This is a genomic window from Vibrio sp. MEBiC08052 (assembly GCF_001506075.1).
GTDB lineage: Bacteria > Pseudomonadota > Gammaproteobacteria > Enterobacterales > Vibrionaceae > Vibrio.
Map to the genome: position 1 here is coordinate 2,692,280 of NZ_KQ947475.1, position 42,052 is coordinate 2,734,331.

Here is a 42,052-nt window from a genome sequence, read left to right on the forward strand (position 1 = left end):
GCAGCAAAAATATCCGGAGCAACTTTGGCCACGTCCGTACCTTCTAATACAATCGCGGCATCATTACCGCCCAACTCCAGAGTCAGACGCTTCAAGTTATCAGCCGCATTGCGCATCACCGACTGACCCGTTTCCGTAGACCCTGTGAATACAATCTTATTAATTTGAGGATGAGCGGTCATGCCACTGCCAATACCACTTTCACCAGTGATAATATTGATCACCCCTTTCGGCACATGATTATTGATAATTTCTACCAATTTAATGGTACTTAGGGGCGTTAAACCAGAAGGCTTATTGATGACCGTATTGCCCGCACGTAGGGCAGGAATGATGTGCCAGATAGCAATCATTAAAGGCCAGTTCCAAGGCGTAATCGAAGCCACTACACCAAGCGGTTTACGGTGGATCTCAATCCGTTTGGTATCGGTCTCTTCCGCGACTTCGACCGGAATGTCTTGCGAAGCGGCAAAACGTAACCATGCGACACCCGCTTGTACTTCACCCATAGCAAGCGGTAAAGGTTTACCTTGCTCAGCGACAATCAACTCCGCGATTTCACTGGCGCGTTTTTCCAATTCATCGCCAGCGTTGTTTAAACAACGTTTACGCTCTTCATGGCTGGATACGGACCAACTTTTGAAGGCGGTTTGGGCCGCCTCGACGGCTTCTTCTAATTGAGATTTATCCCCATTTGCACATGTTGCTACAACGTCAAATGTGGCGGGGGTGATAACATTGAAAGGTGTATGATTCCCTTCTACCCACTCCCCATTGATCAGAAATTTAAAATGACGACTCATTGCTAACCTCCACCGGCTTGCGATGCCGAGTACAATACTACAGCATGACATAGACAATAAATTAACCAAGCAGCGCCATCAGCATGATATCAACTTCACTGATTTCGCCAAGAACAGCTTTTAAAAACACAATGTAAGATTTATTGCACACAAAAGCACTCATGTAAACGATATTTTTATATTTTTTCTCAAATTAAGAAAATACGCTTCACAAAAAGACCTTTAAGATCGGGGATAACTTTCATTCATTATCCAGAATATGAGAATAGAGGCATTTTTCAGTAGCAAATTAAATGCTATTCTGAAGATATAAGAAAAGAAAAAAATCTCACCATGTTAAAAAACAAGACAAAAATCAGTTAAAAATAGCGCTTTCGAACATATAATCTAAACACATATTGATCACTAAGGGGTTTCCGTGTCCAGTCTCAATAAAATGTTAAACGTCCTCAATATTTTTGGGCCAGGCTCTCTCGTCATTAATGTGGACGACATCGCCAAACAGTTGTCCCTTTCCCGCGCAACTGCCTATCGCTATGTACGAGAGCTGTGTGACGCAGGCTTATTAATCCGTATTGAGACAAGCTACACCCTTGGCCCCAGAATCATCGAACTGGATTGGATGATGAGACAGCATGATCCGCTGATATCCCATGGGCGCGAAGTGATGGCCGATTTGTCGAAAAGCACCGGACTCACCGTGTACATGAGCGTGTTTTACGATGGCCACATCATCAATACCCATATTGAATCCGACATTAAAAAGTATGGTTTCACCTTTGGTCGAGGGCGTCCTTTGCCGATTTTTAAAGGGGCGCAATCTAAGGTGCTGGTGGCATTCCAAAAAACCAATCGCCTGAAAAAAATCTATGATGAGCAGATTGAACCAAGTGAAGACTATAATCTCACTTGGAAAGAGTTTAATGCGGAAACCAAAAAAATCCGTAAAGATGGCTTTTGCGTCACTCATGATGAGCTAAACCTCGGCCTAACGGGGATTGCCGCGCCCATTCTTAACCTTGAAAACGATGACATTATCGGCAGTATCGCTTTTGTCGGTACCACCAGCGCATTCGAACTATTCCGCCTTGAAGCGGTAGTTGAACGACTGCAACAGGCCACAGCCCGTATTGAAAAAGGTGCCTATCTAGACAACGAGCAAGTCACAGATAAAATGTGAAAAACCGTTAACAAAGCACACAGCACATAAAAAAGCAGAGTCAGGTAGAAGCCCCTCTGCTTTTTTATGTGCTGAGTCAGCCACTCTTATGGCCTACCTTCTATCCCTCTCTTAACTTTCTCTTCATGACCGTATCAACCCATCCCTCCCTTGATAGAAACCATATTGGTTAGCCCCCAAACCTCACTCTCCCCTATTTTTCAAGGGCTAAACAGCACACATGAATACTCAGGCACAAATGAGAGCACACTGAAACATTTTAAAAGACTTTGTACGCAAACCCTCATTCAACCCCATTTTCATATCATCACACACAAATACAAAAATAGAAAAATGCTCAAAAAATAATAAAATCCACTTTAAAAAAACATTATTTTATCGTAATGTGAGAATTCAATATAAAAATAATTTACCAAAATAACAATTGATCCTTTGAGGTGATACCCATGCAAGAGAACACAAAAATCGATTTTATCTACCTTTCAGAGCCAGACATGATTAAAGCTGGTGTAATGGATATGCCTCGCTGTGTAGATACCATGGAAGAAATGTTTGGTCTTTTATACAAGGGTGACTACAGAATGGCGGGGGCGAATAGTGACTCACATGGCGCCTTAATTACGTTTCCAGACCAATCACCTTTTCCAACCATGCCAAAACCTACAGCAGATCGTCGTTTGATGGCTATGCCTGCCTACCTTGGCGGTGACTTTCAAACCTCTGGCGTGAAGTGGTATGGCTCCAATATCGCTAACCGCGAAAAAGGCCTGCCGCGTTCCATCCTCACGCTGATTCTCAATGATATTGATACGGGTGCACCGCTGGCCTTTATGTCCGCCAACCTTTTATCCGCTTACCGTACAGGAGCGATTCCGGGTGTTGGTGCACGCCACCTTGCCCGTAAAGATTCTAAAGTGATTGGCTTATTAGGCCCCGGTGTCATGGGTAAAACCACCGTATCTGCCTTTATGGCGGCCTGTCCTCACCTTGATACGATCAAGATAAAGGGGCGTGGTCAAAAGAGTCTGGATGATTTCATCGGGTGGCTAAAGGAAACCTTCCCACAAATTACCGACATCCAAGTCGTCGATAGTATTGAAGCGGTGGTTCGAGGGTCTGACCTTGTCACTTACTGTAATTCCGGAGAGACAGGTGACCCATCTACTTATCCAATTGTTAAACGCGAATGGGTCAAACCCGGAGCGTTTTTAGCCATGCCAGCGAGCTGCTCTTTAGATGAAGGGATGGAAGGTCCCGGGGTTCGTAAGGTATTGGATAATACGCGTCTGTATGAAGCATGGTATGAAGAATTACCGAAACCTGCCCATAACTGTGTACCACTGATTGGCGTTCGCTTTATGGACATGATTGCCGCAGGTCAGCTTGATAAAGCAGAACTGGAAGACATTGGCAAAATTGTGGCGAACGATGCGCCCGGTCGTCAAAACGATGAAGAAATCATCATTATGTCGGTCGGTGGCATGCCGGTAGAAGACGTTGCTTGGGCGACGGTGATTTATCGCAATGCGTTAGAACAAGGCATCGGCGTGAAACTCAACCTTTGGGATACACCGGTTTTACGCTAAGCGTACAACGATGACTGCCCTCTGATACTATTTTTAGGAAAACTCAAATGACCATGATTACCAAAGTAAAAACCGGTTCAAAACTGGAAGAATTAAGCAGCTACTCGCGCCTAGTGTGCGTCGATAATTGGATTTTTGTTTCCAATACCGCGGGCCGAAATCCTGTGACAAAGGAAATCCCGGAAGATGTCCTTGAACAAACTCACCAAGTGTTCAGCAATGTTGAAGCTGCGCTAAAAAGTGTCGGTTCCAGCCTTGCCGATGTGGTGATGTCGCGTGTGTTCATCCAAGACCCGGCAGACACCCAAGCCGTCATGACGCTCATCGGTGATAAGTTTCGCGGTGTCGATCCTGCGACGACGGTTACCTGCCCGCCACTGGGTTCAACCATCTACAAGATGGAGTTAGAAGTCACTGCTTATCGTGGTGCTGCCAACGCTGACGTTGAAACCGTTACCCTTGCTCAATAACACCGCTTGGAAGGCAGAGGCTCACTGGATCTGCCTTTCGGTCAATTTTCAGGAAACAAATGATGACGAAAACACTTGAGGCTATTCATACACAGGATGAACTACCAGAATCCACGACGGTTGTTATTATCGGTGGCGGCATTATTGGTGTCACAGCCGCATTAACACTGGCGGAAAGAAACATTCCCGTTGTATTGATCGAGAAAGGTCATATCGCCGGAGAGCAATCTTCTCGCAACCTTGGGTGGGTTCGAAAAACTAATCGTCATTTGCACGATGTACCACTGGCGCTCGCCGCCGATAGACTTTGGCAAGAAATGCCAGAGCGAATCGGGCAATCCGTCGGCTACAAAGCATCCGGTATTATGTTCTTAGCCAAAACCGAAGAGCAGGTCGCCATGCATGAAGCTTGGTTAAAATCGGTGGAATCGCTTTCTCTGGACTCCAGAATGCTCAGTGCCAAAGAAATCGATCAGCATGTTCCCGGCGGTAAAGGCGATTGGCAAGGCGGCATATACACACCTTCCGATGGGCGTGCGGAACCCTCGATTGCGACCACCGCAATGGCCAGAACGGCGATCGAGAAAGGCGCTATCATGGTGCAGAACTGTGCAGTTCGAACCCTTTCTACAACGGGCGGTAAAGTCAGCGGTGTTGTCACAGAAAAAGGTGAGATCCGTTGCGAGCAAGTGCTACTCGCCAATGGCGCGTGGTCGCGACGTTTCTTAGGCAATCATGGGATATCCCTGCCAACGCTACCACTGATATGTTCAGTATTCAGAACCAAACCCATGGAAGGCCCGACTGACATCTCCGTCGGTGGCCCGGATTTTTCGTTTAGAAAACATAAAGACGGTGGTTTTATCATCACCCAACGTGGTGCCTTAGATGCCCATATTACCTTGGACCATCTCCTGATCGGCTGGCGCTACTTTAGTCAGCTGCGTGCACAACGCAGTTTCTTACGTACCTCTTTCGGGAGAGCGTTCTTTCAAGACCTGAAACTTGCACGACGTTGGAATGCTAACGATCGTTCACCGTTTGAGCAGATCAGAACCTTGGATCCGAGTGTCAACCCTGCGCTCAACCACGAAGCATTAACGAACTTAAGAAAAGCCTGGCCCATTTTTGAAAAAGCAGAAATGGAAGAATCTTGGGCAGGGGTGATTGATATTACCCCGGATTCAAACCCAGTCATTGATAGAATCTCTGCGCTCCCCGGTTTAACCATTGCGACTGGCTTTTCTGGCCACGGCTTTGGCACAGGACCAGCAGCGGGGCAATTGGCCGCAGATATTGTCACCAACTCAGATCCGATTATTGACCCTAGCCCATATAAGTTCGAGCGACTTTAAGATCCCCATAAATCTCGCTCCTGCCAATATCACTTCGAGTATGTTGGCATTTCTTATCGACAAGGGGCTTATAAGTTATTCAATGATAAGTAACTTATTTGTCCCCATAGAAAAAAGAACAAAGGAACAAAAAAGAGCTCAGCTTTGTTGACCCAAAATAACTGACCACAAAACGAATCAATATACGGTAGCCTATGCACAAGCCATCTCCTACGGAAGAGTTTGAACAAGAGTTGTTTTCGCTTATCCGCCGATTACTGCCCGTTGATGGCATCCGCTTTTTTATTTATGTGCCATGGGCACAACTCAAGCAGGAGCTCAGCTCAGACCACGACCTTGATGACATGGTAAAAGATTACCCGAAAAAGTATTGGTCAATCGACCCCATGCACCCGTCTCATTATGAGAACAGCGATCAAGTTGTTATTTGTAATTCCCAACTGATGAGTAATCAAGCCTGGTCACAAACCGAAATTTTGAATCAGTTCTACCGTCCGCATGGCTATTTCCACAACTGTGATATGTTTTTCCGGCAAAAAAAACGGATTGTCGCGATTCTGTCCATGGTCCGTAAAAGTGCCGCGATGCCCTTTACAGACGCTGAAGTAGAGCAACTTCGTCATACTCAACCTTTTATCGAATATTGTTTAGGCAAGATTTATATTTCGGACCGCGCTCACAACCGCACCAGTTTAATTGACGAATATAACCTCACTGCCCGTGAAGTGGATGTCATTGAAATCGCTCTCACCGGTGTCAGTAACAAGACTCTCTGCCAACATTTGGGAATCTCATTACCAACTCTCAGAACCCACATACAACGTATCTATCACAAATTAGATGTTCATTCAAATGCGGAGTTGATCTCAAAACTTGCCAAATATACACCATAAACTCGGATTTTTACCCGCCATCATCTCATAAGATGATATTTATCTCATTTTTATTCTTATAGTCTGTTTCTTGCTCACAGCTTAAATAGCTTCCTCACAACAAATACAAAAAAGAGAAGAACATCATGACTAATTCGAGAGAAAGGTTTACCACTATCGCAGCCGTTGACACCAATGGACTGTTAAGGGGCCAAAAAGTCGCCGCCCATGAACTCCCCGGTATTCTTGCAAGCGGCATGGGTATGTCACCGGTGCAATTAGCACTGGACCCAACCGATGTCATAATGGACATGCCCGGCATTACCGACGATTTGGCAGACTTCCATGACAGCATGTTAGAAGTGGATCAACACAGCCGACGTACCATCCCTTGGGAAGCAGAAGGCGACAACAACCTTTATTTGGCTCAATTTACCGGTGAAGCTGCAGATTTTTGTCCAAGAAGTCTGTTGCGCAAAGTTCTCACCCGTGCACAAAGTATGGGGATTGTTCCCAAAATCGGCTATGAGCAGGAATACACCTTATTTAATGAAACGCCACAATCGTTAATCGAAAAAGGCTTCGATAATCTCAATACCGCCACGGTCCATCCCAGTCATGACCTGCTTATTTATCAGGTTAACCAATCTAAATTCTATAAAGAGGTGGCAGATTTCTGCGATGTGTTGGGCATCAAATTAGCCAAAATGCACGAAGAAATTAGCGGTGGTTTTATGGAAGCCTGCATCTCAGCTGATAACGCCTTAGAAGTGGCGGACCAATCTGTACTGCTCAAAAACTTCCTTAGAATTCATGCCATGCGCCAAGGCCAAACTATCAGTTATATGCCACGCTGGTCAGAAGATGCCGACAGCCAATCGTCCCACCTACATATTTCCCTACTTGACCAAGACGGTAAGCCACTGTTCTGGGATGAAAGTGATGAAAACAATATGTCTGACACCTTCCGTTATTTCTTGGGCGGGCTGCAAACCTTTATGCCGGATTTCATGTTGATTTTTGCCCCGACCGTCAACAGCTGGCGCCGCTTTGCACCGGGCACCTTCGCACCACCGGCCTATACTTGGGGGATAGAAAACCGTACCACCTGCCTTCGGGTCGTTGGCACGAGTCCCAAGTCCATCCGTGTTGAAAACCGCTTACCTTGTTCAGATTCAAACCCCTATCTAGCTGCTGCAGCGACGATTGCGGCAGGGCTTGCGGGCATAGAAGGCAAAATATCCCCATCAGCTCAAACCCAAGGCAATGGTTATATTCCGCAATCATTCAATGGACAAACGCTATTGCCCGGTATGAAGGCTGCCATCGAGGCGATGCGTCAATCGGGATGTGTCAAAGACTGGCTAAGCCCACGCTTCGTTGAAACCTTTACCGCCACCCGTAGTGCACAGGTAAGGCAGTTTAAAGGCAAATCATTGATTGACGAACGTCGCCGCTTCTTTGAATTAGGATAAAGACTATGACCGTAATTGGTATTTTAGAATGTGGTCAAACCGACCCGGATTGGATTGAAGAGCATGGCGAAATGGCTGACCCATTCCCACGCTTTCTGGGACAAGTGTCCAAAGCGTTAACCTATAAAATCTATAAAGCTCATATTCATCAGCTACCGAAACAAGCGGATGAATGCGACGCTTGGCTGATTACCGGCAGCCCACTCAGTGTGTATGAGCGCCCTGCTTGGTTAACAGAACTGAGCGATTTTCTCGTCGAGGCAGTCAAAACAAGCCCTGTCGTGGGTATTTGCTTTGGTCATCAATTGTTGCACGACGCCCTAGGGGGCAAGGTGGAGCACACCAATCAATGGGGCATTGGCGTACAGGAATATCACTTAAAAATACAGCCCGGCTGGGCGCCGACGGAAGAACAATTGTCGGCGTTTCACCTGATTGCCTTTCATCAGGATCAAGTGACCCAAGCAGCCCCCAATACCAACGTTTTGGCAGGTAATGATTTTTGTCCGCTGGGCATCACCACCATTGGTGACAACGTCTTCACCATTCAGGCACACCCTGAAATGACGACCAAACTAGCCAGCGATCTGTATGAAAGTCAGCGTGAACTGCACGGTGCCGAAAAAACCAACCGGGCAGTACAGAGCCTGCAAGGCCGGATTGATGGCAAGCTGGCAGCAGAGTGGGTACTCGCCTTTATTCAAGATCGGTTCAATCACCTTACATCATCAAAATAACCACGATACGAGCATCGTTATCCCAAAGAACAAAAAAATGCAGGAGGCAACACAATGTCTGATAACCAAAGACCCACCACACAAGTGGACTTATCTGACCCCAGTATCTGGCACAAGGCTGTACCGCAAGAAGAATTTGCCCGTTTGCGCCGAGAAGCCCCCGTCGCTTGGAACGAACGTCATGACGGACACAAAGGCTTTTGGGCCGTCACTCGTTATGACGATATCGTGTCCGTCTCTGGCAATGTAGCAACCTTTTCCTCACGCAACGGAGTGATCAGCCTTGACGACTTCGATTCTGAACAAAATGATGCGCGCCGTACCCTTTTGGAAATGGATCCGCCGCAACACCCGGCCATGCGCATCATTACCGCTCCGGGATTTACCCCCAAGGCAGTCTCAGCATTAGAGGCATCGGTGCGCGCCACAGCCATTGAATTGATCGATAATGTATTGAACTCAGACTCAGTGGATATGGTCGCGGAGCTTTCTAAGCAGTTGCCGATTTTCACCTTGTGCCGCCTCTTGGGAGTCTCCCCATCCCGTCAGAACGACATGATCCGCTGGAGTGACATGCTGATTGGCTCCGACGACCCGGACTTTGTCGATCCAGCGTTTGCCGACTACCCGGAAGAAAAACGTCGTATGCTGCCGTTTGGTCATCCGGCTTCATTGGATGCCTTTGAGCTCGGATTAGATCTCGCTCGTGCCCGTCGCAAAACCCCGGAAGGTGACATCGTGACTCGCTTAGCCAATGGCACTTACGATGGCCGCCAATTGACCGATCAGGAATACTGCAATTACTTCTTAATGCTGGTGGTTGCAGGTAATGAAACCACACGCCACTCTATTTCTCATGGTTTACAAGCCTTTGCTAACTTTCCCGAGCAATGGGAGCACTTCCGCAGCCAAGACATTGACCCCAAAATAGCAGCAGACGAAGTTATCCGTTGGGCAACACCGGTTCATTATGTGCGTCGTATTGCCACTAAAGACGTTGAGCTATCTGGCGCACGTATTGCCGCTGGCGACAAAGTGGCCATGTACTATGCCTCTGGCAACCGCGATGAACAGCATTTTGATAACCCATACGACTTTATTGTTGACCGTAGCCCCAATAACCATATGTCTTTTGGTAAGGGGGGGCCGCATTTCTGTCTGGGTACTCATGTGGCCAAGCTGCAAATACGTGTGCTGTTAGAGGAAATGGCGAAACGAGTGAAATCCATTGAGCTCACCGGCCCCGTGGATCGTTTGCGTAGCAACCATGTCCATGGCATCAAAGCCTTACCCGCTCGCTTCAACGCGTGATAACAAGCTGTTCGACGGCCTTTTATCGGTCTGTTACACATAATAAGAGACCTTTTTACGAGCGAAGCCAATCGTCGTGAAAAAGTCTCAATAAAAGGAAAACACAATGAACAAGCAGCATTGCATTATCCTTGGCGGAGGGCACGCCGCCGCTCAATTAGCGCCCAGTTTGCGACAACAGGGTTGGGACGGCGATATTACCTTAGTCAGTGATGAAGGCGTTTTACCTTACCAGCGCCCACCACTTTCCAAAGGCTATTTACTCGGTACGCAGACGTTAGAGCAAATCTTAATTAAAGGGCCAAAAGTCTACGAAAAAGCCGCCATTCAGCTCAAATTAAGCGTTCGCTGTACACAAATTGATCGCCAAAAAAAACAACTGTATTTAGACAATGGCGAGGTGCTGAACTACGACAAATTAGCGCTTACACTCGGCTCACGAGTGCGCCAATTAGACATCGCAGGGGCGGAGCTGACCGGGGTGTTTTACCTAAAAACTCTTGAAGACTTAGATCGCATCAAATCCCACGCGAACCGACCCAGTACCCGTCGTGCGGTAATTATTGGTGGTGGTTACATCGGCTTAGAAACTGCGGCCGTACTGCGTAAACTCGGGATGGAAGTGACCGTGCTGGAAGCCATGTCACGTATCTTACAGCGGGTTACCACCCCCGATGTCTCGGCCTTTTACCATCGAATTCATACGGAAGAAGGCGTGACAATATGCTGTGATAAAACCGTCAGCACTTTAGCAGGCACACAACAGATCACCGCAGTACATTGTACATCGGGCGATGTTTACCCAGCGGATTTGGTGATTATCGGTATTGGCGTGATACCCAATACCGAGCTGGCCGAAGCCGCAGGACTAAGCGTCAATAATGGTATCTTAATCAATGACTTTGCCGTCACCAGCGACCCAGATATTGTCGCCGCAGGGGATTGTGCCAGCTTTGTCAGCCAACGCTATGGACGCTCTATTCGCCTTGAGTCCGTCCCCAACGCCATGGCACAAGCCACCAGCGCCGCCGCAAGCATCTGCGACATCGATAAGCAGTTCCAAGCATTGCCTTGGTTCTGGTCCGATCAATACGACCTAAAACTACAAATAGCCGGCTTATCCCAAGGACATGACCAAGTCGTGATACGTGGCGACCTAGCGCGTGGGCGGGAGTTAACAGTTTTTTATCTCAAAGAGGGCCGAATACTTTCTCTGGACTGCGTCAACAGACCAAAAGATTTTATGATCGGCAAAAAATTGATCGAATCAGCACAACAACTGGACACCACATTACTGTCTGACGAAGCCATCGACCTTGGCACATTACTTAAATAGGTTGCTAAAAGATTTTTAAACATAAGGGGAATCAACATGATTACAATAACATTTATCGACCACGGCAATCACGCGACCGATGTTGAGGCCGAAGTGGGTACCAGCTTAATGCAAGCCGCAGCAAACAACGCCATCGACGGCATCGTGGCTGAATGTGGCGGTTGCTGTTCCTGTGCCACCTGCCGCTGCTATCTGGATGAAGAGTGGGTCAGCAAAGTCGCTCCGGCGGAAGGCATGGAAAAAGCCATGCTAGAGTGTGAAGAAGACGAACGCCCTCACGCCCGTTTATCCTGCCAGGTCACCCTCACCGAAAACATGAACGGCATGACCGTATATTTGCCTGAAAACCAGTACTAGCAACAAGAAAAAATAAGATCACGTCCTTTAATCACAGCGAATTTAAACCACATGTCGTCGGTGATTAAAGGAAATCGCCGACTGACAAGGGGGACGAATTTCAATACATGTCGGCCCCCAGCTCTTCCATAGCCGCGATCATTACACCATCGATTCTTATCAAATTATCAGGCATGAACTTACCAGTCATGCGGTTTTTTCTCGTAATTCATCCGCCATCCGGGCTTCAATCAATACCCGACATGATCCGCTCTGAGTCTATTTTTTCCTTCATTAAGCATCAGCGAATGTGCTTTTGCGAAGCTAGTGAGCAACTTTTGATCGTACAACTTAAACAGTCTGGATAGTACTCATCCATCCCCGCAATAAAGCCTTATTGATTGTTTTATTAAAGATAAATCCAAGCAAAAAATCTATGAAACCAGCCACCCAAAAATTAAAAAATCTCACAAAGTGATATTTTTTAATTTTTTTGTAGAAAAATATGCCAACCTCAGATAACATATATTTAACACAACATTAACTCAGTATTCACCCAACCGATAAACGGAAGTAACAATTGAATAGTTAGGAACCTTTGATATGAAACAGACCACATTAAAAAAAGAGAGCTTAGGACTATGGTCGATAGTATTTTTCGTCATAGCCGCCGCTTCTCCTCTAACTGGTGCGGTGGGTGCATTACCTATTGCTTTTATGGCTGGAAATGGTGCAGGTATTCCCGGGATCTATGTTGTTGCGGGCATTCTGCTTACTTTATTTAGCTTTGGCTTTATTGCGATGAGCCGTCATGTCGTCAACTCGGGAGCATTTTACTCTTACGTAAGTAAAGGCCTTGGCCCTTCTGCTGGTTTAGCGGGATTTTTTATTGCGATTCTTGCCTATCTGTCGATGGTTTTTTCTGTCAGCTCATTATTCGGTTTCTTTGCCAGCATTTTCTTAGCTAGCAATTTCGGTATAGATATACCTTGGTGGGTGCTGGCCATCGCCAATCAGGTGATCGTAGTTCTACTTGGTATTGCTAAAGTAGAAATTGGTGGGCGCATTCTTGGAGTTCTAATGCTACTCGAGGTCGCTATTATTCTATTAGTTGACTTGGTTATCATCAAACAACCGATTGCCATGGAGTTATCATCTTTCACACCATCCGTCACCTTCAGCGGCAATGCGGGCGTCGGACTCATATTCGCTATCTGTTCTTTTATAGGCTTTGAAGCCTCTGCGATTTACTCAGAAGAGTGCAAAACGCCGGAAAAAACTATTCCTCGTGCAACACTAGTCGCTGTAGCAGTCATCACTATATTTTATGCTTTTACTGCGTGGGCGATTGTCCAATACTTGGGTGCATCTAAAGTTGGTGAAGTTGCTGCACAAGACCCGGGTATGTTCATTTACAACATTGCTGATCAATTACTGGGCCCTTGGTCGAGTCAAGTGATGTCTGTTTTACTGATCACCAGTCTGTTTGCTGCGACTCAGGCGTTCCACAACACACTTTCGCGCTACTTATTCTCTTTAAGTCGTGATGGATTGTGCTGGTCAAAGTTCTCAACTCTGCATCCAAAATACCACACACCTTATGTAGCCAGCCTTGTTCAAGGAGTCGCTATCGTCGTTGGTTTACTGATTCTGGTAGCAATGGGCCTTGACCCAATGGCAAATATTTTTGCTTGGGCATCTGCACTTGGTGCCATCTCCATACTCGCACTACAGTGTGCGGTTTCATTTGCTGTCGTGGCTTTCTTCATGAGAAACCCATCTTTACAAGCCTCCCTTTGGAGCCGCTTAATTTCGCCGGCGCTGGCAGCTATCGGAATGGTTCTTTCCCTATATATGGTGATTAATAATCTCGACGTCCTCAGTGGGTCGAACTCACCGGTAGTCAGAGCATTACCTTATTTAGTCGTCGCTTTTGCGGTGCTGGGCTTTGTGATCGCCAAGCGATTGCATCAAGCCAATCCGGCTCGCTTTGCCAGCATGACTAAGGTTGTTAATACGTTGAAATAATCGGCAGGTAAAGGGAAAATTATTCGTTAATTCTTAGACTGATTCTCCCTTTGCCTAATATCGTAATACCGTCGTAATACATATATGTCAGACATATAAAAAACTTGTTTTAAACAGTTAAAAATAACATCCGATTAACTTATGCCTTTATTACTTGTCACTCAGTAATATGGAAATACAGAGGTACTTCACATTGAAATACTCTAAATCTATCAGAACAATACATTGGTTAAGCGCGACTATCGTTATAGGTTTACTGTCATTAGGCATCTATATGACACCGTATGATGAAGCTAATGCAGCATTTGCAGACAACTTATATTTTTGGCACAAGTCGTTTGGGGTACTATTTTTTATCATCGTGCTGGTGCGTATATTTGTTCGCAGAAGAAGTAAATTACCCCCATTGCCAGACGGCATATCTCAACCGGAGAGAATCGTTGTCAATCTGGCTCATAAATTATTTTACATTTTGATGGTAGCCATTCCCCTACTGGGTTATGTGCAATCCAGCTCTTACGAATACAGCGATGGGGTCCATTTTTTCTTTTTCGATTTACCGGAACTATTACCAAAGAATCAAGCAGTCTATGAGATAGCCAACACATTACATAAATGGCTGTCATTTGTATTAATCGGTCTGATTACATTGCACATACTTGGCGCGTTGAGGCACCGTTTATTCGATAGAAAAAATGATGTCTTGAAGAGAATTTTGTAACGTTTGTTCAAGCCCCGTTCAGCAGACGCTGAACGGGGCTTTCTGTTCACAACTCATTGTATCAATCCAGATGTTCAAGTCCCCACTTATAAAGTGCATTTTTCTTCAGGTGATACATTTCAGCCACCAGCCCCGCAGCTTTTTTCAAAGGAAGCTCCTGAACGAGGATTTTGAGCATTCGAACAGCGTCCTCAGGAAATTCATCTGACTCAGAACGCCGATACCCATGAATAAGTAACACCATCTCTCCCTTACGGCGGTTTTCGTCTGCCATAACCCACGGGATCAGTTCCCCCAACGGTAATCCCTGAATCGTCTCAAAGGTTTTAGTCAGTTCTCTTGCCAGAACGACTTCTCGTTCAGGGCCGAGCACATCCTGCAAATCATGTAGTGATTCAACGATGCGATGGGTTGATTCATAGAAAATACAAGTTCGCTCATCGTGGGCGATCTCTGCTATCTTATCTTTACGAGCTTTCGTTTTCGGAGGAAGGAAACCTTCAAAACTAAATCGATCCGATGGTAAACCGGAAGCGCTTAATGCTGTGATGACAGCACAAGCACCAGGCAGAGGAACGACTTTTACACCCGCCTGACGACAAAGTTTCACAAGGTGATATCCTGGATCGCTGATCAATGGTGTTCCGGCATCAGACACTAAAGCAATCGACTGTCCGGATAACAATTTATCAACTAATATCGAAGCTTTCTCCTGTTCATTATGATCATGAAGAGAAAAAGTTTTGGTTTGAATGTTCAGGTGAGATAAAAGTTTCCCTGTGTGGCGTGTATCCTCAGCAGCAATCAGGTCAACCTGAGAAAGAACCTCAATGGCTCTTTGCGTTATATCACCGAGATTACCAATTGGTGTAGGAACAATGTATAGTGTTGGCGCTTGCTCCTGCAACGTTTTATGATTAGTCATTTGTTTATCATCACTTCAAAGATTATTATAGAGACAATTTTACGGAATAATGTACAGCTCATGGCTCAGAAAAAGCATAACAGACTCAATGTAGCACGCCTAATCGCTCAGATTACATTCACCATTCTTCTTGCGGCATGTGCTTCCAATTCAACAGACTCGAACCGTGTCGATATTACCCAGAACCCGGCACTCAGTTCTCAGGACTATCTCATGAGAGCTGACAGCAATGAAGGTTCAATACAAAACGACTGGCTGATCATGGCGCTTAAAGCTGCGGTGAAAGAGAATCAAGTCGCCCAAGCGAATCTGCTGTTATTCCGACTCACCAAACAAAATTTGACTGAAACTCAGCAAGCGGAATGGCAACTTGCCCGGGCCAGACTATTTTTGAATAATAATCAGAATGAAGCTGCACTTGAACGACTGGTTTTTAAACCATGGTGGAAATTGCCTGATGCTCAATGGTTAGCATTCTATCAGACTAAAGCTGATATTTTCATAAGTCTTGAAAAATGGTTTGATGCCGCTCGGGCTTTAGTCGAGGTCTATGACCTGAGTCCGCAAAACGTTCAACCCAAAGTTGCCCGTCAGATCTGGCAAAATCTTTCTCATTACTCCGCGACAGAGATTACCGAGTTAAATGTTTCATCAGATGAAGATGAATTAGCCGGTTGGCTACAACTCGCTATTTATATGAAAACGCTGGATGGCGACCTCTCCCAACTCAAAAATACACTGGAAAAATGGTTGGCAGAAAATAGCCATCACCCGGCAGCGATTCATATGCCCGGAGGTGTCAAAGCGGTTCTGGCTATGAAAATCTCAACACCGAAAAGAACAGCTTTGCTCCTGCCACTGAGCGGTAAATTTTCTCAGCAGGCTCAATTAATCCGCGATGGATTTATGTTTGCGATGATGAATGATCGGAACAGAGATGCAGACATGGTGCTGAGTGTGATTGATACAAACGAACAATCATTTTCAGACACTGTGAATCAGTTGATGCAAGAACATATCGACTTCGTCGTCGGCCCGCTAATCAAAGAAGATATCACCCAGCTACAACAGATAGAAAAGCAAAAGAAACATCAAATCCCGATGTTGGCTTTAAATATTCCCGAAAATATCAGCTCAAATTCATCCGCATGTTACTTTGCCCTGTCTCCTGAACAAGAGGCCAGCCAAGCAGCAAAATATTTATTCCGCCTAGGATATCAATATCCGATGATTCTTGTTCCTCAAGGAAGTTACGGTGAAAGAGTGGCAGATGCCTTCCAACAAGAGTGGCAAAAATATAGTAAGCACCCGCTTACGATTAGTATGTTTGGCGATAAACGTCACTTACAACAAAATATCAATGCTGTTTTCGGCCTACAGGGCAGCCAAAAAAATATTGCTCAAATGGAATCACTACTGGATATGAAGCTGGAAAGTCAGCCTCGTAGCCGGCGCGATATCGATACTGTCTATATTGTTGCCAACAGCGCTGAGCTCACACTACTCAAGCCATTTATCGAAGTTGCGATCAATCCGGACACGACGCAACCGAAACTGTTTTCAAGTTCTCGGAGTTATAGTAGCAATCAATATGAAGATCTCACGGGAGTCACATTTAGTGATATTCCGTTACTGCTCAAGCCTCAAGCAGCGATCAAAGAACAAATGGAAGACTTGTGGCCTAAAGATTCCAATGCCGAAAAAAGACTGAAAGCGATGGGGATGGATGCATACACCCTAATGACATCACTCCCGCAAATGAAAGCGGTCGAGGGGTATCAAGTTCAGGGGCAAACAGGCACTCTCAGTATCGATAAGCAGTGTATCGTTCAGCAAGAATTAACTTGGGGCGAGTATGGCTCGCTCTAGCCATCGGGAGATCGGTGCTCACTATGAACAAACGGCTTCGGCCTTTTTAGTGGAGCGAGGCTTAAAGTTGATCACCCAAAACTTTTCATGCCGTACTGGTGAAATTGATCTGATTATGCGCGATCAACAAACGACTGTATTTGTTGAAGTTAAATATAGAAAGAACCGACACTTCGGTCATGCGGCTGAAGCCGTCACACCGACAAAAACAAAAAAATTAATTCAAACCGCTCAGTTCTGGTTATTAAAGCAAGGCCTGTCACCTTATGACACTGATTTTCGTTTCGATGTGATTGCCATTCATCAAGATGGCCATGATATCGATTGGTTTCAAAATGCAATAACGCAGGGATAGTCGATGCTCGAAAGCATTAAAGCTAGTTTTACTGAAAGTATCCAAATTCAGATTGCTGCCGCTGAAGCATTACCAGATGCTATTACACATGCAGCACAGGCCATGGTTGCCAGTTTGCTCAATGGTAACAAAATCCTTTGTTGTGGGAATGGGGGCTCATCTGCAAACGCTCAACAGTTTGCGTCTTGCCTGCTCAACCGTTTCGAGACTGAGCGCCCAAGTCTTCCGGCTATGGCCTTGACAGCAGACAATACAACCATGACTGCTGTCGCCAATGACTACCACTACCAAGAAATTTTTTCTAAACAAGTGCGAGCCTTTGGGCAAGCAAACGACATCTTGTTGGCAATTTCAACCAGTGGTAATAGTAAAAATATTATCAAAGCCATGGAAGCAGCAGTAACCCGAGACATGACTATCATTGCCCTGACCGGAAAAGATGGTGGTGAAATGGCTGGTTTACTGGGAGAAAACGATGTAGAAATTCGCATTCCTTCTCTCCGGACAGCCCGTATCCATGAAGTTCATATGGTCACATTGCACTGTCTCTGTGACCTGATTGATCAAGTTTTATTTCCTCCCCATGAAGAGTAAATTATGAAAAACTTAACCATTCTGATTACATTATCTCTTGCTGTTATGTTATCCGGATGTGTTGGGTTGTTTATTGCTGGTGCAGCAACGACAGCCGATATCGTTACGGATCCACGAACCACTCAGGAAATTTGGAATGACAATTATATTGAAGCTGAAATAACAGGCTTGATCAGAAAGCCACCTTATCGCGGCAAGACCCGAATCATATCGAACTCTTTTCGTGGCACCGTCGTATTAATGGGGCAATCTCAAGATAACAATCTGTTGGCGTCATTGGAAAAAGACGTACAACAAATTAAGGGCGTCAAAGAAGTTCATGATCAAGTTAGAATCCGTCAGCCCTTAAGTACATCTGACATCAGCCAAGACAGTTGGACAACCACAAAGGTTAAATCATCACTGTTAACAGACAATCAACTGAGCGGTGTTAAGATTAAAGTGATTACTGAAGATAAAGAAGTGTTCTTATTTGGCTATGTCACACCGGAACATGGCAACCATGCAGCAGAAATCGCACGTAATATCTCCGGTGTGAAACGCGTAATTAAAGCATTCCAATATGCGCCCGGTCAGCAGAAACCATAATAAACGGTGAGTAATAAAAAGCATCACCCTATTTATGATTTTCAAAATAAAAGCAGCGTACGCTGCTTTTTTATCACGAATTTTTAACTAAACCTCAACCCGGCTGTTTTATTTTACCACTCTCAGACTCGGTTTCCCGCGAGGCCGAGGGGGTTCATCATCAGGGAAAACAGAATCGTCAACATCGGTAGTCTCTACGACATCAATACTTTGCTGCTCTTCCTGCTCTTGAGCCTGTTCAAGTTGCTGAATATATGAGTCTTCCGGTTCAAACATCGTTCCTGCACCATTTTCACGCGCATAAATGGCTTGAACAGCGAAAATAGGAACAATAACGGAATGAGGACGCCCGCCAAAACGAGCGCTAAACATAATTGCATCGTTGCCTAACTCTAGATTCCCGACAGCCCTTGGAGCTATGTTCAGAATAATTTGCCCGTCCTGAATGAATTCTACAGGCACCCGAACACCAGGAAGTGTTGCGTCAACAACCAGATGAGGTGTCAGATCGTTCTCTAATAACCAGTCATAAAAGGCCCGAAGCATATACGGGCGTCGAGGTGTCATATTATCCATGAGTTATACATCCTACCCGAATTAACGAGATAAACGCATCTCACGCTCAGTTTCAGTCAAGGAAGCCAAGAATGAATCTCGTTCAAAAACACGGTTCATATATACTTTTAACTCTTTTGACCCCGGACCAATAAGATCGATTCCCAATACAGGTAAACGCCATAATAACGGCGCAAGGTAACAATCCACCAGACTGAATTCTTCACTCATGAAATATTCAAATTCAGCAAACACTGGCGCCAATGTCAGTAAATCATTTTGTAACTTACTTCTTGCCGCTTCAGCTTCACTAACAGAACCATTTATAATTTTGTCAGCGAGTGAATACCAGTTCCGCTCAATACGATAAACCATCAAACGGCTATTACCGCGTGCTACAGGATAAACTGGCATCAGTGGTGGATGAGGAAAACGCTCATCCAAATATTCCATAATAATTTTTGAGTCATAGAGTGCAAGTTCACGATCGACAAGGGTCGGTACTGATTTATATGGATTTAACTCGATCAGTTCCGCTGGTAAGTTTGATTCATCAACTAACTCAACCTCAACACTTACACCTTTCTCAGCCAGAACAATTCTCACCTGATGACTATACATATCTGAGGTACTTGAAAATAAAGTCATCACAGAACGTTTATTGGCAGCAACAGCCATGGAACCCTCCAGCACACAATAATAATAAAAACAATGGAGGCAAGCCTCCATTGATAATTCAAAAACCCTGACAAACAGCACGGTATAGTAGCATAATTAGTGCACATCACGCCAACACTCTTTCTTCAGAGAACAAAGAATCACCTAACGAGACTTCTTTAGAAGATAATATGCTATGCGCCAAACTCAACACTGTAATTCTATCGATTGTAGTCTTAGACCCCAAAATATTGAATATTCATCTATTGAGAAGCAACTTAAACACATGACACCGACAGTTTGACATATGGGTTCAATGCATAAGTCTGCCAAACGAACGGCTCGATCATCCATAAACAACAGATATAAAAAAACCCGGCAATATGCCGGGTTTTCGAAACCACATAAAACGTAATTAACGTTTTGAGAACTGTGGACGACGACGTGCTTTACGTAGACCAACTTTCTTACGTTCAACGCGACGAGCGTCACGAGTAACGTAGCCAGCTGCGCGTAGAGCAGGACGTAGAGACTCATCGTATTCCATCAGAGCACGAGTAATACCGTGACGAATAGCACCAGCCTGACCAGAAATACCGCCACCTTTAACAGTGATGTACAGATCAAGTTTGTCAGTCATCTCAACCAACTCAAGCGGTTGTTGAACAACCATACGAGCTGTAGGACGACCAAAGTACTCATCAAGGCTACGCTTGTTGATTACGATGTTACCACTGCCCGGTTTAATAAAAACACGTGCAGCTGAGCTTTTGCGACGGCCTGTGCCGTAGTATTGATTCTCTGCCATTTCCGAAATCCCCAATTAGATGTCTAGTACTTTTGGTTGTTGAGCAGCATGGTTGTGCTCAGCGCCAGCGTAAACTTTCAGTTTACGGTACATAGCACGGCCTAGAGGACCACGTGGAAGCATACCTTTAACCGCTAGCTCGATAACCATCTCTGGTTTGTGGTCGATCAGCTTATCAAAAGTGATAGACTTGATGCCGCCAGGAAACTCAGAGTGACGATAATAAGTCTTAGCTGCAGATTTATTACCTGTTACAGTCACTTTCTCAGCGTTAACAACGATGATGTAATCACCAGTATCAACGTGAGGCGTATATTCAGCTTTATGCTTGCCACGTAAGCGAGATGCAATTTCACTTGCTAGACGACCAAGAGTTTTACCCTCTGCGTCCACAACATACCAGTCGCGTTTTACAGTTTCTGGTTTAGCAACGAAAGTTTTCATGCTAATAATAACCCGTTATTTAAAATTTACACTTAAGGAGCAATCGCTCCCACTGTCTAGAGCCCAGTCATCACCCCTTCGAGTGGTTGGCACTCTCGGTCTGAATAAAAAAACAGACCTACAGTAACGGTGGGTCGCAGGATTATAGAGAAGTGAGAAAAAAAAATCATCTTTTTTCTGACAAAAATTTATTTTTTAACTCAATCAATTTAGAAACTTGTTAAGCGATTAAGACAAGTGCTCTTTCAGCAAATATTCACGACTTTGCATCTCAATCAGACGAGAATGGCAACGCTGAAACTCAAATGCTAACTGCCCACCTTGATACAACGTATCCAATGCAACTTCTGCTGAAATAATTAATTTAACGTGGCGCTCATAAAATTCGTCAACGAGGGCGATGAAACGCCGGGCAGCATCATCCAGCGTTGCATTCATCTGCTTCACATCAGCCAATAAAACCGTATGGTACAAACGAGACAATTCAATGTAATCATTCTGGCTTCTCATACTCTGGCATAGCTGCGCAAATGTCGCGAACAGCACACCATTTCCTGCTTTTAGTATCGGTACTTGTCGATGGTTGACTTCAATACTTGTCGTAGCATCCGACTCATGGCTGATGAGTTGACGATAGTAGCTCTCCAAACGGGCTTTTGATTGCTCATCATTCGGGAAATGGTAAATTTCTGCCTGTTCGAGCGTTCTCAACCGATAGTCAACGCCACTATCCACATTCATCACCAGACAATGCTCTTTAATTAACTCGATAGCCGGGAGAAAGCGTGCCCGTTGTAACCCATTTCGATATAAATCGTCCGGTGGAATGTTCGAGGTAGCAACCAAAATGATATTCCGGGTGAAAAGTGCCTGAAAAAGTGTCCCCAAAATCATGGCATCGGTAATATCCGAGACAAAAAACTCGTCAAAACAAATAATTTCAGTTTCTGCACTAAACTTATCAGCAACAATTTCGAGTGGATCATTCACATGATGAAGTAACTTCAACTCTTCATGAACCCGATACATAAAGCGGTGGAAGTGCACTCTCACCTTTCGTTGAGTTGGGAGCGCATCATAAAAAGTATCCATCAGGTAAGTTTTCCCTCTCCCGACACCACCCCAGAAATATAACCCTTTGGGAGGGGCAGAATTCCGGACTTTTTTTCTGAGTAAACGAGTCAATAACGAATCTCGTCCAATCGGTCTTTCCAGATAGGAGAGGAATTGATGATAAAGATCATCTAACGCATTGACCGCCATTAACTGAGCTTCATCTTTCTGAAAATTATTGTCTTTCAAATCCTGATCGTAACGTTGCCTAGGTGTCATAAATATCGAGTAAAATAAGAAGAGAGGAAAGTGTGCAGCGCAACACATGCTTTTTGCTTTATCAGCTAAGAAAGTCATAGTACCATGTCCTTTGAGCATGTGTAACCTTTTGGTAAAAAACATGTTAAATAACAACAATAAGGAGCGGTTATGCCTTGGATCTATACCATCATAGGTTTGCTGATTGGATGTGTCGTCGGTGTCGTGATCACTCGCCTGACAACCCCCCAATATAAAAACCAGAAGTCCGTACAGAAAGACTTGGATAATGCAAAGTTTGAGCTGGAGCAACAGCGGCAAGAACTAATGGATCATTTTGCCCAAACCGCAGAGATGCTGGATACAATAGGCAAAGATTATACTAAGCTCTATCAGCACTTAGCGAAAACGTCTTCAGATCTAATTCCGAATCTTCCTGAGCAAGATAATCCATTCATCAAAACGATCGTCAAGCATCAAGAGGTTGAATCGCAAGAATCTCCGGACCAAAGTCTGCCGCCCAAAGACTACGCGTTAGGCGCTTCAGGTCAGTTGAGAAATGAAGAAAAGCCGATCATCCACTCAAAAGATATTATCAACGCACAAGCAAATTAAAATTTTTTGTGAACTTTGCTAAGGTTTTTGAGTCTTAAAACACACTGACGCTGTTGAAACTTTTATATCAAGATATCAAATAGTTACAACAGATGATTTCCAAAGAGGAGTTTTAAGATGAAAAAACCTTTGCTTGCATTAGCAACCCTATCATTATGCATGAGTTCGATCATCACCCCGCTACCAGCAGCGGCAGCTCTGCCTATCGCCGTTAACGGAGAACAATTACCAAGTCTGGCGCCAATGCTTGAGCATGTGACACCGGCAGTCGTTTCTATCGCTGTTGAAGGAACACAAGTTTCCCATCAACGCCTTCCAGAACAATTCCGTTTCTTCTTTGGCCCGGATTTTCCGACCGAACAGCTTCAGGAACGTCCTTTTAAAGCGCTTGGTTCAGGGGTCATCATTAATGCAGACAAAGGATATGTTGTAACCAACTACCATGTCATTAACGGTGCCGACAAAATTCGAGTAAAACTCTATGATGGTCGTGAATATAAAGCCGAACTCGTCGGTGGCGACAAAATGTCAGATATCGCGCTCATAAAATTGGATAAAGCGAAAAACCTCACTCAAATCAAACTATCCGATTCAGACAAAATCCGGGTTGGTGATTTTGCAGTCGCGATTGGTAATCCATTCGGTTTGGGACAGACCGTTACTTCCGGCATTATCTCTGCTTTAGGCCGAAGTGGACTGAATATTGAAAACTTCGAGAACTTCATCCAAACCGATGCAGCAATCAATAGCGGTAACTCGGGTGGCGCACTGGTGAACCTAAAAGGTGAACTGATCGGGATTAACACCGCAATACTTGGTCCGAATGGTGGTAATGTGGGCATCGGTTTTGCGATTCCGGCCAACATGATGAAAAACCTAACGGATCAGATCCTTGAGTACGGTGAAGTCAAACGTGGAATGCTTGGTGTTCAAGGTGGAGAAGTTACTTCAGAGCTGGCGCAAGCGATGGGTTATGAATCAAGCAAAGGTGCTTTTGTTAGCCAAGTCGTCCCGGATAGTGCTGCGGATAAAGCCGGGTTAAAAGCTGGTGACATCATTGTCTCCGTCAATGGTAAAGATATTGATTCTTTCTCTGAACTCCGTGCAAAAGTGGCGACACTGGGTGCGGGTAAGAAAGTGAAACTGGGTATCCTCAGAGATGGAAAAGAGCAAACATTCGATGTCACGCTAGGTAAACAGAATGAGACCAAAACTCAGGCGAAAGCGCTGTATGAAGGACTATCTGGCGCCGAACTATCTAACACCACGTCAAGTGACCCAATTCAAGGGGTCAAAGTGACCCATGTTGAAAAAGGCTCTCCTGCTGAAGGCTACCAGCTTCAAGAAGGAGACATCATTATCGGTCTGAACAGACAACGTGTTAAAAATATCGCTGAATTGAGAAAAATACTGGAGAAATCACCGAGTATTCTTGCCCTGAATATTCAACGTGATGATCGGACCATCTACCTCGTCATTCGTTAATTCATTCATTATTGGGCCTTTCTGATGAAAGGCCCATTTTCTATTGATTCAGAGAGTGCTATTCTTTCCACCCTGTATAGATGTTTATGATGGTTCTGTGGATTGAAATATGATAGCTAACTTACTTCGTTCTGTTGGAATTGGATTAGTGACCGCACTGATCGTCATCATTTCCGTTCCTTCTTTGAGAAGCCATATTTTCCCACCGGCAAAGAATCCACAATCAACCAATATCAACTCGCTGCAGATCACTTTCAATCAAGCGGTACGCAGAGCGGCACCAGCGGTGGTTAACATTTATAGCCGCAAGTATGCAGCCAATGACCGTTCAAAGTTATCAACTCAGGGACTGGGGTCTGGCGTCATTGTTAGTGAAAAAGGATATATTATCACCAATTACCACGTCATTGCCCAGGCAGATCAAGTGATCGTTGCACTTCAGGATGGTCGGGTTGCCGCAGCACAACTGGTCGGTAAAGATCGTCGTTCAGATATTGCTGTACTTAGAATTGAAGACTCAAACCTACCGGTCATTCCCCAGAATCCAAACTACTCGCCTCAGGTCGGTGATGTCGTACTCGCTATAGGTAACCCCTATAACCTAGGTCAAACCACCACCTTCGGAATCATTTCAGCAACCGGGCGCTCTTCCATCAGTGTTGATGGCCGACAGGCATTTATCCAGACTGACGCGGCAATCAATGAAGGCAACTCTGGCGGTGCTTTAGTGAACACCCAAGGTGAACTTGTCGGTATCAATACGGCTTCATTTCAGCAAGCGACCGATCTGGAAACTTACGGCATATCTTTTGCTATTCCCTATAAACTTGCCAATAAGATTATGGAAAAAATCATTGCCGACGGGCGCGTGATTCGAGGATATATAGGGATTGACGGGCAAGATATCAGTTCGGTTGCATCTCGACTTCTCGGCAATGAACATATCGGTGGGATCATTGTTCTCGGTGTAGACCCGAATGGTCCGGCAGCTTCAGCGGGCTTTAAGCCTCAAGATATCATTATAAAAATTGATGGCAAAAAAATTAACGGACGTCAAAGCGTCATGGATTTAGTTACCGATCTGCGTCCGGGGACAACCATTCATGTCGATGTCATTAGGAAAGGCAAAGAAATTACCATTCCAGTCACTGTCGCTGAAGATACTCGGGATTAACTCAATCATCTCTCACATCCCTCGCGTTATAAAAATGGAAGACATAAAAAACGGAGCCAGATGGCTCCGTTTTTTGAGAACGCATGTCTTGTCTGAGACAGCATTACTTCTTCGCAAGTTTCTCTTTAATACGAGCAGACTTACCAGAACGTTCACGTAGATAGTACAACTTGGCACGACGTACTGCACCACGACGTTTAACTTCAATACTGTCAACAACTGGAGAATGTGTTTGGAACGTACGCTCAACACCTTCACCGTTAGAAATTTTACGAACGGTAAATGCTGAGTGAAGACCACGGTTACGAATAGCGATTACAACACCTTCAAATGCCTGTAAACGCTCACGCTCACCTTCTTTAACCTTCACTTGCACAACGACAGTATCGCCAGGTGCAAACTTAGGTAGGTCTTGTTTCATTTGCTCTTGTTCAAGAGCTTTGATGATATTACTCATTGTTAATTTTCCTAGAATAAACTGATACTCAATTAATTGAAGTTACTTAGCTTGATATTCTTGAATGAATTCAACTAGTAACTGTTCCTGTTCGTCAGTCAGAGCTAGGTTTTCCAGGAGCTCCGGTCTTCTTAGCCAAGTACGGCCTAACGACTGTTTCAGTCGCCAACGACGAATGTCACGATGATTTCCCGATGTCAATACGGTGGGAATTTCTTTCCCATCCAATACTTCCGGTCGCGTAAAATGTGGACAATCCAGCAATCCATTGGCAAAAGAATCTTCTTCTGCTGATGCAAAATCCCCAAGAACACCGGGGACAAACCGAGCTGCTGCATCAATCATAGTCATTGCTGGCAATTCACCGCCAGTCATTACAAAGTCTCCGACAGACCACTCTTCATCGACTTCAGACTCAATAATACGCTCATCGACGCCTTCGTACCGACCACAAATCAAAATTAAGTTTTCATTTGCTGCCAGTTCTTCAACCCCACATTGGTCGAGTTTTCGTCCCTGTGGAGAAAGGTATATCACTTTCGTCTTCCCGGGAGCGGATGCTTTGGCAGCATGGATGGCATCACGCAAAGGCTGTACCATCATGAGCATACCAGGCCCACCCCCATAGGGTTTATCGTCAACTGTACGATGTCTATCATGAGTAAAGTCTCTCGGATTCCAGACTTCAACTGATAGTAACCCTTTTTTTACCGCTTGACCTGTGACCCCATAATCAGTCACAGAACGAAACATTTCAGGAAAAAGGCTAATAACGCCAACCCACATCATTTTCTCGCTCTGTACCGTGGAATCAGAACCCAGGATCCCAGTCAACTTCGATCCGTTGAGCGGAGCGATCAATATTTTTAATCACTTGCTCTTCAAGGAACGGAATTAAACGTTCCTTTTGTCCAAAAGCATCTTTTAGATTCGCTTTCACAACCAAAACATCATTTGAGCCGGTTTCCATGAGGTCAACGACCTCGCCCAGATGGTAGCCACCTGTGGTGATCACCTGCATCCCAAATAATTCTCGCCAGTAGAACTCATCTTCTGACAGTTCAGGCAGTGAAGCAGAGTCAACTGAAATTTCAAAATTGGTTAAAAGATGGGAGTCTTCACGAAGATCCAATCCTTCAAGCTTAACCACCATCCCTTTGTTATGACGTTTCCAGCTTTCAATCTTGTACTCAATCCACTCTCCCTTGCGGTTGATACACCAAGGGCTATAATCAAAAATACTTTCCGGATTGTCTGTGAAGGAAAAAACCTTAAGCCAACCGCGAATGCCGTAAGTTGATCCAAACTTACCGACAACTATTTTACTTTTCGGTTCACTCATTGTGCCTTGACCTTCCATCGACATTTACTAGTCATCTATAGATAGATTAAGCCGCTTTTTGAGCGTCTTTTACTAGTTTTGCTACACGATCAGACAGAGATGCACCTTGTCCAACCCAGTGGTTTACTCGATCCAGATCAAGGCGAAGACCTTCTTCCTGACCAGATGCTGTAGGGTTGAAGAAACCTACTTTCTCGATGAAACGACCAGTAGCAGCATTGCGGCTGTCCGCAACTACAATTTGATAAAATGGACGCTTTTTAGCGCCGTGACGTGCCAAACGAATGGTTACCATATCGTCCTCTTTGCTTGCTTATATAATAAAATTAACCCCAAGAACTGTTTTTAAGAACAGCCGATTGGGGTCTCGTGCCAATTTAAAGCCCCCGAATTTTACTCTTATTGCGAGCCATTGCAAGGGCTTTAGCTATTTTTTAGCCATTGTGAATGAACATACACACAACGACAGTGTTTACCGTCCAAATGGGTTAAAGCCACCGCCTCCCATCATGCCTTGCATGTTTCTCATCATGCCTTTCATGCCGCCTTTCTGCATTTTTTTCATCATTTTCTGCATTTGCGTAAACTGCTTTAGTAATCGATTCACATCCTGAACTTGAGTCCCGGAACCAGCAGCGATTCTTTTCTTCCGAGATCCCTTAATCACATCAGGGTTCTGACGCTCTTTCATCGTCATAGAGCTGATAATCGCTTCCATCTGTTTAAACATACGATCATCCACTTTATCTTTAATGCCTTCTTTCATGTTTGCCATTCCGGGAAGTTTATCCAGCATTCCCATCATGCCACCCATATTTTGCATCTGCCCTAGCTGCTCTCGGAAGTCTTCCAAATCAAAGCCTTTTTTCTCTTTAAACTTTTGAGCAAGTTTCTGAGCTTTTTCCTGATCAACGTTACGCTGTAAATCTTCAATGAGAGAAAGAACATCCCCCATCCCCAAAATACGCGATGCGACTCGGTCAGGATGGAAAGGTTCTAAAGCATCCGTTTTTTCTCCGACACCCAAAAACTTGATTGGCTTTCCAGTCACATGACGAACAGATAGCGCTGCACCACCACGCGCATCCCCATCAACTTTGGTTAAGATCACCCCCGTCAGAGGCAGTGCATCACCAAAAGCCTTCGCAGTATTTGCTGCATCCTGCCCCGTCATTGCATCGACAACAAACAGCGTCTCGACGGGGTTAACCGCTCGATGAAGCTCCTGAATTTCAGACATCATCTGTTCATCGATAGCCAGGCGCCCTGCCGTATCGACGATTAAAACGTCGTAAAACTTTTTCCGAGCCTGATCAATGGCAGCCAAAGCAATATCAATCGGTTTCTGATCTGCGGTTGAAGGGAAAAAATCAACGCCGATATCACTTGCAAGTGTTTCCAATTGTTTGATTGCGGCAGGACGATAAACGTCTGCGGAAACAACTAAGACTTTTTTCTTATCCCGCTCTTTCAGTAATTTTGACAGCTTACCGACACTGGTTGTTTTACCTGCACCTTGTAAGCCGGCCATCAAGACGACTGCCGGTGGTTGAGCGGCAAGGTTCAGCGCCTCATTCGAGACGCCCATCACCGCTTCAAGTTCAGCTTGTACAATCTTGATGAACTCCTGTCCCGGAGTGAGTGATTTGGAGACTTCGACTCCGACGGCACTTTCTTTGACCCGACTGACAAATTCACGGATAACAGGAAGTGCGACATCAGCCTCAAGCAGAGCCATCCGCACTTCTCTCAGGGTTTCTTTGATGTTTTCTTCGGTCAAACGACCTTTACCACTGATATTCTTCAGCGTCTTGGACAAACGATCAGTTAGATTCTCAAACATACTGCATCTCTTCGCGGTGCTGTGAATTTCTATAAATTAGGTCCGAGTATACCTTAGCCAAAGCAGATAGTCATATCTGTTCAGCCATCGATATCACTTCTCTGGCCTCAATATTTTACCAAAATAGGTCATCACTCATTTCGGCTGTAAACGATTTGTTTTATGTCATTCAAAATTAAGTAGCCAACCGTGGCTCATTGACGCTTAGACATGTATAATTCATCTTCTTTACACTCTTTTTTGATGAGATATATGGATAAATTTATCGCAATAGTTGCTTCGCTTTTTTACTTTCTCGCTATTGCAACCATCATCCCGGGACTGGTCAATCAAACGGGTATCAAAGCAAAAGCCGTCTTGATTTGTGCTGCAACTGCGCTGCTGCTACATGCGTGGTTACTCAGCGATCTGATCTTTCACCCTAACGGTCAGAATTTAAGTATCCTGAACGTTGGCTCTCTCATCAGTTTCATCATTGGCTTAGTGATGAGTGGTGCGATGCTAAAAACTCGGTTGTGGTTTATGCTGCCGGTAGTTTACGGTTTTGCGGCAATTAATCTGTCGGCTGCTGCGAGTCTTCCCGGAAACTTCATCACTCATATGGAAGATAATCTGCCACTGCTGATCCATATTTTCCTGGCTCTGTTCTCTTATTCAACACTGACAATCGGTGCACTGTATGCACTCCAATTAGCTTGGCTGGATCATAAATTAAAAAAGAAAAAGTCATTAGCGATTAATCCAAACCTCCCGCCTTTACTCCAGATAGAGAGACAGCTATTCCGTATCATTTTGATCGGTAATCTGCTGTTAACCGGTACTTTAATCACCGGTTTTGTCTTCATCGAAGAAATTTTTGCTCAAGGGAAAGCTCACAAAGGTATCTTGTCGGTCATTGCTTGGGTCGTGTATACCGTACTTTTGTGGGGCCACTATCAGAGAGGATGGCGGGGAAGAAAAGTAACTTGGTTTGCGATTGCCGGTGCTTTCATTTTAACTCTGGCTTACTTCGGCAGTCGTTTTGTCCGAGAATTCATCTTACATTAACTTGTTGAAATACTTTATGGATTGACAGCAAAATAGAGCTCAGCCATAAAAGTCACAACATCAATAAAGGAAGCAATTTATTTTGGACGACATATCAACTGGTGTCTTATTTACGCTACTTGCGTGTCTTATCATCATCTCAGGATATTTCTCCGGTTCAGAAACAGGCATGATGGCATTGAACCGCTATCGCCTAAAGCATCTGGCTAAAACTGGCCATAAAGGTGCAAAGCGTGTTGAAAAACTATTAAGCCGTCCGGACCGTCTGATCGGTCTGATTCTGATCGGCAATAACTTAGTCAATATTCTAGCTTCCGCAATTGCCACGATTCTCGGAATGCGACTGGGTGGAAACCTCGGTGTTGCGATTGCAACGGGTGTTTTGACACTGGTAATTCTCGTCTTTGCCGAGGTCACACCGAAAACACTGGCAGCTCTCTATCCAGAAAAAGTGTCTTATATCAGTAGCTACCTACTGAGCATTCTTATGAAACTCCTGTCACCACTGGTGCTCTTCGTCAATTTAATTACCAACGGATTTATTAAGCTACTGGGTGTCTCAGCACGACAAAGTGGCGGTGATCATCTCAGTTCGGAAGAGCTGAGAACAGTGGTCAATGAGGCGGGAGGCCTGATTCCGAAACGACATCAAGACATGCTGTTATCTATTCTCGACTTAGAGCACGTCACCGTAAACGATATTATGGTTCCCCGTAATGAGATTACCGGCATTAATATCAATGATGACTGGAAATCGATTGTCCGTCAGTTAACTCATTCACCTCATGGTCGGGTGGTACTCTATCGGGATAATATTGACGAAGTCGTAGGGATTTTAAAACTCAGAGACCCCTTCCGTCTGATGCTTGAAAAAAACGAGTTTAATAAAGAGATGCTACTTCGAGCTGCAGATGAAGTGTACTTCATTCCGGAATCGACGCCACTCAATGTACAATTGCTGAAGTTCCAGAGAAATAAAGAACGGATTGGACTGATTGTTGATGAATATGGTGATATCAATGGCCTTGTCACGCTGGAAGATATCCTTGAAGAGATTGTCGGTGAATTTACCACCTCCATTTCTCCAAGTCTTGCGGATGAAATCACACCGCAAAGTGATGGCAGCTTCTTAATTGAAGGCAGTGCGAATATCCGGGATATCAATAAAAGCCTGAAATGGAAATTACCAACCAACGGGCCAAGAACCTTGAACGGTTTAATTTTGGAACATCTGGAAGATATTCCTCAAACCCAACTCAGTATCAATGTTGCCCAACACGCGATGGAAATTATTGATATTGAAGAAAATAGAATTAAGCTCGTCAAAGTTTTTCCGAATAGAGTCAAAAAATCGTAACCGATCATTGATTCACTTCAGTGTGTAGAAAGAACCCACACATCCATTAAAAGTAAAAAAGCTTGGCGCATTGGCCAAGCTTTTTTAATGAACAGATATAGGAAACAATCAGTCCACTTTCAGTTCCTGAAGCATTGATTCAGGTAGCGCCAGATCATCATTCTGATTCACACTGATACCACTTGAAATAACCGTTTGGGCAATATCTTTCGCCTCACCCAGAGAATGCATTGCTGCGGTTCCGCATTGATAAATGTTTAATTCCGGAATTTTGTTCTGGTCTTCGACCTTCAGTACATCCTGCATTGCAGCTAACCATGCATCGGCTACTCGCTGCTCAGAAGGCACACCAATCAAGCTCATATAAAAACCGGTCCGACATCCCATTGGGGAAATATCAATGATTTCAACACCGTCACCATTGAGATGTGCTCTCATAAAGCCTGCAAATAAGTGTTCTAATGTATGAATACCTTTCTCAGAAAGAATATCTTGATTCGGAACGGTAAAACGTAAATCAAACACCGTGATCGTATCGCCTTTAGGGGTATTCATGGTTTTAGCAACACGGACGGCTGGTGCATTCATACGCGTATGATCCACCGTAAAACTATCTAATAATGGCATAATGACAATTCTCCATTTTGACTGATTCTAAACAACCAGTATCAATTGTATCTCTTTGGTCGTACAACGTTATCTCAGATAACCTTCACTAAACTACACGTTTGATGTTTAGAGAATGAGTCATTTCCACGACAACCCGACATCTGATTATTCACATGCAGCCCGGGCTGGCTGCTCTTCCTGAGTATTCAGGTACGAAAAATACTGCTGTAAAAACGTATCGAAATCACAATGATCATCTTGTTCAATTTGATCCTGCTCCATCACGGAACGAGTGACTTCTTCTTCCATCAACTTTTGCGAGTAATGCTGATAATTATGCGTCAGATGATACTGACGATAAACTTCACCAAACGCTCTGCCCGTTTTGCCTAATCCACCAGACTGTTTAATCTGTTCCAATAGCTGTCCGGATAACGTATTTTCCGGCTGATCAATGCAAACAGATAACTGCTGGCAAACATCCTGATAAGCGTGATCACCCGCAGCTTGATCCATCCATTCAGCGACAAGTTTCAATTCACCGAAAACACGCTTCGCCCAAGCTTGTAAAGTCAGCACCTCACCATGACACCCGATTTGCAGCTCTAATCCGGGCTTTCTTCCTTCCAGAATCACTTTTTGCCAGTTTTCTCTCCAGCAATTTAACTCACAGTCATTCATCGGTTCTGAGTCTGATAAAGCAGCCCACGTCAGGAACAGATCCAAGAAACGTATTTGGGTTTCAGTAATCCCTATCGGACTAAATGGATTCACATCCAACGAGCGTACTTCAATATATTCAATGCCTCGGTTAGCCAATGCTTCAGAAGGTTTTTCGCCACTCTGGGTCACACGCTTGGGCCGAATCGGAGCATATAATTCGTTTTCGATTTGAAGCACATTACTATTCAGCTGACGGTACTCACCATTCACTTTTACACCGATCTGAGCAAACTCTTCCGATGGTGAATGAATCGCCTGACGCAGTCCTTCAAGATATTCTTCGAGACTATTGAAACCAATTTTGAGAATACTTTGAGCACTATTGGTATAACCTAAATCACTCAGTCGCAAGGAAGTTGCATGGGGCAGGTATAACGTTTCACCGATGTTTTCAAAAGGCAATGATGTTTCACGGCCTTTGATAAATGATGAACATAATGCAGGTGATGCCCCAAACAGATAAGGCAGCAACCAGCCAAATCGATAGTAGTTTCGAATCACGCCCAGATAAGCTTCTGACTTAGAAGCACAGCGTTCACTGTCTGATTGTGTACCGAATAAAGCGTCCCAGAAGGTTTCCGGAAAAGAAAAATTGAAATGGACACCAGAAATAATCTGCATCAGACTGCCGTAACGATTTTTTAATCCCTGACGATACAGCGTTTTCATCTTACCGATATTCGACGTCCCATATTTGGCAAGTTCGATATTCTCTTCATCGCCGACATAACAGGGCATCGAGAGCGGCCATAACCCCTCGTCATCAATCGTGACCTGAGCAAAACAATGGATGTCAGACAGCTGCTGAACCAATGTCGAAATATCCTGACTCACTGGTGTAATAAACTCCAGCAACTGCTCTGCAAAGTCTGTGGTAATAAACTGATTGGTTAATGCGGAACCAAGTGCTTCCGGATGCGGTGTTTGTACTAAATGTCCGTCCTTGGTATATCGTAACGTCTCTCGCTCAACACCCCGATTAAAAGCGTTGACGATACCCGGTTGTTGAGCAACCAACTTTAGTCGTGTGGCAAAATTAGTCAAAATATTATTCGCTTCTTGTTCGTTTGTCGTACCAAGTCAGAAAATCCCAAGACACACCGACAATATAATAAGCTTCTTGTGTAGTCTTTATGTGTACTCTAGTGGACGATTTCAAGATCTTCCATCGGGATTTTTAACTTTTCTAACTTCGGTTTTAGGGTCTTCATGTCACCCACAACAATAATCTGATAATCCTTCGGATTGAACCATTTTTTTGCCAGTTGATCCAATACATCTCGATCGACAGTCGCAACAATTTGATTTCTCTGCTGAAGATAATCATGTTCCAAACTATATGCCATAATACCATTCAACAATTGAGATTTCTGTGATGGTGTTTCATAAGCTAAGGCATCTTGCTGTCCGATAGCAAGGCGCATAAAACGCATCTCTTCAGCCGTCATACCCGATTGGCTGTAACGCTGCATTTCCCGCTGCATTTCCCGAATTGCATTCACTGTCGCATTCTTGCGAACCGAGGCACTATAGGTCATCACACCGATTTCCCGGTTTCCCGCCAGCGTGCTGTTCACGCCATAGGTATAGCCTTTGTCCTCTCTCAGGTTCTGATTCATCCGGCTGTTAAAGTTTCCGGCCAAATTAAAATTCGCCAGCTGTGTCAGGAACTGCTCACCAGTCGCATCAAACGGTAATCCTCGACGTACATAACGAACAATACTCTGCAAAGCACCGGGTTTGTCAACAAGATAGATTTTCTGTCCATGCAGTTCAGGGACAATTTGGGGATCCAACAACGGCGCATCATCACCTTGCCATTCCGATAAAAAAGCAACGGACTTAATTGCATCTTGCTTGGAAATATCACCAACGACAGCGATCTGGGTACCATGTGGCGTATAATGCTGACGATAAAAAGACTTCACATCATCTAAAGTGATTGCAGCAAGCGACGTTTCAGTCCCCTCACTGATCCGGGCAAACAACGAATCACCGAACAACACTTGCTGAGTAGCTTGTGAGGCGAGCCAACCCAATTTTTGGTGTTGATAAATCGCACCTTGAATCATTTGATTTTGAATCCGCTTAAAATCTGACACGGCAAACTTAGGCTGGAATAGCATCTCATCAACAATGGCCAGTGTTTGAGTCAAATTCTTACTCAAACTCGACACGGTAATACGCGTGGTATAAGTTTGCGTATCAACAGAAATCACAGAGCCGAGTTTATCCAGCTCAGATTGTATTTGCTCGGCTGAGTGAGTCAGACTCCCTTCAGATAATAGGAGAGCCGTTAATTCAGCCAGCCCCTCTTTTCCCTGAGGAACAAAGCGATTTCCTGCCGGTAAATTAATGTTCACCAACACCGTCGGGGTTTCTGTCGTGACCGTCCCCATCAGCTCAATCCCATTTTCATAATACGCACTGTAGAGCTTCGGCATGTGCAGTGTCACAGGCCCAGATACTGAAGGAATCACCGAGCGGTCAAAAGAGTCGCCAACGGTTCGCAGTGCCAGAGCCTGATCATCAATATGACGAGGAGCAGCACTGATATGCTTGGGCGCGACAAAGTTTGCAGACCTGACGGCCAGATTATTCTTACCTTGTGGCACAACACTTAAAGTCACTTTGTGATGATTGACCATAAATTGTCGCAGCACGCGCTGAACCGAAGCAGAAGAAACCATGTCAAGATCACCCAGCTCCTGCTGTAGCCGATCCGGCTGGCCGAAGAATGTCTGATTGCTGGCTAACTGAGCAACCTTACCCTTGACACTTTCCAAGGCAAAAACTGCATTGGCTTTTGCCATGCCTTTAATTTCATCCAGCCGCTCTTGTACAACACCTTGCTGTTCGAGCTTTCTGACAATGCTGAGTAGCTGCTGAGATAATTGTTGCAAATCATGCTGCTTGTCCGATGGCGCCACCGCATAAATATAGAATGTACAGGCAAGCTCACCACACTTCTGAAAAGCACCGGCGCTTAACGCTTGCTGAGTTTTAACCAGTGACTGATAGAGTAAACTGTTATTACCATCACCAAGCACCTGAGCCAGAACATCCAGTGAAGCCTGGCTTTTCGCTCCTTCATATTCCGTCGGCCACCCAATCACAACCATCGGCTGTTGGATACGATCCTCCATCGTGACATATCGGTCTGCCGGCAAAGTAACCGGACGTTTTGGGGCAGACTTGACCTCCGGTCCTTTCGGGATCGGGCCGAAATACTTGGCGACCCAAGCTAATGTTTGTTCAACATCAATATCCCCCCCAATGGTCAAAACAGCATTATTCGGGCCATACCAACGGAGAAAGAATGCTTTTAAATCATTGACATCAACATGATCCAAATCCTGTACATATCCGATCGACTGCCATGAATAAGGATGCCCCGGGGGAAACATTGCTTCGCCCATTTTTTCCCACATCAAGCCATAGGGACGATTATCATAATTCTGAGCCCGCTCATTTTTAACGGTGTCACGCTGAATTTCGAATTTTCTTTGAGAGACAGCATCCAGCAAGAAGCCCATCCGATCAGACTCAAGCCACAGCACTTTTTCAAGCTGGTTAGAAGGCACCGTTTCATAATAATTAGTACGATCCTGATTGGTAGACCCATTCAAAGAACCACCCGCTTCGGTAATTAACTTAAAGTGCTGTTGATCCTGCACATGTTTTGAGCCTTGAAACATCATATGTTCAAAAAAATGAGCAAATCCGGTTCTGCCCTGAGATTCTCTGGCAGAACCGACATGATAAGTGACATCGACATGTACTAATGGATCAGAATGATCCGGAGATAGAATCACTGTCAGGCCATTGGCTAATTTATATTTAGAATACGGAATTTGAACTTTCCCGGGTTGAGGTAACTGCTTGTCAACCAAAGTCACACCTTGAGGGAGAGCGTCAGAATCACGAACGGAAGAACAACCGGAAAAAACCGCCAGACAGAGAAGGCAAAGCAATAGCTTTCTCATCTTATCTCCTTAAAACAAACCATAAAATAACGCAGCCAATATGGCATATCGAATCGCTTTACCAATCAGGATCAAACACATAGAAGGAAGAAAGCGCATCCGCAGCCAGCCAGCGGCAATACACATAGCATCGCCAATCACAGGTAACCAACTAAATAACAAAGCCCAGTAGCCATATTGTCTCAACCAAGCTAAAGACTTCTGACCGCGTTTATTCTCCTGAGTTCGATTCGGCAGCCATATTCCGATCCAATAGTTCACCATGCCACCAAGCGTATTGCCCAAAGTGGCCACAGCAATAATCGTTAAGGTCGGATATTGATGAAGATTGAGGGTCGCAATTAAAGCTGCTTCAGAGCCGCCCGGTAGAATGGTAGCACTGAGAAAGCCACCAATGAATAGTATCCAAAGTGCTGATTCCTCAAGAGAAAGACCGAATCCTGAAAAAAATGTTTCCAAGCATTCTAACATTGCATATCAAGCAAAATTTTGCCTCGAGTATGGCCTGTTGCAACTTGACGATGCGCTTCTTGCACCTCATGCAGCGGATAAATATGCTGAATTTCTGTTTTCAGTAGACCGACACCGACCATATAGAGCATGGTATCCAGTTGTTCAGGATCCGGATCAACCAGCATTCCCATAGCATGGAAGCCGAGTAACTTGGCCTTTTCACAAATCATCTCAGCAGTCACCGTCGGTACGGTGACAACCGTTGCCTGATCTCTTAAACACTTCAAGGCATCCAATGCAACCTGCCCACCGACCAAATCGATCAGCACGTCCACATCTTCCAGCCGTTCAGATACCGGTGCAAAGTTATAATTAATTGCATGCGCGCCCAGCGTTGCCAGATAATCAAGATTCTCTTCACTGCACGTGGTGTAAACTTCAGCTTTGGCAGCCACAGCGATCTGAACCGCTAAATGCCCGACCCCACCGGCTCCGGCAAGAATCAACACCCGATCACCTTCTTTCACCTGTGCTTTATTTAATGCCTGAACCGCTGTTTGACCAGCCAGTGGCAATACGGCAGCCGCTTCCAGTGTAACCGAAGGCGGCACATAACTTAATTCACTTTCAGGCACACAGACATATTGACTGTAGCCACCGCCCTTCAAAGGAAAACCAATAAAGCCAGCGACAAAATCATTCATCTGAAACCGTTCAGCGTCTTGGCCACACCGAACCACGGTCCCGGAAATATCATAACCGGGCACCCATGGCAGTTGATCTTTATTCTGATCTGCAGCCCATCCTAAACCGGATCTGGTTTTTACATCGATTGGGTTGATACCAGCAAAAGCAACTTTGACCAAAACTTCTCCGGCTCCGGGTTCTGGTATCGAATTGGATTGAATCACCAATACATCTTCGTCACCAAACTGGGTTATCGCAATTTGCTTGTTATCCATATCCAAAGTTCCTTTATCTATTCGTATCGATGCAAAAATCAAAGGAATACCCTGAGGTATTCCTTTGAATATATATCATTTTGCCCTGTATCGTGAACCTCTGGCGGTAAATTTGCAGAAAAATTAACCGACTAGCGCCAAAAGAATACCCGCAGCAACCGCAGATCCTAAAACACCAGCCACATTGGGCCCCATCGCGTGCATCAGTAAAAAGTTCTGTGGGTTTGCCTGCAATCCGACCTTATTCACCACCCGGGCAGCCATCGGAACAGCGGAGACCCCCGCGGCACCAATCAGCGGATTAATATTTTCTTTAGATAACTTATTCAATAATTTAGCCATCAACACCCCACCGGCGGTCCCGATACTAAATGCCACAGCGCCTAACGCAAGAATGCCTAATGTTTCAAGATTTAAAAACTTATCGGACTGTAATTTAGAACCAACCCCTAAGCCAAGGAAGATCGTCACGATATTAATCAGTTCATTCTGAGCGGTTTTTGATAAACGCTCTACTACCCCAACTTCCCGCATGAGATTGCCGAGACAAAACATGCCGACTAAAGGCGTGGCTGACGGCAAAAAGAGGATCGTCATCAATAACACCAGCATCGGGAAGAAGATTTTCTCTAGCTTGCCAACATACCGCAATTGTGCCATTTGTATTTGCCGTTCTGCCGGTGTGGTCAGCGCTTTCATGATCGGTGGCTGAATAATCGGCACTAAAGCCATATAGCTATATGCAGCAACTGCAATCGCCCCTAATAAATCAGGCGATAAGCGACTTGCAAGAAATATCGCTGTCGGCCCATCAGCCCCACCAATGATTGCAATTGACGAAGCATCAGCCATGGAGAATTCCATGCCCGGCACCAAATTGAGTAAAATCGCGCCAATCAAGGTGGCAAAAATTCCCAATTGAGCCGCAGCACCCAACCATAACGTCTTCGGATTCGCGATCAGTGCGCCAAAATCAGTCATCGCACCGACACCCATAAAGATCAGCAACGGGAATACGCCTGACTCAATACCAACATGATAGATGTAATAGAGTAATCCACCCGGCTCGGTAAAGCCTGCGTTGGGAATATTGGCTAAAATGGCACCAAAGCCAATCGGCAATAGCAGTAAGGGTTCAAACCCTTTAGCAACCGCTAAAAATAGCAACAGACATCCGACAAGGATCATGCAAATCTGACCAAATTCAAAATTTGCAATACCGGTCTCTGCCCATAAGGTTAGTAATCCGTCCATGAGTCACCCTTATGCCAAACTGAATAGCGGTGAACCGACATGCACCGAGTCACCTTCTTTCACCAAAACGTCCTGTACGGTTCCATTTTTAGCGGCACGAACCTCGGTCTCCATTTTCATCGCTTCTAATACAATCAACACATCTCCCTCATTCACGGGATGACCGGGCAAAGCATTCACTTTAAAAATCGTTCCCGCCAAAGGCGCAGCAATCACCTCGGCATCACTTTTCGGGGCCGTCTCGCTTAGTTGTGGCGCAGCTGATGTCACGGAAGTTAACTGGCCTTGAGGGCCGACTTCAACTTCATAGACTTGACCATCGACTTTCACACTATAAGTTTCAACCCCTTGAGTGCCAGATACAGCACTTGGCGCAGCTTTTACCGCTGTTGCCTCTTCAATGGTCGGTAATGGCTCAAACGCATCAGGGTTATTTCTGTTTTTGAGAAACTTCAAGCCAACCTGAGGGAAAAGCGCATACGTCAGAACATCATCGACCACAGACTCGGCCAAATCGATACCTTCAACTTTGGCTTTCTCAGTCAACTCATTGGTCAATATCGCCATTTCAGACTCAATCAAGTCCGCTGGGCGGCAAGTAATTGGCTGTTGGCCTTCAAGTACCCGAGCCTGAAGTTCAGCATTGACAGGGGCAGGTGCAGCACCATACTCCCCTTTCAGAACCCCGGCAGTTTCTTTGGTTATGCTCTTATAACGTTCCCCCATGAGCACGTTAATCACAGCCTGAGTCCCGACAATTTGTGATGTCGGTGTGACCAAAGGGATATAACCGAGATCATGGCGAACTTTCGGAATTTCAGCCAAGACTTCATCAATACGATCGGCCGCACCTTGATCCTTTAACTGACCTTCCATATTGGTGAGCATTCCACCGGGCACCTGAGCGATCAGGATGCGAGAATCAACCCCTTTAAGCTGCCCTTCCCATTTCGCGTATTTTTTACGGACATCACGAAAATAAGTTGCAATGGGTTCCAGCTGCGCCAGAGAAAGTCCTGTATCTCGCTCACTCTGTTCTAACATGGCAACAACCGTCTCGGTCGGTGTGTGTCCATAGGTCTGACTCATCGATGAAATCGCTGTATCTAAAATATCGATTCCCGCTTCAACGGCTTTGATGGCTGTTGCGGTCGATAAACCCGTGGTCGCATGGCAATGCAGCGCTAACGGCACATCACAAGACTGTTTAATTCTCCGGATTAACGTTTCCGCTTCATAAGGTTTCAACAATCCTGACATGTCTTTAATACATAAAGAATGACACCCCAGATCTTCCAGACGCTTCGCCAGATCAACCCACACATCAATGTTATGAACAGGGCTCGTAGTATAAGAAAGCGTACCCTGTGCGTGCGCCCCGACATCGATCGTCGATTGAACCGCTTTCTTGAAGTTACGCACATCGTTCATCGCATCAAAAATTCGAAACACGTCCATCCCATTACGATGCGCCCGCTCGACAAACTTTTCGACGACATCATCAGCGTAATGACGATATCCCAATAAATTCTGACCACGCAAAAGCATCTGCATCGGGGTTTTCGGCATGGCTTGTTTCAGCGTTCTGAGCCGCTCCCACGGATCTTCTCCCAGAAAGCGAATACAAGCATCGAATGTAGCGCCTCCCCAAGTTTCTAAAGACCAATAACCAACCTGATCAAGCGCTGATGCGATGGGTAACATATCTTCAATACGCATCCGGGTCGCAAACAAAGACTGATGCGCGTCACGGAGAACGACATCAGTAAGTGCCAATGGTTTAGACATACAACACTCCTATTTATACTATTTATGTTTGGCTGATGAGCGATATTGGTGTACAGCTGCTGAAATGGCAGCAACAACCTGAGGGCTAACATCCGTTGAATGGGTAAGCGTCTGTGGAGACTGACTGACGTCAGGCGGTAATGGTGGCGTATCTTGAGGAACAATCTTGGACATCAGAGTAACGAGATAGACCATGATCGTCAGAAATGCGAAGACGACCAGCATTCCTGTCATCATTAAGGTAGCAGCTTCCGACAATAAGCTTCCTATATGACTCATTCTATTTCCTTTTCATCGATTTTCTGGGTAGGGTATTTGTTAAACATCCGTATCAACAAACTTAAACGGGCCCCTCCAATTTTGACTGGCGTTATTTCACCATACACATGGTCGAAAACCCGAATATCACATCAAAAATTCAACGCGAACAGTATCGAATAAAGTTTATGCAAATGCTGAGAGAAAGATAGAAAAAAGGAATAAATCAAGACGACAATACGTGAGTAAGCTATCAAAAAATAAAAGAATAATCGAAAAGCAGATAATAGAAATATAAAGAAATGGCGCGCTCGGAAGGATTCGAACCTTCGACCGCCTGGTTCGTAGCCAGGTACTCTATCCAGCTGAGCTACGAGCGCGCT

General features: G+C 45.0%; 41 protein-coding genes and 1 tRNA gene (1 of these 42 only partly in view). 21 read left to right on the top strand and 21 right to left on the bottom strand.

The window, feature by feature from the left end:
* Positions 1–803 carry the 5' portion of an aldehyde dehydrogenase family protein gene (locus VRK_RS11700; RefSeq protein WP_059121538.1) on the bottom strand. 610 nt of this gene lie to the left of the window's left edge, so 803 of the gene's 1,413 nt are visible here — the first part of the coding sequence; its start codon is at positions 801–803; its stop codon lies off the left edge, out of view.
* 418 nt (positions 804–1,221) lie between these two features.
* Between VRK_RS11700 and VRK_RS11705 the strand changes: the two genes are divergently transcribed.
* The 12 genes from VRK_RS11705 (at position 1,222) to VRK_RS11760 (ending at position 14,210) form a co-directional block, all read left to right on the top strand.
* Positions 1,222–1,983, top strand: coding sequence for an IclR family transcriptional regulator (locus VRK_RS11705; protein ID WP_059121539.1), 762 nt, complete (start codon positions 1,222–1,224; stop codon positions 1,981–1,983).
* 446 nt (positions 1,984–2,429) lie between these two features.
* Entirely contained in the window at positions 2,430–3,569 is a 1,140-nt protein-coding gene (locus VRK_RS11710) for a tyramine oxidase subunit B (RefSeq protein ID WP_059121540.1), read from the top strand.
* Positions 3,570–3,616: 47 nt separating this feature from the next.
* Positions 3,617–4,039 (top strand): Rid family hydrolase, encoded by a 423-nt coding sequence (locus tag VRK_RS11715; protein WP_059121541.1) that lies wholly within the window; start codon positions 3,617–3,619, stop codon positions 4,037–4,039.
* A 62-nt stretch (positions 4,040–4,101) separates the two neighbouring features.
* Positions 4,102–5,394, top strand: a complete 1,293-nt coding sequence (locus VRK_RS11720; RefSeq protein WP_059121542.1) for an NAD(P)/FAD-dependent oxidoreductase — start codon at positions 4,102–4,104, stop codon at positions 5,392–5,394.
* Positions 5,395–5,588: 194 nt separating this feature from the next.
* Positions 5,589–6,287 (top strand): helix-turn-helix transcriptional regulator, encoded by a 699-nt coding sequence (locus tag VRK_RS11725; RefSeq protein WP_059121543.1) that lies wholly within the window; start codon positions 5,589–5,591, stop codon positions 6,285–6,287.
* 125 nt (positions 6,288–6,412) lie between these two features.
* The gene (locus VRK_RS11730; RefSeq protein ID WP_059121544.1) at positions 6,413–7,741 is read left to right on the top strand and encodes a type I glutamate--ammonia ligase; all 1,329 of its coding nucleotides are present in this window, start codon (positions 6,413–6,415) and stop codon (positions 7,739–7,741) included.
* Between the two features lie 5 nt (positions 7,742–7,746).
* Complete coding sequence (locus VRK_RS11735) at positions 7,747–8,478, top strand: glutamine amidotransferase-related protein (RefSeq protein ID WP_059121545.1); 732 nt, start codon at positions 7,747–7,749, stop codon at positions 8,476–8,478.
* A 54-nt stretch (positions 8,479–8,532) separates the two neighbouring features.
* Complete coding sequence (locus tag VRK_RS11740; protein WP_059121546.1) at positions 8,533–9,789, top strand: cytochrome P450; 1,257 nt, start codon at positions 8,533–8,535, stop codon at positions 9,787–9,789.
* Positions 9,790–9,895: 106 nt separating this feature from the next.
* Entirely contained in the window at positions 9,896–11,125 is a 1,230-nt protein-coding gene (locus tag VRK_RS11745) for an NAD(P)/FAD-dependent oxidoreductase (protein WP_059121547.1), read from the top strand.
* Positions 11,126–11,161: 36 nt separating this feature from the next.
* Positions 11,162–11,482, top strand: a complete 321-nt coding sequence (locus VRK_RS11750) for a 2Fe-2S iron-sulfur cluster-binding protein (protein WP_059121548.1) — start codon at positions 11,162–11,164, stop codon at positions 11,480–11,482.
* Positions 11,483–12,064: 582 nt separating this feature from the next.
* Entirely contained in the window at positions 12,065–13,489 is a 1,425-nt protein-coding gene (locus VRK_RS11755; RefSeq protein WP_059121549.1) for an APC family permease, read from the top strand.
* A gap of 169 nt (positions 13,490–13,658) precedes the next feature.
* Positions 13,659–14,210, top strand: a complete 552-nt coding sequence (locus tag VRK_RS11760; protein WP_059121550.1) for a cytochrome b — start codon at positions 13,659–13,661, stop codon at positions 14,208–14,210.
* A gap of 61 nt (positions 14,211–14,271) precedes the next feature.
* On the opposite strand, the gene rsmI is transcribed toward VRK_RS11760, so the two are convergent.
* Positions 14,272–15,135, bottom strand: coding sequence for a 16S rRNA (cytidine(1402)-2'-O)-methyltransferase (rsmI, locus tag VRK_RS11765; RefSeq protein WP_059121551.1), 864 nt, complete (start codon positions 15,133–15,135; stop codon positions 14,272–14,274).
* Between the two features lie 60 nt (positions 15,136–15,195).
* On the opposite strand from rsmI, the gene VRK_RS11770 reads away from it, so the two are divergent.
* From VRK_RS11770 to VRK_RS11785, 4 genes are read left to right on the top strand one after another with little or no spacing between them, the layout of a single operon-like run.
* Positions 15,196–17,004 carry a penicillin-binding protein activator gene (locus VRK_RS11770; protein WP_059121552.1) on the top strand — a complete coding sequence of 603 codons (1,809 nt, stop codon included), beginning with the start codon at positions 15,196–15,198 and terminating at the stop codon, positions 17,002–17,004.
* Complete coding sequence (locus tag VRK_RS11775; protein ID WP_059121553.1) at positions 16,991–17,359, top strand: YraN family protein; 369 nt, start codon at positions 16,991–16,993, stop codon at positions 17,357–17,359. The genes VRK_RS11770 and VRK_RS11775 overlap by 14 nt, the downstream gene beginning before the upstream one ends.
* Before the next feature lie 3 nt (positions 17,360–17,362).
* A complete protein-coding gene (locus VRK_RS11780) occupies positions 17,363–17,953 on the top strand; it encodes a phosphoheptose isomerase (protein ID WP_038183172.1) in 591 nt (196 codons plus the stop codon).
* A 3-nt stretch (positions 17,954–17,956) separates the two neighbouring features.
* Complete coding sequence (locus tag VRK_RS11785) at positions 17,957–18,541, top strand: BON domain-containing protein (protein ID WP_059121554.1); 585 nt, start codon at positions 17,957–17,959, stop codon at positions 18,539–18,541.
* 108 nt (positions 18,542–18,649) lie between these two features.
* On the opposite strand, the gene sspB is transcribed toward VRK_RS11785, so the two are convergent.
* The 5 genes from sspB to zapE form a co-directional block, all read right to left on the bottom strand.
* Complete coding sequence (gene sspB, locus VRK_RS11790) at positions 18,650–19,108, bottom strand: ClpXP protease specificity-enhancing factor (protein ID WP_443083475.1); 459 nt, start codon at positions 19,106–19,108, stop codon at positions 18,650–18,652.
* Positions 19,109–19,138: 30 nt separating this feature from the next.
* A complete protein-coding gene (gene sspA / locus VRK_RS11795) occupies positions 19,139–19,774 on the bottom strand; it encodes a stringent starvation protein SspA (RefSeq protein WP_059121556.1) in 636 nt (211 codons plus the stop codon).
* A 394-nt stretch (positions 19,775–20,168) separates the two neighbouring features.
* Positions 20,169–20,561 carry a 30S ribosomal protein S9 gene (gene rpsI, locus VRK_RS11800; protein WP_038183163.1) on the bottom strand — a complete coding sequence of 131 codons (393 nt, stop codon included), beginning with the start codon at positions 20,559–20,561 and terminating at the stop codon, positions 20,169–20,171.
* A 15-nt stretch (positions 20,562–20,576) separates the two neighbouring features.
* Positions 20,577–21,005 carry a 50S ribosomal protein L13 gene (gene rplM / locus VRK_RS11805; protein ID WP_038183160.1) on the bottom strand — a complete coding sequence of 143 codons (429 nt, stop codon included), beginning with the start codon at positions 21,003–21,005 and terminating at the stop codon, positions 20,577–20,579.
* A gap of 228 nt (positions 21,006–21,233) precedes the next feature.
* Complete coding sequence (zapE, locus tag VRK_RS11810) at positions 21,234–22,337, bottom strand: cell division protein ZapE (protein ID WP_059122749.1); 1,104 nt, start codon at positions 22,335–22,337, stop codon at positions 21,234–21,236.
* A 150-nt stretch (positions 22,338–22,487) separates the two neighbouring features.
* Between zapE and zapG the strand changes: the two genes are divergently transcribed.
* The 3 genes from zapG to degS all read left to right on the top strand — a co-directional run bounded on the left by zapG (position 22,488) and on the right by degS (position 25,590).
* A complete protein-coding gene (gene zapG / locus VRK_RS11815; RefSeq protein WP_059121557.1) occupies positions 22,488–22,931 on the top strand; it encodes a Z-ring associated protein ZapG in 444 nt (147 codons plus the stop codon).
* A 117-nt stretch (positions 22,932–23,048) separates the two neighbouring features.
* Positions 23,049–24,416 carry a DegQ family serine endoprotease gene (locus VRK_RS11820; RefSeq protein WP_059121558.1) on the top strand — a complete coding sequence of 456 codons (1,368 nt, stop codon included), beginning with the start codon at positions 23,049–23,051 and terminating at the stop codon, positions 24,414–24,416.
* 109 nt (positions 24,417–24,525) lie between these two features.
* Positions 24,526–25,590, top strand: a complete 1,065-nt coding sequence (degS, locus tag VRK_RS11825) for an outer membrane-stress sensor serine endopeptidase DegS (RefSeq protein WP_059121559.1) — start codon at positions 24,526–24,528, stop codon at positions 25,588–25,590.
* 103 nt (positions 25,591–25,693) lie between these two features.
* On the opposite strand, the gene rplS is transcribed toward degS, so the two are convergent.
* The 5 genes from rplS to ffh all read right to left on the bottom strand — a co-directional run bounded on the left by rplS (position 25,694) and on the right by ffh (position 29,232).
* Positions 25,694–26,047, bottom strand: a complete 354-nt coding sequence (gene rplS / locus VRK_RS11830; protein ID WP_059121560.1) for a 50S ribosomal protein L19 — start codon at positions 26,045–26,047, stop codon at positions 25,694–25,696.
* Positions 26,048–26,089: 42 nt separating this feature from the next.
* A complete protein-coding gene (gene trmD / locus VRK_RS11835; RefSeq protein WP_059122750.1) occupies positions 26,090–26,833 on the bottom strand; it encodes a tRNA (guanosine(37)-N1)-methyltransferase TrmD in 744 nt (247 codons plus the stop codon).
* A gap of 25 nt (positions 26,834–26,858) precedes the next feature.
* Positions 26,859–27,413 (bottom strand): ribosome maturation factor RimM, encoded by a 555-nt coding sequence (gene rimM, locus VRK_RS11840; protein ID WP_059121561.1) that lies wholly within the window; start codon positions 27,411–27,413, stop codon positions 26,859–26,861.
* Positions 27,414–27,435: 22 nt separating this feature from the next.
* Positions 27,436–27,684: a 30S ribosomal protein S16 gene (gene rpsP / locus VRK_RS11845; protein WP_059121562.1), complete on the bottom strand. Its 249-nt coding sequence runs from the start codon at positions 27,682–27,684 to the stop codon at positions 27,436–27,438.
* 177 nt (positions 27,685–27,861) lie between these two features.
* Complete coding sequence (gene ffh, locus VRK_RS11850; RefSeq protein WP_059121563.1) at positions 27,862–29,232, bottom strand: signal recognition particle protein; 1,371 nt, start codon at positions 29,230–29,232, stop codon at positions 27,862–27,864.
* A gap of 252 nt (positions 29,233–29,484) precedes the next feature.
* Between ffh and VRK_RS11855 the strand changes: the two genes are divergently transcribed.
* Both VRK_RS11855 and VRK_RS11860 read left to right on the top strand, forming a co-directional pair.
* Positions 29,485–30,279, top strand: a complete 795-nt coding sequence (locus VRK_RS11855; protein ID WP_059121564.1) for a cytochrome C assembly family protein — start codon at positions 29,485–29,487, stop codon at positions 30,277–30,279.
* 82 nt (positions 30,280–30,361) lie between these two features.
* The gene (locus VRK_RS11860; RefSeq protein ID WP_059121565.1) at positions 30,362–31,636 is read left to right on the top strand and encodes an HlyC/CorC family transporter; all 1,275 of its coding nucleotides are present in this window, start codon (positions 30,362–30,364) and stop codon (positions 31,634–31,636) included.
* 108 nt (positions 31,637–31,744) lie between these two features.
* On the opposite strand, the gene luxS is transcribed toward VRK_RS11860, so the two are convergent.
* From luxS to VRK_RS11905, 9 genes are all read right to left on the bottom strand, one after another.
* Positions 31,745–32,263 (bottom strand): S-ribosylhomocysteine lyase, encoded by a 519-nt coding sequence (luxS, locus tag VRK_RS11865; RefSeq protein WP_059121566.1) that lies wholly within the window; start codon positions 32,261–32,263, stop codon positions 31,745–31,747.
* A gap of 147 nt (positions 32,264–32,410) precedes the next feature.
* The gene (gene gshA, locus VRK_RS11870; protein WP_059121567.1) at positions 32,411–34,012 is read right to left on the bottom strand and encodes a glutamate--cysteine ligase; all 1,602 of its coding nucleotides are present in this window, start codon (positions 34,010–34,012) and stop codon (positions 32,411–32,413) included.
* Positions 34,013–34,110: 98 nt separating this feature from the next.
* Positions 34,111–36,954, bottom strand: a complete 2,844-nt coding sequence (locus VRK_RS11875; RefSeq protein ID WP_059121568.1) for a M16 family metallopeptidase — start codon at positions 36,952–36,954, stop codon at positions 34,111–34,113.
* Positions 36,955–36,963: 9 nt separating this feature from the next.
* Positions 36,964–37,425, bottom strand: a complete 462-nt coding sequence (locus tag VRK_RS11880) for a YqaA family protein (protein WP_059121569.1) — start codon at positions 37,423–37,425, stop codon at positions 36,964–36,966.
* The gene (locus VRK_RS11885) at positions 37,419–38,369 is read right to left on the bottom strand and encodes an NADP-dependent oxidoreductase (RefSeq protein ID WP_059121570.1); all 951 of its coding nucleotides are present in this window, start codon (positions 38,367–38,369) and stop codon (positions 37,419–37,421) included. The genes VRK_RS11880 and VRK_RS11885 overlap by 7 nt, the downstream gene beginning before the upstream one ends.
* Before the next feature lie 123 nt (positions 38,370–38,492).
* Entirely contained in the window at positions 38,493–39,623 is a 1,131-nt protein-coding gene (locus tag VRK_RS11890) for a sodium ion-translocating decarboxylase subunit beta (protein WP_059121571.1), read from the bottom strand.
* A gap of 9 nt (positions 39,624–39,632) precedes the next feature.
* The gene (gene oadA, locus VRK_RS11895; protein ID WP_059121572.1) at positions 39,633–41,411 is read right to left on the bottom strand and encodes a sodium-extruding oxaloacetate decarboxylase subunit alpha; all 1,779 of its coding nucleotides are present in this window, start codon (positions 41,409–41,411) and stop codon (positions 39,633–39,635) included.
* 18 nt (positions 41,412–41,429) lie between these two features.
* Positions 41,430–41,690 carry an oxaloacetate decarboxylase subunit gamma gene (locus tag VRK_RS11900; RefSeq protein WP_059121573.1) on the bottom strand — a complete coding sequence of 87 codons (261 nt, stop codon included), beginning with the start codon at positions 41,688–41,690 and terminating at the stop codon, positions 41,430–41,432.
* A 282-nt stretch (positions 41,691–41,972) separates the two neighbouring features.
* Positions 41,973–42,049 (bottom strand) — tRNA-Arg (locus tag VRK_RS11905).
* Positions 42,050–42,052 lie beyond the last annotated feature (3 nt).

Excerpts from the sequence above, each read along its gene's own strand:
- VRK_RS11710 (WP_059121540.1), top strand. The coding sequence starts at position 2,430 with ATGCAAGAGAACACAAAAATCGATTTTATCTACCTTTCAGAGCCAGAC.
- VRK_RS11715 (WP_059121541.1), top strand. The coding sequence starts at position 3,617 with ATGACCATGATTACCAAAGTAAAAACCGGTTCAAAACTGGAAGAATTA.
- VRK_RS11720 (WP_059121542.1), top strand. The coding sequence starts at position 4,102 with ATGACGAAAACACTTGAGGCTATTCATACACAGGATGAACTACCAGAA.
- VRK_RS11725 (WP_059121543.1), top strand. The coding sequence starts at position 5,589 with ATGCACAAGCCATCTCCTACGGAAGAGTTTGAACAAGAGTTGTTTTCG.
- VRK_RS11730 (WP_059121544.1), top strand. The coding sequence starts at position 6,413 with ATGACTAATTCGAGAGAAAGGTTTACCACTATCGCAGCCGTTGACACC.
- VRK_RS11735 (WP_059121545.1), top strand. The coding sequence starts at position 7,747 with ATGACCGTAATTGGTATTTTAGAATGTGGTCAAACCGACCCGGATTGG.
- VRK_RS11740 (WP_059121546.1), top strand. The coding sequence starts at position 8,533 with ATGTCTGATAACCAAAGACCCACCACACAAGTGGACTTATCTGACCCC.
- VRK_RS11745 (WP_059121547.1), top strand. The coding sequence starts at position 9,896 with ATGAACAAGCAGCATTGCATTATCCTTGGCGGAGGGCACGCCGCCGCT.
- VRK_RS11750 (WP_059121548.1), top strand. The coding sequence starts at position 11,162 with ATGATTACAATAACATTTATCGACCACGGCAATCACGCGACCGATGTT.
- VRK_RS11755 (WP_059121549.1), top strand. The coding sequence starts at position 12,065 with ATGAAACAGACCACATTAAAAAAAGAGAGCTTAGGACTATGGTCGATA.
- VRK_RS11760 (WP_059121550.1), top strand. The coding sequence starts at position 13,659 with ATGGAAATACAGAGGTACTTCACATTGAAATACTCTAAATCTATCAGA.
- rsmI (WP_059121551.1), bottom strand. The coding sequence starts at position 15,135 with ATGACTAATCATAAAACGTTGCAGGAGCAAGCGCCAACACTATACATT.
- VRK_RS11770 (WP_059121552.1), top strand. The coding sequence starts at position 15,196 with ATGGCTCAGAAAAAGCATAACAGACTCAATGTAGCACGCCTAATCGCT.
- VRK_RS11775 (WP_059121553.1), top strand. The coding sequence starts at position 16,991 with ATGGCTCGCTCTAGCCATCGGGAGATCGGTGCTCACTATGAACAAACG.
- VRK_RS11780 (WP_038183172.1), top strand. The coding sequence starts at position 17,363 with ATGCTCGAAAGCATTAAAGCTAGTTTTACTGAAAGTATCCAAATTCAG.
- VRK_RS11785 (WP_059121554.1), top strand. The coding sequence starts at position 17,957 with ATGAAAAACTTAACCATTCTGATTACATTATCTCTTGCTGTTATGTTA.
- sspB (WP_443083475.1), bottom strand. The coding sequence starts at position 19,108 with ATGACACCTCGACGCCCGTATATGCTTCGGGCCTTTTATGACTGGTTA.
- sspA (WP_059121556.1), bottom strand. The coding sequence starts at position 19,774 with ATGGCTGTTGCTGCCAATAAACGTTCTGTGATGACTTTATTTTCAAGT.
- rpsI (WP_038183163.1), bottom strand. The coding sequence starts at position 20,561 with ATGGCAGAGAATCAATACTACGGCACAGGCCGTCGCAAAAGCTCAGCT.
- rplM (WP_038183160.1), bottom strand. The coding sequence starts at position 21,005 with ATGAAAACTTTCGTTGCTAAACCAGAAACTGTAAAACGCGACTGGTAT.
- zapE (WP_059122749.1), bottom strand. The coding sequence starts at position 22,337 with ATGACACCTAGGCAACGTTACGATCAGGATTTGAAAGACAATAATTTT.
- zapG (WP_059121557.1), top strand. The coding sequence starts at position 22,488 with ATGCCTTGGATCTATACCATCATAGGTTTGCTGATTGGATGTGTCGTC.
- VRK_RS11820 (WP_059121558.1), top strand. The coding sequence starts at position 23,049 with ATGAAAAAACCTTTGCTTGCATTAGCAACCCTATCATTATGCATGAGT.
- degS (WP_059121559.1), top strand. The coding sequence starts at position 24,526 with ATGATAGCTAACTTACTTCGTTCTGTTGGAATTGGATTAGTGACCGCA.
- rplS (WP_059121560.1), bottom strand. The coding sequence starts at position 26,047 with ATGAGTAATATCATCAAAGCTCTTGAACAAGAGCAAATGAAACAAGAC.
- trmD (WP_059122750.1), bottom strand. The coding sequence starts at position 26,833 with ATGTGGGTTGGCGTTATTAGCCTTTTTCCTGAAATGTTTCGTTCTGTG.
- rimM (WP_059121561.1), bottom strand. The coding sequence starts at position 27,413 with ATGTCGATGGAAGGTCAAGGCACAATGAGTGAACCGAAAAGTAAAATA.
- rpsP (WP_059121562.1), bottom strand. The coding sequence starts at position 27,684 with ATGGTAACCATTCGTTTGGCACGTCACGGCGCTAAAAAGCGTCCATTT.
- ffh (WP_059121563.1), bottom strand. The coding sequence starts at position 29,232 with ATGTTTGAGAATCTAACTGATCGTTTGTCCAAGACGCTGAAGAATATC.
- VRK_RS11855 (WP_059121564.1), top strand. The coding sequence starts at position 29,485 with ATGGATAAATTTATCGCAATAGTTGCTTCGCTTTTTTACTTTCTCGCT.
- luxS (WP_059121566.1), bottom strand. The coding sequence starts at position 32,263 with ATGCCATTATTAGATAGTTTTACGGTGGATCATACGCGTATGAATGCA.
- VRK_RS11875 (WP_059121568.1), bottom strand. The coding sequence starts at position 36,954 with ATGAGAAAGCTATTGCTTTGCCTTCTCTGTCTGGCGGTTTTTTCCGGT.
- VRK_RS11880 (WP_059121569.1), bottom strand. The coding sequence starts at position 37,425 with ATGTTAGAATGCTTGGAAACATTTTTTTCAGGATTCGGTCTTTCTCTT.
- VRK_RS11885 (WP_059121570.1), bottom strand. The coding sequence starts at position 38,369 with ATGGATAACAAGCAAATTGCGATAACCCAGTTTGGTGACGAAGATGTA.
- VRK_RS11890 (WP_059121571.1), bottom strand. The coding sequence starts at position 39,623 with ATGGACGGATTACTAACCTTATGGGCAGAGACCGGTATTGCAAATTTT.
- oadA (WP_059121572.1), bottom strand. The coding sequence starts at position 41,411 with ATGTCTAAACCATTGGCACTTACTGATGTCGTTCTCCGTGACGCGCAT.
- VRK_RS11900 (WP_059121573.1), bottom strand. The coding sequence starts at position 41,690 with ATGAGTCATATAGGAAGCTTATTGTCGGAAGCTGCTACCTTAATGATG.